Genomic DNA, 57671 nt, shown 5'->3' with positions numbered 1-57671 from the left:
CTGTGTCTAAACTATCTGGCGTGCAGCCCGCACTCTTTTTTAGAATTGTCTTCCCACCACCAACGGCCGGCGCGGAAGTCCTCGCCCTCGCGGATAGCGCGGGTACAAGGGGCACAGCCAATGCTGACAAAGCCTTTGTCGTGTAGCGGGTTGTATGGGATGTGAAGGGCCTTCACCGTTTGGCTTACCTCCTCCAGAGACCAGTGCAGCAGCGGGTTGTACTTGATCAGCTGGCGCTCCGCGTCCCACTCCAGCAGCTGCAGGTTCTGGCGGGCACCCGACTGATCGGCGCGGATACCGGTAATCCAAAGCTGCACGCCTTCCAGCGCGCGGTTTAAAGGCTCTACCTTCCGGATGTAGCAGCACTGCTTGCGGTCGTCGATGGAGTTATAAAAACTCATCGTCCCTTTTTCGTTCACCATCTGCTCCACGGCTTCGTGCTTCGGGAAGAATACCTCGATCTTCTTGCCGTAGTGGTTGTTGGTCTTATGCAGGAGGGTGTAGGTCTCGTTAAACAGGCGCCCGGTATCCAGCGAAAAAACACGGACTGGCAGGTTGTTCTCAAAAATATAGTGTGTAATGAGCTGGTCCTCGATGCCGAGGCTGGAGGAGAAAGCGATGCTTCCCTCAAATTGCTCTGTCAGCAGGCGCAGCCCTTCTTCTATGCTTTTCCCCTCTAACAGGGCAAGCAGCGCCGGCACTTTTGTTTCTAAAGCTGATGGCTGACTCATGTGTGGTATGTTAATGCGAATGAAAATATAATTTTTAGTTGGCCTTCTGTTTCTGCTGCTTCTGCTACCGGTGGCATTTTACTTTGCCCAGACCTGTACGGGTAAGGGGATAGGGTAACATGCGGGAAGCACGGATAGCCGAAGGAGTTTAAGAAAGGCAGAAGGTGTCGCCAGGTTCGGCAGAATGGGTGCAGGCTCTAAAGCTAAAGAGGCAGCGATTAGAGAGCTAGCAACAGCAACAACAAGACATGCTGTAGGCCAGAGAAGTAACATAAGCGTTGCGTGAGGAAGCAGGTGTGCTTCCCATTACTAAAGGCGATATGTGAGTTGTTGTCTGCATTGCATTAGAAATTTATATGTTCCCGCTTTGCCGGGATAGGATTTGGCACCTTCCTTTATAAGTGGTTGCCAGAGGGTCACGGAGCCTATTCTCTCGCCTCTTCTTTATAAATTCTCGTTAGACCTTTGAAGGTCTGATACTTTTATAGGTTGTAAAGTTACACTTTTTTCTGATTACATGTATCAACCTCATTTAAAAATATCTTAATTAACTATACCAGATGGCAGCAAAAAGGTTAAAGAAAGATGGCCTTCGCCTCCAAATTCGGAGGCTAGGAAGCCAATCGGGTAACATATTTCACAAGTGAGCGCTTGGCGATGGGCAGGAGTGCGTGTTCCAGTGGGACGGGTACGCGGGAGACGACCGCAAAGGTCGCCGGATTGGGGAGTTCCTGCCTTTCCCGCAATAATCTTACTTTCAGGCTCTCATGCGTCTGGGCCAGGCCTCGCCGTATGGTCTGGAGGTGTCTGGTGTTGATGCCTTTATACTTCTCGTAAGTGTTCTCAAATACCGTGATGTGGTACAGGTACACCTGTGTTTCCTTTCCCGGGTAAGCCTCTAAAAAGATATAACCCTCGTTGTGGTAGATAGGGGTGATGCCGACAGGGTTGATCTCCAGGTGGCGCTCTACGAAGTCATAAAGCTCTTTCCCCTCCTTAAGGGCGTGGTTGAAGAGGGGAGAGGCAAACTGTATGATTTCCTCTATCTGCTGCATCGTCTCATCATCCTCCACGATTTTCTCATACACCAACTCCAGTTTCTCAAAATCCGACCGGCTGATGCGCTCAGGAAATTGCTCGTACACCAGCTGCTTGTGTTCTTTTACCTGTTGCAGGTTGCGGTAATGCATGATGAGGTCTGAGAAGACAGGGTACAGACGTTGTTCCCCGAACTCAGCTTTTACTGCCTTCAGGTAAGCCAGCAGCAAATACTTCTTGTACTCAAAGTCGATGAGTCCCTCAGTTAGCCAATTGACAGGTAGGGTGTTCATATGCCTTCAGCTTGAATGGTGAAAATAAAACGTTATCTGTCTTTCGAAGATGTACTTACAGTACAGGTGCACTTGGCGTTTTACGAGAAATGCACTGGTTTTGTAGGGTAAACGAGGAAATAACAAAAGGTGTATAAGGAGTAGACAGACTTTTTATGGGCCCTTTGGCGTTTATTTGTTGGGGCAGTTCGGGGAGTGTATGGTGTATAACGGTTAGAAATCTTTCCGTATATACCTTTACAGGCCTTGCTGTTCCTTTGCCTGAACGCTGAGATAGGTGTTGTGATTACTTACATAATAGCTTATATTCGGGCACGAAAAATTGTACAAGTCTGCCCTGTTGCTTTTTTCTTCTGGCATCAGCAAACAGGAAAGGCACAACCTACATCAATAGTATAACAGCCCTTATCCGATGACGACAAAACATCGCTTTTTTAATGTTTTTTACTTTCTCCTGCTTGCCGTGTTCATGTTGCCCTCCTGTGGGGAGCGGTCAGGAAACCCAAGAGTTTTAGTGTATAGCAGTGATGCCGGTGATGCATCCGTGGCAGAAAGTATGGCCGCTCTGGCCAAGCTGGGGGGAGAGCAAGACTTCGAGGTGGACACTACGACGAACGAGCGCATGTTCACCGAAAGCAACCTGGCACCCTATGCCGCGGTGATTTTCCTGAACACGACTGGCGAGGAGCTAAGCTACGGCCAGAAAGTAAACTTTGAGCGTTACATGCAGGCAGGGGGAGGCTTTGTGGGGATCCATGAGGCGGCGGACACAGCGTACAGCTGGGACTGGTACGGCAGACTGGTGGGAGGCCGCTATGAGGGCTATCCACAAACCAAAGAGGCGGTTGTTCGCGTGGCCGAAGCAGGACACCCCGCCACCAATGGCTTACCGGAACAGTGGACAAGACAGGATGCCTGGCTGGAGTTTAACCAGTTAGTGGAGGACGTAAAGGTACTGCTGACCATGCAGGAAGGCGCCGGGGACGTTAACCCTGTGTCCTGGTACCACGATTTTGAGGGAGGCCGCTCTTTCTATACCGCTTTAGAACCATCGGTTGGCACAGAGGACGAGCTGTTTCGCCAGCACCTCATAGGCGGGATTAAATACGCGATCGGTGAAAACAACAGCCTCGACTATGCTAGGGCAACTTCGCTGAAGGTGCCGGAAGAGGAAAGGTTTATCAAAACCCAACTAACGGAAGGCACCCTGTTTGAGCCAACGGAGATGACGATCCTGCCGAACAAGGATGTGCTGATTGCACAGCGCCGTGGCGAGATCATGCTGTATGACGAGAGTGCCGGCAGCATTAAGCAGGTAGGCGCGCTAAACGTGTACCACAGTAGTGGTGTGGAAGGCGTAAATGCCGAGGAAGGGGTACTGGGCATAGCCGCAGACCCTAATTTTGCCAAGAACAACTACGTATACATCTTCTACAGTCCGGCCGATACATCTGTAAACCGGCTGTCGCGCTTCGTATACCGCAATAACAAACTGCAGCAGGACACCGAGAAAGTTATCCTGCAGTTCTATTCCCAGCGCCAAATCTGCTGCCACACGGGCGGCTCTATTGCCTTTGGCCCGGATAATTTATTGTATGTATCTACCGGTGATAACTCCACGCCTTTCGATGAGCCGGACCAGGCTTATGTAAACAACGGATTTGCACCGTTGGATGACCGTCCGGGGCACGAGCAGTACGATGCCCGTCGCTCTGCCGGCAATACAAACGACCTGCGCGGAAAGATCCTGCGCATCCGCTTAAAGGAGGACGGCAGCTATGAGATACCGGAAGGCAACCTGTTCCCGAAAAACCAGGCCAAGACCCGCCCGGAAATCTATGTGATGGGGGACCGTAACCCTTACCGCATTTCGGTAGACCAGAAAACAGGGTTCCTGTACTGGGGAGAGATCGGCCCTGACTCTGGCGTGGACAGCCTCGGTACGAGGGGACCACGAGGCTACGATGAGGTAAACCAGGCCCGTGAAGCCGGCTTTTTTGGCTGGCCGCTCTTTATAGGAAACAACTACCCTTACCGGCACTATGATTACGATGCCGGAAGGTCAGGCCCTGTCTTTAACCCGAAGAACCCAATTAACAACTCCCGCAACAACACCGGCTTGCAGGAGTTACCGCCGGCAAAACCAGCCTTTATCTGGTACCCTTACGCCGAGTCGAAAGAGTTTCCGCAGGTAGGGGCCGGAGGCCGCTCCGCGATGGCTGGCCCTGTGTACTACAATGACCTGTATGAAAACGGGGGGGCTTATCCGGCCTACTATAATGGCAAGCTCTTTATCTATGACTGGATTAGAAACTGGATAAAGGCCGTGAGCATGGAGCCGAACGGGGATTACCGTAGCATGGAACCGTTTATGGAAGGTGCTGAATTCAACGCACCAGTAGACATGGAGGTAGGACCGGACGGCAAGCTGTACGTGCTGGAGTACGGCTCTGGCTGGTTCTCTAAAAATGCCGATGCCGGCCTGGCCCGCTTAGACTATGTGTCAGGCAACCTGCCTCCTAAGATTAACAGGCTGTACGTAGACAAGACAAGCGGTGCCCTGCCATTAACGGTGAAAGCAAGGGTAGATGCTACTGATCCGGAAGGTGACCGGCTGCGGTATGTATGGAAAGTGGGGGATTATTACCAGGAGACAAAGGTGCCTTACATCGAGCATACGATCAAAGGGGTGGGCGACCACAACGTAAGCGTGGAGGTAATAGATACTAAACAGGCGTCCTCTAAAAGCAGCGACGTGCTCGTATATGCCGGCAACGAGCAGCCGGAAGTAGACATAGCCATCAAAGGTAACCGTACCTTCTACTTCCCGGGAGAGCCCGTGCAGTATCAGGTGAAAGTGACAGACAAGGACGGTGCGTATAGCGCCAATAACCTGCATGTTTCTTCTGATTACGTGCAGGGCACAGACCTTGCCGGTGCCTCTATGGGGCACCAGGTTTTATCAGAAGCCATGATCGGCAAGAACCTGATGGAGGCCTCTGACTGTAAGTCCTGCCATCAGGTGAGCGAAAAATCTATTGGACCATCCTTTACGCAGGTAGCCCTTCGGTATCAGAAAGACCCGGAAGCCCCTGCCTTTCTGACGCAGAAAATCATCAAAGGCGGTAGCGGTGTTTGGGGGGAAGCGGCCATGCCTGCCCACCCGACCATGGAACCAGGTGAGGCCCGTCGTATTGTACAGTGGGTACTTTCCTTGGCGGACACGGAAAGCATGTTCGAGTCTTTGCCAGCCAGTGGCACCATTGCCCCAGCCCCTACTACTGCCCAAAATACAGTGCTGAAGCTGATGGCAACATACACTGACCAGGGAAGTGCGCGCGTTAGGCCCTTGGCTGGAGCCGAGGCGGTGTACCTGCGCAGCAATCAAATGGATGCCGCTGACTTTAAGGAAACCCGTTGGTTTGCCGCCAGAGAAATTGACGGCAGTAAGTTCCTCGTGTTACCAGGCGGTGACGGCTGGCTGAAGGCCGATCAGGTAGACCTCACAGGCGTACGTGCCATTGAGCTAACGGGCTTAGGCAGTGGGCAAGCTGGCCGCTATGCGGTAGAAGTGCGGGTAGGAAACCCTAACGGTAAAAAGATAGGGGAGGGACAACTCAACTTCGGTGCCGATAAAGGAAAAGCGTCCGGCACTATTCCACTGCAGCAGACCAGTACAAACGAGCTGCAGGATGTTTACCTTGTCTTCCGCCCGCTGACAGAAGTTGGCAAACAAAAGCCCATGCTCAAGACGGTTACGTTCTTGCCAGGGACCAGGGCTTAAGGCAGCACGCTTGCTTCTGAAGTCTTAGCGGCGCATAAGCAGAAAAACGAGAAAGCCTCTCTAGGTATACTAGAGAGGCTTCCTCGTTTCTTGTTAAACAGGATTGTTTTGACGGCAGACCTTTCCTGGTACTGCGCGGAGGTGTGGTCTGGGTTAGTAATCCAGCTTATAAGCCACTACTCTGTTCTTCAGGAAAGTAGGAACGAGTACCAGCTTCTCGTCTTCTATGTAGTCAATATCAGCCGTGTTCGACTCCTGCTCTTTCGTATCCAGCAATAACTCCTCTTTCCCGTTGCGGATCAGGTAAATCTCTCCCTGCCAGCGGCTGGCAATGTAAGTGCTGTCGTCAATAATCACCAGGCCATCGCCTCCGGTTACTGTCTCGTTCACGAACCGGGAGCTTTGATCCTGTAGGCCGTATTGCCGCAAGCCCTTTCCGTCCAGGATAAACAGTTCACCTTCCTCGTTAAAGGCGATTCCGTTGATGCCTTCCATGCCTTCCGCAACAGTGTTTACCTGCCCGTTTTCCAGCACGTGCACTTTACCTGTTCCGGAGTCTGAAAAATAAACCTTCTCCCCATCTGTGGCAGCATCATTTAAAAAAGTAGCGCCTTGCACAGGATATCTGTTGGCGATGGTGCTGTCTGCGATGTTGATCTCCACCAGTTCATCAATGTCCGTTACGTAGAGTTTGTCCCCCATTTTGGCTAAGCCTTTTGGGGCATTCAGTCCTGTAACCCAGGTTAAGTTACGAACCGACCCGTCGGGACTCATGGTGGCGATGAACCCTTTTCCGTCTTTCGTGGAATGGTCCCCTTGTATGTTGCTGACATAAATAATGTTGGCTTCTTTATCGTACAAGGTCGATTCGGCTGTGGTCATGACGGTATCTGTTTCCCAGGCCTTGGTAAGGGTGGGTGTTACGACTACGGCCGTTGCGTCGGTTTCTGCGGTATCCTGTACCTCCTGCTCACTGGAACAGGAAAGCAGCGTAGCCGCAAGGAATAAGAGGGGAAAAGAACGCTTCATTGTCAGATGGTTTTATAGTGAGACAAAGGTTTTAATATTCAAATTAGTAAATATTGAGGGTAATACGAAAAGTTGGTGATTTGGGATAAAACCGTTTCGCTTTGTAGTGCAGAAATTGCCGTTTCCGGAGCCGTTCTTCTACATTTATCCCTTCTTGCGTATAGATTACTTACTTTTGATACTTGCTACACTGTTGGCTGATCACATGAACTACTTTTCCCATACCCCCCTGTACCGATTCTCGGAACTTCGCGCCGACGAGGAGCACATAGACAAGCTTTGGAGATCAGAACAGGTGCGGGTGGTCGTGGTAAGCGATACCTTAAGTCTTCTACTAGAGCAGGAGGATAGGGTAGAGGCTGCTTTCCTTACAAAGGAACAAGCGGCGGCACTGGAGGCACTGGCGCAGGTACGGGTATACCTTGGGTCGGAGGGCGACATACCCTACTTTGCCTTAGGTTTTGAAGGGAAGCAGGAAGAACTGTTGGGGCAACTGGGAGGGGAGTTTAGCCTGCAAGACCTGCGGACGGTCGCGCTGGAGTTACCCAAAGAGCAGGCGGCCCTGCTGAGCTACGCCCGCGCCATCGTGCACTGGAACCTGCGTCATCAGTACTGCCCCGATTGCGGTAGTGTAATGCACAGCGCGGAAGCCGGCCATGTGCGGAAATGTAGCGGTGCGGACTGCAACCGGCAGCACTATCCCCGCACTGATACGGCCGTTATTGTACTCATTTCGGAGGGGGACGCTTGTTTGCTGGGGCGGCAGGCGACCTGGCCGCAGGGGCAGTACGCCACCATTGCAGGTTTCCTAGAACCAGGGGAGACCCTGGAGCAGGCTGTGGCCCGGGAAGCAAAAGAGGAGACAGGCGTGGAACTGGAAAGCATTGCCTACCATTCCTCACAGCCCTGGCCTTTCCCAAGCTCCATCATGGTAGGGTTCAGTGCCGTAGCCAGCTCTCGTCAACTCAAAGTAAATCATGACGAAATGGACGATGCCCGCTGGTTTACGCGGAATGAGATCGCCGCAGGCCTGAAGGCGGGCGATTTCCGCCTTCCGCCGCCTGTATCCATCGCCTACCGTTTAATCAGAGACTGGTTTAATTCAGAAGGGGAGTACGGGCTCGAGGACCTGCTGCCGTCAGCCAGGTAACAAGGCAACAGCTAACCCCTTAATGTGCGGGGCAGCTCTCTAACAATTCTTCTACCTCCGTCATCGTGTAACGTTGGTTGTCGTTCCCGAAGTTTGTCTGGATGTAGTTCAGCAGGTTGGTCACATCGTCTAGCTGCAGCCTTTCCAGGCCTGGCATCTCCTTGTTGTATTCCTGCCCGTTTACCACAATCTCGCCGCTTATCCCATGCCTGATCAGGCAGGGAAGCTCCTCCCGGTGCAGTTGCAGGTAGTCGGCCTTCGCCAATGGGGGAATCAGGCCGCGCAAGCCGCTACCGTCCTCCATATGGCAGCTTTGGCAGTTGGCCACGTAAAGCTTCTCGCCCTCGTTTTTGCGATTGGTAAAGCATTGGGTAAGGGTAGTGAGGGCAACAAGGCCCGCCACCACAGAGATTGATCTATTTCTGGTCATTTTGCTCTTTTAGCAATACGGGGATGTCATTGATCAGCCGGTCTACTTCCTCTGGCTTGGTGCCGTCGTACACGCCCCGCACATGGCGGTTCTCATCCACCAGCACAAAGGCTCCGCTGTGCACAAAGCCGCCGGCTTCCTGCTCATCTTCCATGGCTGTTACCATGTACTTAGTGGCAATGTCGTAAATGCTGTCTTTCTCACCAGTCACGAAGTGCCACTTATCGGACGTTACGTTCAGGCGGGCGGCATAGTCTTTCAGTACGGCCACTGTATCATGCGTAGGGTCGATAGAATGAGACAGGAGTAGGACGTTCGGGTTGTCTTTGTACTGCTCGTACACCCGCAGCATCTGGCTTTTCATTTTAGGGCAGATGGTAGGGCAGGTCGTAAAAAAGAAGTCTGTTACGTACAGCTTGCCTGCAAAAGTCTCCTGGGTTACCTGCTGGCTGTCCTGGTTTACGAACGCAAAGTCAGGTATCTGGTGGTAAAGGGTATCCACCACCGTCTGCCCTTCCACCACGCGCTCCACGGGCTCACGGTTGCCCAGTATCGGTAGCTTAGCTTCTTCTGCCGCCGACTCGCTACAACTGTAAAACATGCCGGCTGTAAGGGTAAGAGAGGCAGCGAATAAAAGCCGCCTTAAACTGAGTTTATTTCTGTTGATCATATTGCGTAAGGGTTGTACGGGCAGCTTGTATGGTGCTGTCCATCACGGTTTGTACACGTTCTATTTTTTGTAATTCCGCTTGCAGGTAAGCCATGGCTTCCTGGTGCTGCAGACTGTCCGGCGCCTGGTACTGGCGCATCCAGGACATCATCACTTCGTCTGCCTCGTTCAAGCCGCTGATATCGCGCTGCAGGACAAGGAGTGTGGTGCTGTCGGCCTGTTGCGCCTCCAGCGTATCACGGAGAGCCCGCAGACTGCGGCGGAGTTTAAAGATATCTTCCATTTTGGCCATGGCTGCATCGTGGATAGCCATCACATTGCCTTGCAGTTCTGCCTGCTGTGTCTCCTCCGTAGGGCCGCTGTGACAGCTTAAGAGCAGTGCCAGGGGAAAAGCAAGGTACATCACCCGGTTCTTCATGGTGCTTTATATAAACAGGAGAGAAGGCATCAAAAGTGCTCTCTGCTTTCTCTTCCTTAGAATGATTTTAACAGTGAAAAAGTTTATCGTTCGGTACCGCGTTTCGTTGCTCATGCACTTTGTGGCGGCTACGCGAACAGCTGCGGCGGGTGGAAGAGCGTTGGCAGTGCGACGTTTAGCAAGTTAAAGGTGTGGACGGTACCTGGCGAAGCCTTTGCCGGGGCGGGAGGACCGGGAACAAGGCCGGAAAGTGCCGGGACATCTTCTGTAGGATGGTAAGAACCAAGTACATGCTGCATCGCCTCTTTACCTCTGTTATGAGCAGGTTGCAGGGCCTCCAGGTTTTTTTGGAGATGGCATTGCCCATAGCACTGCAGTTGTGGCCTCTCCCGGTTCACGCACAGTACCCTTGAGATGTAGGCATAATTCAGGCTGTAATGCACAACAGGTGCCAGAAAACGCAAAGTCGTCATCAGGTAGATGATCAGCATCCCAAGGCCGAAAAAGTAGCTGCGCCGCATGCTGCAAAGGTATGCCCGCACGATTGCAAGTGCAAGTGTTGTTTGTCTTTGGGAAAGAGGGGCAGCGGCCAGACAGAAACAGGTTTAAAACAAAAAAGGCCCGGACAGTGCCAGGCCTTTTTACTGATTCTTTGTTTGTTTTCCTTAAGCTGGTACGGTAATCTCCGAATGGATTGCTTCCGTGATCTGGTTATACTGTCCTTCTGAAATATGGTCGCGCAGGAAGCTCATCACATCCTGAAAAGCGTAGAAGGCATGGTCCAGGGTAGGGAAGTCAGCGTCTTCCGCAAAGGCATCCTTCGAGCGGATAAACTCCAGCCACTCGTCTTCATGGCGGATGCGCACTGGCTCGTGCAGCGTAAAGCCGTCGAAATAGATACCTTTCCAGATAATGGGCAGCTGTGCGCCAAAGTGGATCGCCTCGCCTGCAGGGATCCTGTCCCGGATGGCGTGCAATACGGCTCTGAATATCCTGCCAGCTTTTTGCTCATCGTCTATGCCTAAGTAGTCGCATAGTTCATGTAGCCAGGTTTTGGAATCTTTTAAATAATTTTCAAAGTTCATTGACATAGTTTTACCTCCTTTTTTATGGATTAAACATCTCTATTTTATAACGAGACAGGGAGGACAGGGTTTATACCTTTCGGTGTGCTGTTTTGCCTGAGCGGGTGTCCTTCACTTTAGAAAGCCAGGTTAGTTCCTGTACCACTTCCTGAAAGTAGTGCAGGCAGTGGCTAAAGCAAACAGAAAGGAGATCCGCCAGTTTATCAGGATCACTTACAGAGCGTAACCTTGGAAAGCGAAGAAGCCATGCAAAGGACACGAAGAGGCTGGAGACAAGCAGTAGGAGAACGAACTTTCCTGCACTAATTACTCAGGCTGCCATGCTGTTAAATTTTATGCCCTGCCCCTGCACTGGCTGCAGAAAACTTATAGGTTAAACGTAATATCTGGCACGATTCTCGTTACCTGATAACTATATATAAAAGCTCTATCTATACCTATGAAAAAAGTGTTTGTAAGTTCCCTGGCACTGGTTTTTGCCATGGGCGCTCTGGCAGGATGCGGGATGCGCCCGGAAGAGGAGGAATACCTGCAGGTAATCGGCGAGTATGAGCAGCCAATGCCCGATGCTGGTTTCCGGCTGAACCTGTCGTATAACGGGCCGTTGGAGATGCGGAAAAAGTTTATGGTCTGGGCCGACTCCTTGCAAAAACAGGTGCCAGGCATGATGCTGACGAACGAAAGTATTTTCGTGAACTACATGCCCGAGCAAATGGGCCAGGAGAAGATAAGGCCTGAGATGTTTCAGACCAGTGTCACATATAACATAAATGTACCAGACAGCGCTACCTATTCCCGCATCATGCAGGATGCGCTGGCCCATCATTTCCCCTTTAGTGTGAACGTCTCAGGTACTTTTGTGGATCCGTCCCGGCGGGCGGACGTGCAACAGGAACTGCTGGAACAGGCCGTGGAAAATGCCCGGGCAAAGCTGCGTTTCCTGAACGGGGGGGAAGAGGGGTATGAGATCGTGAGCGTAGAAGAGTTGGATAATGTACAGCCCTATGGGCCCGATTACTATGATTTTAACCGCCGGATGGTGTCGCGCGTGAAGGTAAAAGCCCGGCTAAACGATTAGTACTTCCTGTTTTCTTTTTTAAGACTGCCCCCCTCTGGAGGGCAGCCTTTTGTTTTGTCAGGCCCTGAAGGCGGGGGATTCATATACCTATCACAAGAGCCAGCCTATAGCCAGTTCTTCCGCTTGAAATACCATAGAAATCCCAGGGACGATATGACCATCAACAACAGGGCAAAAGGGTATCCCATTTTCCATTCCAGTTCCGGCATAAAATTAAAGTTCATACCGTAAATGCTGGCAATGAGGGTGGGAGGCATAAACACCACCGTTACTACCGTAAAGATTTTGATTACCTGGTTCTGCTCGATGTTCACCAGGCCCAGAAAAGTGTTCTGGAGGTACTCCAGCCTTTCGAAGCTGAACTGTGCATGCTGAAGCAGGGAGTTGATGTCCTTGAGGATAATCCGCAGGCGCTCCTTCTCGGGTTCGTCCACCAAAAAGCTCTTAAGCAGAGACGAGACCAGGCGCTGTTTGTCTACCACGCTACCCCTAATCAGGATGGTGTTCTCCTGCAGTTCTGTGATATGGATTAGAACCTCTTCTTCAATAGACCGCTCTTTTACCAGTTTGCGGCTGACTTTATTCGTTGAGCGGGTAAGGAACTCGATAAAGTCAGCATCCAGATCCGTCTGCGTTTCCAGTAACAGCAGCCATATTTGCAGGGCCTTGCTGTTGGTTGCGGTAAAGGTCTTGAGCTTTCTCACGGTCTCGGCAAAAGACTTCAGGTCGCTGTGCCGCAGCGTAAAGAGAATGTTGTTCTTCAGGATAAAGGATACTTGCCGCGTGGTGTAGGAAGTACCTTCTTTCACCACAAAAGCGCTGTTTGCCTCAAACCCGTTGACCTCCTCGAAGAACCTTGAGCTACTCTCAATCTCTGCTGCCTCCTGTGGGGTGAAAAACTCGATGCCAAAGTACTCTTCCACCCACTTCTGTTCATCCGGGGTCGGCTCCTGTAAATCTATCCAAATCGTCTTACCCTGGCTCTCATTGTTAAAATCACTTGGGTCCTTTTCCCAGCACAATTCATTCCCCTGTATATAGAAGCTCCTAATCATTAATTTCCCAAAGATTATGTCGGCAATAGGTGCAAAGGTAGCTCCATGAGCCTGTATATACAATCCCGGTTACTGCAAGCATTACAAGCAGGAACAGACTTATTTCTGTGCATTTAGAATGACGACAACCGAGGCTTGTACCGGGGAAGGAGTATGATTGGTTCAACGGTCGCCAGTACCACTTTTGAACTGTACCTGTGGAAGCGACTGCATGGTACTTTTATAAAGCTGGGAAAATGGACTAAACTGTTAGGGAAGAGTACAGCTGTCAGCAGACGTAGCAACCAGTACCCTACTCAGAAGCAAAACTTGATGCAATTATTTAAGCATTTGTACGGCTGCGTAAAGCCAAAAGCGCTAAAGGCTTCATGCCTCGGACGTCTGCCTTGGGGGCAGGCCCGGCGAGACGATGAACGCTTCCTTGGGTGTACAAAAAGGGAGTGGCCTGGTGCAAAGCTCATAAAGCGGGAAGGCCATGGAACTTGCTTTACCTGTGGGAGATAAGTTGTAAAAAAAACATTTTGAATGACCTATTAGGCCGCTTTTTTTGTTATTTTAACATGAGCGGGTTACGGAAATTTATAGTACCTTGCATATATAAGCAAAAGTAAATTAGTTGTATCAGTTGGTGGGGCATTTGAACCCAATTCTGAAAGAAAAATCTGATAATCCTGTTCTAAGTACTTTTAAAAGTTTGTAGCAGCCAATGCTTTGTGCATTGGTGTACTTATAAACGAAATAAAAGTGGTAATTTTACCTATTAAATCTACCTTTTAACACACATGAGTGAAGTAGAAGATATAGCAAAAGCTAATAATTATTCCGCCAATAGCATCCAAGTACTGGAAGGGCTCGAAGCAGTGCGTAAACGCCCGGCCATGTACATTGGTGACATTGGCATCAAAGGCCTGCACCACCTGGTGTGGGAGGTGGTGGATAACTCGATCGACGAAGCCCTGGCTGGCCACTGCGACGAGATTTCGGTAACCATCAACGAAGACAATTCTATCACGGTGTCGGATAATGGCCGTGGTATTCCAACAGACTTCCATACGAAAGAAGGCCGTTCTGCCCTGGAGGTAGTCATGACGGTACTGCACGCTGGGGGTAAGTTTGATAAAGACACCTATAAAGTATCGGGTGGTCTGCACGGCGTGGGGGTGTCCTGCGTGAACGCGCTTTCCACCGACCTGCACGTAACGGTACACCGTGGCGGTAAAATCTATGAGCAGCACTATAACATTGGGGTGCCGGCTTACCCGGTACGTGAGATTGGCGAAACGGATAGAACAGGAACTACGGTTCATTTTCAGCCAGATGCTTCCATTTTCACAACCACCGAGTACAAGTATGATACGGTAGCCAGCCGCCTGCGCGAGTTGGCCTTCCTGAACAAGGGAATCCGTATTAACCTGCAGGACCTGCGCGAGCGCAACGAGCAGGGCGAGCCGCTAAGCAACTCTTTCTTTTCGGAGGGCGGCTTGAAGGAGTTCGTGGCGTACCTTGACGAGACCCGCGAAACCTTGATCCCGGAGCCTATCCACGTAGAAAGCGAGAAGAACGGCGTGCCCGTGGAAATCGCCCTGCAATACAACACGTCTTACGCCGAGAACATCTTCTCTTATGTGAATAACATCAACACCATTGAGGGTGGTACGCACGTAGCCGGTTTCCGCCGTGCCCTTACCCGTACCCTGAAGGCCTATGCCGACAAGTCCGGTATGCTGGATAAGGTGAAGATAGACATTGCCGGTGATGACTTCCGCGAAGGCTTAACGGCGGTTATCTCTGTGAAGGTAGCGGAGCCACAGTTTGAGGGGCAGACCAAGACCAAGCTGGGTAACTCGGAGGTGTCTGGAGCAGTAGACGTGGCCGTAGGCGAGATGCTGACGCAGTACCTGGAGGAGAACCCGAAAGAGGCCCGTACCATCGTACAGAAAGTGATTCTGGCAGCGCAGGCGCGCCATGCGGCCCGTAAGGCCCGTGAGATGGTGCAGCGCAAGAATGTGCTCTCCAGCACCAGCTTGCCTGGTAAGCTGGCCGACTGCTCGGATAATAACCCGGAGAACTGCGAGATCTACCTGGTGGAGGGTGACTCTGCGGGTGGTTCTGCCAAGCAGGGCCGCGACCGTAAGTTCCAGGCGATCCTGCCGCTGCGCGGTAAGATCCTCAACGTGGAGAAAGCGCAGGAGCACCGTATCTACGAGAACGAGGAGATCAAGAACATGATCACCGCCCTGGGTATTAGCTTCGGCACACCGGAGGACGACAAGGCGCTGAACATGGAGAAACTGCGTTACCACAAGATCATCATCATGACCGACGCCGACGTGGACGGATCGCACATCCGCACACTGATCCTGACCTTCTTCTTCCGTTACATGAAAGACCTGGTGGAGAAAGGCTACGTGTATATTGCGCTGCCGCCGCTCTACCTTGTGAAGAAAGGCAAAGAAGAGCGTTATTGCTGGAGCGAGCAGGACCGCCTCGCTGCGATTCAGGAGCTAGGCAAAGGCAAGGAAGAGAGCGTGAACGTGCAGCGTTACAAAGGTCTGGGAGAGATGAACCCGGAGCAGCTGTGGAACACAACCATGGACCCAGGTACCCGAAGCCTGAAGCAGGTGACCATCGAGTCTGCAGCCGAAGCAGATCACCTGTTCTCTATGCTGATGGGTGATGAAGTAGGACCTCGTCGTGACTTCATTGAGCGTAACGCCAAATATGCCCGTGTAGACGTTTAATACAAAAGGCATCCAGATAGAAGGCGGCTGTACCATGAAGGTGCAGCCGCCTTTGTTTTTTACTGTTGTTGTCCCGGCTATCGTCAGGCCCGCTCTCATGTGGAGGCCGTTTATGATTTTTCCGATATGACTCTTTCTGGTGTGTAAGCTAATGTTGAGGCGCGCCTTCCCATAGTTTTTCATGTCTCCTGCTGGTGTATCAGTCTGTATACATAAGAAGCAGTAGGTAAGAAGATTATAAGGTCGACTGAGCAGCTTGTGTGGGGATGTGAAGAGCTGTCTGACCCACTACCTGCTTTTATGGCCGGGATATTTTTTGTACTTTTGCTTTCGAGTAAATGACTTTTACGTGGGAACACCTCTACCAGAGAGAGACAAGAGCCCATTTATACCATCAAACAGCATAAGAAACAGAACATGGCATTGCAACAGGTTTTTGAAAGTGTTAAACAGGCAAGCAGGAAGTTAAACCTACTTTCGGAGGAAAAAGTAGTCAAGGTATTAGAAGACTTAGCTACCAGAGCGGTAGAGGCTACCGATACGATCCTTGCCGAGAACCAGAAAGACCTGAACCGCATGGACGCCAATGACCCGAAGTACGATAGGCTGAAGCTCACAAAGGAACGCATCGAAGCCATTGCCGCTGACATCCGGAATGTCGCTAGCCTTCCTTCACCCCTTGGGAGGGTGCTGGCCGAGCAGAAGCTGGATAATGGGCTTCAGCTGAAAAAAGTGTCTGTGCCACTTGGCGTGATCGGTATCATTTATGAAGCCCGCCCAAACGTTACCTTCGACGTGTTCAGCCTATGCCTGCGCTCCGGTAACGCCCTCCTGCTGAAGGGGGGGAGCGATGCAAGGGATTCTAATGCAGCCATCGTTAAAATCATACACGAGGTGCTGGAAAGTAACGACGTAGATAAAAATATTGTACAGTTGCTTCCGCCAGACCGTGAGGCGACACACGAAATGCTGCACGCAGTTGATTATGTGGACATCATCATTCCGCGCGGTAGCCAGGGCCTCATCAACTATGTGCGTGAAAACTCGAAGGTGCCGGTAATTGAAACAGGGGCAGGCATTGTACACACTTACTACGACGCGGATGCGGACCTGGAAAGCGGCAAGGACATCATCGTGAATGCCAAGACCAGAAGGGTTAGCGTGTGTAATGCCTTGGATTGCCTTGTTATTAACAGAAAGCGCCTGCAGGATCTGCCAGCCATTGGCAAAGGCCTGGCTGAAAAAGAGGTGGACCTGTATGCCGATGCACCGGCCTATGAGGCACTGAAAGGGAGCTATCCGGAGGAGAAACTGCACCAGGCCACAGAAGAGCATTTTGGAACAGAGTTCCTGTCCCTGAAAATGGCTGTAAAAACCGTAGACGACCTGGAAGAGGCGATTGAGTACATCAACCAGCATACCTCGCAGCATAGTGAGGCAATTATCTCAAACAACGAAGCGCACGTAGACCACTTTCTGAAAGCGGTGGATGCGGCTGCCGTTTACGCGAATGCCTCTACCGCCTTTACAGACGGCGCCCAGTTCGGTTTGGGAGCTGAGATCGGTATCAGTACCCAAAAGCTGCATGCACGCGGACCAATGGCCTTAAACGAACTCACTAGCTATAAGTGGATCGTGAAAGGCAGTGGCCAGGTAAGGGCCTAAGGAGGCAACACATTTTCATAGAGCCGGCCGTTGCCCCTAGCGCAACAGCCGGCTTTTTTATGGCAGCGGTTTGTGTGTGCCCGTAAGCTATAGCGCTGACAGAAGAAAGAGGTGGACAGTGCTGGAGGCAGTAGCGGCCTAAAGAGTTGGTTTTTATAAAGTATTAGGGCTAAGTACGTTAAACAAAGCGTGAAAAATTATCTTCCCGGATTGTATAATTCAGCATCGATTTATAGTTATATTTTATGGTGACACAGGCAGGGGCTGCCAGAAGTCCTTTCCGTATGCTAGTAAACACAGGAGAACATGCTTATCAATAAGGTTTCTGACCAAATAAAGAGAAGTAAATACATTAGCCGCGATCTCAGTTGGCTGCGGTTCAATTACCGGGTACTGGACCAGGCGCGCGATACGAACAAGAGCCTGTTCGACAGGCTGAAGTTTATGGCCATTACCTCCTCAAACCTGGATGAGTTTTTCATGATCCGGGTGGGAAGCTTGTACAACTACCTGGACTATGGCAAGGAGCGGACCGACTATTCTGGGCTTCGGGAGTTGCCTTTCCGCAAAAAGCTGCTGGACTATGCTCACCGTTTTGTCAACGACCAGTACCTGACCTTTAACAACGAACTGAAACCGCTTTTTGCCAAAAGTGGTTTCGACATCCTGAAAGTAAGCGAGCTGACGGAGATAGAGCAGAAGAAGGTGGACTCTTTCTTTAAGAATACCATCTTCCCGCTGTTAACCCCCATGGTGTTCGACAACTACCATGGCTTTCCGCTGCTCATGAACCAGCTGCTGACTTTTGGCGTGGTAACCCGCACCTCCGATGAGGGGAAACCGCAGGATCGGGTAACCTTCGTGCAGATACCACAGAACCTGGGCCGCTTTTACGAGATCAACCGGAAGGACAAAATTATCTTTGTTCCGATCGAGGAGATTATCCGCCTGAAGATCAAGAAGCTGTTCCGTAACGTGGAGATCGTGTCTGTGAACCTGTTCCGTATTACCCGTAACGGGGACTTTACCCTGGAGGAGTCGGACGACCTGGAGGCAGATTTTGTGCAGGAGATTAAGTCCAAGCTGAAGACCCGTAAAAAAGGACGGGTGGTAAGGCTGGAAGTAGAGCGGAACCCTTCGCAGTACATGATGCGCTTGCTCAAAGAACGCTGGACCATCGACAATGCCAACGTCTTTACGATCAACAGCCTGATCGACCTGAAGGGCCTGTGGCAGATCGTGAACCACCGCCACTTCCGGGACAAGGGCTTTAAGCAACCGTCTTCGGTGATGCCGCACAGCCTGCCGAGCGATGGGGTAGACATGTTTGAGTACCTGAAGGACCACGACGTGCTGTTGCACCACCCATATAACAGCATGGAGCCTGTGGTGAGCTTGCTGGAACGGGCTGCCGAAGACCCGCTCGTACTGGGTATCAAGCAAACGATTTACCGCCTGGCAGACCAGTCGCGGGTGACGGCGGCGCTGCTGAAGGCGGCGGAGAATGGCAAGCACGTATCCGTGCTGTTCGAGGTGAAAGCCCGCTTTGATGAAGAGCGTAACCTGAGAGAAGGAGAGCGCCTGGAGAAAGCCGGCTGCTTTGTGATATACGGCATCAGCAAGTACAAAACGCACACGAAGATGATGATGATCATCCGGAAAGAAGGAGAGAAGGTGACCCGCTATGTACACATCGGCAGCGGCAACTACAACGAGCAAACTGCCCGCCTCTACACGGATGTAAGCCTCCTGACCACCAATGAAGTCTATGCCCACGACGTGTCAGAGTTCTTCAACGTGATCACCGGCCACTCCAGGCCTAATGAGTACAAGTACCTGATGACCTCCCCGAAGAACATGCGGCATCAGTTGATTGAGTTGATCCGGAACGAGGCCCGTAATGCCAAGAAAGGCCTGAAGAGCGGCATCGTGATCAAGATAAACTCATTGGAGGATAAGGAGGTGATCGACGAGTTCTATAAAGCCTCTAAAGCCGGCGTGCCCGTTAAACTGATCGTCAGGGGGATTTGCTGCCTGCGCCCGGGCCGGGAGGAACTGAGTGAGAACATCTCGGTGAAATCCATTGTGGGAGAGTACCTGGAGCATGCGCGCCTGTATTACTTCCATAACAACGGGGAGCCGAAAGTATATGGGGGCAGTGCGGACGTGATGGTGCGCAGCTTTGATCGCCGTATCGAGGCCCTGTTCCTGATCACGAACGAGGAGCTGCGGATGGAAGCCATCAATATCCTTTACTATAACCTCCTGGACAACCAGAACTCTTACATCATGCGGGAGGATGGTACCTACATAAAGAAACGCGCCGGTGCCAATGAGGAGGTAGTGGACGTGCACAAGATATTTTACAACAAAGCCTGTAGCGAGCCACAGCTGGTAGAGCTGGTCTAGTTGCAGATTAAAACCGTCCATAAACCAAGAGCGGCTGTAGCCTCTTCCTTTGAAGACTTGCTACAGCCGCTCTTGGTTATAAAAAGAATATCCTGCCAGTTGTTAAACGAACACTTAGCTTATTTTGCTTATCTCAAACCGCTCAGGGTGGTACTGCTCATAAAGCGCGTAGAGCATGCCGTCTTTTAAGCCTACTGTTGGCACGATCATGCTTTCCAGCTTGGCCCACTTCATGGCCGAGAGGTAAATCTCGGAGGCCGGCACGATCACATCGGCACGGTCAGGGTTCAGGAGCAATTCCGTTACGCGTTCCTCCATGGTCATGGCGGCTAGTTTTTGGGCTACCTCCTCGATCTGTTTTCTGAAGATGGGCTTACCAGTCGTTTTGCCGGCTATCTCGTAGATCTTGTTTATGTTACCGCCTGTACCAATGGCACGCGATAAGTGGTACTTCCGGGCATTCTTCTCAATCCACTGGCGCATGCTGTTCCACAGCTCCTCCGAGTCGCGCCCGTGCTTATGGCGGATGGAGCCCTGCTCAAACGACTGGGAGTCCATTTTCTGCCGGTTCACGTAGATGTTAAACTCTGTGCTGCCGCCGCCCACGTCGATGTGCAGGTAGTTGCGATTATCCAAGTAGTTGAAGATAACCTTGTTGATGAGGTCCGCTTCCAGTACGCCGTCAATCACCTGAATTTCCATGCCCAACTCGTCCTTCACGCGCTTTATGATTTCAGGGGCGTTGAGGGAAGAGCGCATAGCCGAGGTGGCGCAGATCATGTAGTGCTCTACATCGTGCACGTCCAGCAGGAGTTGGAAAGCTTTCAGTAGCTTGAGGAATTTATCTACCTTCACCTCGCTGATGTAGCCGGTGTTGAAAACGTCTTCGCCGAAGCGGATGGCGTAGCGGACATACTCTACTTTCTTGAAAAGGACTTTGTCGTGGTGGTTCAGCACGCTGGAGATCTGGCACCTGACAGCATTCGAACCGATATCTATCGCTGCTAACTTCAAATTTCGTTCAGAGTTGTTGTGATAACTGTAAATATAAGCAGAAAATACCATTCAGCTAAGCCCGGTTTTCCGTTTTAGGGGAAAGAAAAAAGGGAGTGTAGCCATACAGCTAACTCCCTTCCTTAAGTGCTATTTGCAACGCGCTACCTACCCGCTTCAGAACCGTTGTCTTTGATCCAGCCTGTTTCGCCAGACTCGCTTTGCACGAGGTCAAAGTCCTGGTAGCGCCCCAGTACAGCGATGCTGCTACCTGCTGTTAAGCTCATTTTGGCAGCTGCCAAAGGGTGTGCCTCATCCAGCAGTTCCGTTGCCACGGGTAGCTTTTCGTAGGTTACAGGTTTCGTTGCGGGCTCTACTACGCTGCTGGCAATGTACGCTTCCATGCCATCAGGCAGGGCTACACGGTACCAGTCAGCGGTGCCGCCTACTACCAGCAAAGGCGTGTGCTGTGGCAAAGTCTGGTACACGTTTGATTTTGTGGAGGGTTGGAAGCGCACGTTCCCTGCTTTAGAAGCAACGCGTATCCAGTTGCCTGCCAGGGAGGTATCTATTTTTACTCCTGGCACAGGCTTGTCTGTAAGATGTACGTAAGGGTAGGGGTTCGTCGCCCCAAGCCCGAAGCGGTAAACGCCGAAGTGCAGGTGAGGCGCAGTGGTAATGGCATTCCCCGTGTTGCCCACCAGGCCAAGCGTATCGCCAACCTGTACGCGCTGGCCCGGAGCGACCAGTTGGCTGTCGAGGTGGGCGTAATACAGGCTTTGCCGGTGTTTTACGTCCGCTAGCCAGACCACTTTCCCGCCACGGGGCGTTTCACTTACGCGGGACACGACCCCTGCAGCAGAAGCAACAACAGGGGTGCCGCGTTTGGCAAACACATCAATGCCCTCGTGGCGGCGCGCCCCGCCGTCCCGTTCGTCGCCCCATACGCTGGCAATGTTACGGCTTGTCTTTCCCTGTACCGGGAAAGCGAGGGTCGGTTCTGCCTGTATCGTGACGGTATACTGCCCGCCTCGCAATAGTTCTGGCTGCACCCGCACCAGGTGCTGTTGGTCCTCTTCTACTTCGTAACTAAGCGAAGTGGCAGTGGTATCGGCAGAGGCAACATGCTTCGGCGGATCGGTGGGTGATGCCGATGCCTCGAATATATCCAGGAAGACCTGCGCCTGCTCGCGCGTTTTCATATCCAGGTTAACCGTGATGCGTTCGCCCCGCTTGGCGTTTACCCGATAGCCCAAGGCCTTGGGTTCATCAGCCGCAAAGTAACCTGTTTCCTTAAAGGGAAGCGCCACTGTAATCGAGTCCTGCAGGGCTTGCTGGCCTGCCTGGATCCAGTCCTGTCCCAGGGCTGTTTCCGTCAGTTTGGCGTCCTTTAGCCGGGACACGTAGCGTTCATAAGGCGTCTGGTTCTTGGTAAACACACCCCGCAAGGTTTGCTTGCCACCACAGTTGGCAAGCAGTAGCACCAGTCCAAACCATAGCCAGGCAAAGTTGCTGTTGTTTCTCTTGTTCATGTAACTCATTCAGGTGTTTCTCCTTGTGTTACAGCCTTTAAGGCAAAAATGATGCCTTTGCCCGAAGAATTTGGCCTTAACCTGCCATAAAACCCCAACATAGGTGCAGGAATTAACTGTCATCCCGGTAATACGTAAAATATAGCGGGTTAATACATGCGAAGAGATGGGAAAACAGAGATGGAAACGAACAAAACAAAAGCTGGCGAAAAGGCTCCTGCCGCTTTTTGCCCCCCTGGTGCTGACCCCCATGGCCAGCCCGGTGCGCACAGGCATGGCCTTGCCGGATGCCGACGTGAAGAAGACCAAAGGCCGCATCGCCCATTATAAAGTAATGAAGTTTAACCAGCTCTCCTACAACCTGTACAGTTACATGCAGCTGCAGGATACGGGCTTAAACTTCGAGGTGTTTGACAAGGCCCTGGCAGGTTACTATAACATGAGGAGAAAAGGCGAGGTCTCCGATAAGCCTGTCATCACCATTGTGGACTTCGCGAAGGCCTCTACCCAGAAAAGGCTGTGGGTCATAGACGTGGAGAAGAAGGAGCTGCTGTATAACACGTATGTTGCCCACGGACGGAATTCCGGGGAGAACTTTGCAGAACAGTTTTCCAACAAGCGCGACTCTTACATGAGTAGTATCGGGTTTTATGTAACAGAAGACACCTATTACGGAAAGCACGGCCTCTCGCTGAAACTGAACGGGCTGGACGAAGGCTTTAACACCAACGCGATGGACAGGTGTATTGTCATGCATGGGGCTGAATACGCGACAGAGGACTTCATTGAGAAGACAGGGCGATTGGGCCGCAGCCTGGGCTGCCCGGCTGTCCCCACAGAAGAGCATGAAGACATCATCAGGACGGTGATGGGCGGTACAGCCTTGTATGCCCATGCCCCAGCCGAAAACTATACCTCCCAGTACCTGGACTATACAACCGCAATGGCGGAGCTGGTGAAAGAATCCAGAAAGGAATTAAGCCCTGGGGCCAGCTAACTTTCCCGCCACTTGATGCTGCAGCCAACGCTGGGCTTCTGCTCCTGGGGTACGGCCTGCCCGGTGAGGAGCGCGTCCAGTGCCTGACGGAGGTCCTGCCCCGTAACAGGCTCGTTGTTATTCGGGCGGGAGCTATCAAACTGCCCGTGGTAAGCCAGCTTTAAGCCGCTGTCATACACAAAAAACTCTGGCGTACACTCTGCCTCGTAACTGCGCGCGATTTGCTGCGTCTGGTCGTAGAGGTACGGAAAGGGAAAGTCGTGCTCCAGTGCCAGCGCTTTCATTTGCCGGGGCCCGTCCTCCGGGTACAGGTTCGCATCATTGGCGTTTATCGCCACAAAGCTCACTCCCTTGGCCGTATAGCTTGTTGCCACCTCTACCAGTTCCTCCAGTATGTGCTGCACATAAGGGCAGTGGTTACAGATAAACATGATAACAGTGGCTTTAGTGGAGGCTATATCCTGCAACGCTACCAGGTTGTCGCTAACTGTATCAAAAAGGGCAAAGTTCTGCGCTTTTGTTCCCAGTTCAACCGATGAAGTGGAGTAGGCCATGGTGGTTCTGTTTTAGAGGTGGAACATCGGATCAGCAAGCAACTGCTTTACTTCCTACAGTATCTAAAATAAGACTTTTATAGCAGATAACAAATTACCCGTTAAAGCTTTACGAAGCTCGTAGCCTTCTATAGCCTTCGCCTAGCGACCATAAATTCTGGTCAGGTCCCGTAGCTCCTTCATGTACTTGTCGCTGAACTGGCCTTTTTTCAGGCGCCACTCCCAGTTGCCGTTGGCAGTGGAGGGCTTGTTCATGATAGCCTCTTTCCCCAGCCCAAGCACGTCCTGCACCGGCAGTACCGCCAGCTGGGCCACAGAGCCTAAGGCAAGCCTGTTCATGACCTCATGCACGTTCTCTTTCGTGAGTTTGTGAAAGGTATACTCGCTGAGCCTGTTCTTGTCATCCTTTTTGGCTTCCTCAAACCAGGCGCGCACAGTGCTGTTATCGTGCGTGCCCGTATACACCACGCTGTTCTGCACGTGGTTATGCGGAATAAAGGAACTCTCAAAGGCCTTGTCATCGCCAAAGGCAAAGACCAAAACCAACATACCCGGCAAGTCGAACTGCTTGATCAGGTCGCGTACGGGCTGGTCTATCTCTCCCAGGTCCTCGGCAATGATCGGCATCTCGGGGTGCTTTTGCTGTACCCGCTGCAGGATATCGCTGCCAGGGGACTTGGCCCATTTGCCATTGATGGCGGTCTCCTCGCTGGCCGGTACTTCCCAGTAAGCCGAGAAGGCGCGAAAATGATCCAGGCGCAGCAGCCCAAATAGGCGCAGGTTATGGTCGAGGCGGAGCAGCCACCACTTGTAGCCGTCCTTTGCCAGTTCCTCCCAGTTAAACACGGGAGTTCCCCACAGTTGCCCCGTTTCGCTGAAAAAGTCTGGCGGCACACCCGATACGGCCGTTGCCCTGCCTTCCTCATCCAATTTAAAGAAGCGCGGGTTGGCCCAAACATCCGCGCTGTCATGGCTTACATAAAAGGGCATATCGCCGAAGAAGCAGATCTCCTTTTTGTGGCAATGTTGCTTTAAGTGCTCCCACTGGCGGTAAAACAGAAACTGCAGGAACTCCTCAAAGGCTATTTCTTCAGACAGCTCCTGGGCCAGTTCCTTCAGGCTTTGCGGGTCCCGCTGTTTTATCTCGTCCGGCCACTCTACCCAGCTACGGTCCTCAAAGCGCTTTTTAAAAGCGGCAAAGTAAGTAAAGTCCAGTAGCCAGGCCCTGTGCTCTTTCTGAAAGGCTTCGTTCTCCTCTTGCAGAGACTTGTCGGATCCTTTCTTAAAGTTCTCGAAAGCTTTGCGCCAGAGCCCCAGTTTAAAGCGGGTGACTTTGTCGTAATCCACCCGTTGTTCCTCGAAGGCCTCTGTCGTTTCCAGGTCCTCTTCCTGCAGCAGCCCGTCTTGTACGAGCAGTTCCGGGCTGATAAGCAGGGGATTGCCGGCAAAGGCCGAGTGACTGCTGTAGGGTGAGTTGCCGTAGCCTCCCTCCGTGGGGTTCAGGGGAAGTATTTGCCAGTACCGCTGGCCTGCCTCTTTTAGCTGATCGGCAAAATGGTAAGCCTCCGGCCCCAGGTCTCCTATTCCGAAACGGGAGGGGAGGGAGGTAATGTGAAGTAAAAGTCCTGCGCTGCGCTGCGGTATAATCATGTTATTTAGTTGCTGTTAAAAATGCTACTGGAAAAGACTTGAAAATGTTGGCAAGCGGCAAGGAACCCTGTGCGTTAAGCTGCTCCTGGCCGAATACCTGCTGCCACTGGGCAGGTGCTTCTGCTGGGAGCACAAGCGCCGTGTCTGCCCATACCTGGTCCCCGAGCGGGAGCACTTGCTCTTTGATCAGGCTCACCAGCAGGAGAGGTGTCACCACTATACTCCACTGCCCCTGGTAACGACGGGCAAAAGCCAGGGCATGGTCTTTATGCTTGCCCTGCAGTTGCAGTGGGATATAATCGCCCTGGTTAAACAGAGCCTGTAGCTCCCGGCGCCTGTTGAGGGCTTTGTACAGCAGGTATAGCTTTACCTTGCCATTCTCCGGGCTTTGCAACAACTGCTTGTGTAGCCTGGCCACGCCTTGCTCCTCTTGTTTCTTTATTTCCTGCAGGTAAGCCTGTCGCTGTCCGTAGTCCACAGGGCGGCGGTTGTCGGGGTCAACCAGGCTCAGGTCCCACAGCTCTGTGCCCTGGTACACGTCCGGCACGCCCGGGCAGGTTACTTTCAGGAGTGTTTGCGAAAGAGAGTACAGCCAGCCATAATGCGCTATTTTCTGGTGGAAAGGCTGAAAGGACTTCTTAAAGTCCCCGTCCTGCTGCAAAAGCTGTTGCACCAAGTCCTGCATGGCCTGCTCATAGGGCTCGTTGGGCTCAGACCAGTCCGATTTTACCTTGGCTTCGCGCAGGGCCTTTTGCAGGTACTCCTGCACGCGTTGGATCAGGGTGTCGTCTACCTCACCGTCCAAAGGCAGCACGCCCAGCAGGGTCTGGAAAAGGAAGTACAGGTCGTTGTTAGAGGGCCGGGTGGTGTACTTTTTGCTCGTCTCAATCCACTTTTGTACCTGCGCTTCCCACTCCTCCGGTAGCTCGCTTAACACGTTCAGCCGTATCCGGGCTCCCTCGCCGCGTTTTGTGTCGTGGGTGGCGGTGGCGTTAATGGAGTGTGGATACACCCGTTGCCGGTACTGCATGCGCTCATGAAACTCAGCTTCTTCCAAGTGGAAGATGTCGGGGCTGTTTCCTACCTCGTTCAAGGAGATCAGCCGGTTATAGTTGTAAAAAGTAGTGTCTTCCACGCCTTTGGCTGCCAACGGACCTGTGAACTGCTGGCTACGCATCACAAAATACAGCTTGTCGTGCTTTTGCCTCTCGGTGTCATCCGGCTGCAAAGTGAAGAGGGTATGCAGGTGATCTAACTGTTCCTGCAGGTCAGGGGCCTGTTTCCGTGCCTCGGAAAAGGCATTGTCCACTACCTGCATCTCGTCTTTTGACAAGGGCAGGCGGTTGCCGTAGATACAGTACACGGGCCAGGCACACAACAGTATCGCCAGTGCTTTGCGCCAGGAGTCCTCCTGTTCCAACGGGATCAGGTGTCGTTCCTGTAAAAGGCGCAGCAGGTTCTCCAGTTCGCCCTGCATCTGGGTTTTCAGGATGTACATCTTCTTGTCGAACACCAGTTGCTCGTAATTGGTGGGGGCCTTGGGTACCAGGCGGCGGTACACCTCGGTTAGCTTACGGCGGCCTGAGGCAGAGGTGTAAAGGTTACTTACCCATGCCAGAAAATCATAGCCGCTGTTGCCCTGTATAGGCCAGCGCTCCGGTAGCTGCTCTTCGCCCTCCAATATCTTCTCCACCACCAAGTACTTCTCGGGGCCGGCCAGCTGGCGCAGTCGCTTCAGATAAGTAGTAGGGTCGAAAAGGCCGTCCACGTGGTCAACGCGCAGGCCCTGCACCAGGTCCTGGTCGCACAGTTGCCTAATGAAATGGTGGTACTGCTCAAACACCTCGGGGCGTTCCATGCTTAGGCAAATCAGGTCGTTCACCGTGAAGAAACGACGGTAGTTGATGTGTTTTTCCGTTTCCTGCCAGAAACACAGTACATAATGCTGCTGCCCCAGGAGCCTGCGCAGGTCGGCTTCGTTGTCATTGATGTGCTGTACCAGTTGGCTTAGCGCCTTTTGCCATTTTGGTTGTGCTTGTCCGGCGCTGTAGAGCTTCTTTTTATAGTTGCTCCAGGCCGCTGGTGTGATGCTTTCTTCCGCGAACAACTGCAGCTCCTTCTCAAACTTCTGCACTAAATCGCTTACCTCCGGGTCGCCGGACAGTTGTAAGACTTCCTGCAGTAGCTCCTTGTAGCTGGCTACACTAAGGGGGTAGCTGTTCTCATAGTAGTTAAGGGTAAAGCCCTTTTCCCCGAAGGCGAGTTGTAGCTGTTCTTGTTTGATCACCTCGTCCAGGGGAGCGCCAAGGAAAGGCACCATGACCTGCCCGGCAAAGTCCGGGTGGTGAAAGTCGATGTCGAAGAAAGTGTAAAAATAGGACTGCGGTCCTTTTTCCAGCACGTCCATCAGCCAAACATTGTCCGGGTGGTAGGCCATGTGGTTCGGCACAATATCCTGCAACCAGCCCATGCCTTTGTCCTTCAGCTCCTGCGCTATGCCTTTCAGTTCCTGTAGTGTTCCCACTTCGGGGTTAATGTCATAAGGGGCGGTTACATCATAGCCATGCTCGCTTCCCGGCTTGGAACAGAAAAAGGGTGCAGAGTAGATGGTGCTGATGCCCAGCGCGTGCAGGTAAGGGAGTTGCTCCCGCAGCTGCTTTAGCGTAAAGCTGGGCGATACCTGCATTCTATAGGTGGCGGATGGAATATATACCATGGTTCTTTATGCTTTCAGGTTCAGGGTATTGTAGAGCGCGTCAAACTGATGGCACCAGGCCCTTGCCTCCTGGTTACCCTCCGTGCTACGTTTTTTATAGTCATTGTACAAACTTTGTTGCATCCGGAAGGCGATATTCTGTGCCTGCCAGTAGTCCGTCTCCAGCTTGGAGCCCTCCAGCACGTGCACCAGGTCAATGATCAGTTGCATCTTATCCAGCCTTTCCGGCTGCGCCTGCACTTGTTCCATCAGGTGGTCTATCCGTTGTGATACGGCAAACTCCTGCGGCTCATAGTTGAGGCGTACTTTCATGCGGCGGGCTTCGCGCAGCAGGCGGCGTATTTCGTTGATATCGGGCCCTTCGGACTCAAACTCCCGTAACAGCCGGGTGTTGATGATGTACTCTACGGTGGTATGCAGGGGGCGGGGCAGTTTCATGCCCAGCGTTTTGATGGCGGCCATCAGCGGGTAGTTGTTGTCGTAGATCTGCTGGAACTCGTTTTCCACTCTTCCCATTGTCTGGTCGAGCACCTGGTCCAGTATTTTCTTCTGGTCGTCTTTGAACAAGTGCCAGAAAGAGTAGTTGTGGGACTGGAAATGCTTGTCCAGCAGCATGATCACCTCGCTTACGTTGCCTCTTTCAAAAGCCGAGCGTAACTCGTAGCGGAGTCTTTTATAGTCCTCTGGGCTCATGAACTCGCGCACGCCGCCGAACAGTTGATGGTCGCCCAGGTGTAGCACAGCAAAGGAGATGGTGTCCTCTTCCCAGGTTATCTGCGACTTGATGCGTGCGCGTCCCACAGCCAGCTTCTGGCGCCCTGCCTCTTGCAGGTCATAGGCCTCCGAAGTAGCCTGGTAACAGTACAGGTTCAGCTGCTCTGCGTGGTCAGCAAACAGGGAGGACACGGCATAGTGCGCCCCTACCCGCAGTAAGTCGATGACGGTAGGTTTTACAAGGGAAATAAAGGCTTTGGCTGCCGTCCCCTGGTCTTTCAGGTTGCTTTCGGCGAGCTCCAACTGCTGCAAAAAAACAGACTCATAGTCTTCTTGGCCCAGGTCCTGGGCTAACTGTATGGCGCGGGCCGCATAGTAAATGTCCTGCATGGTCTCAATGCCCGTCACCTCGTCAAAGAACCAGCCACAGCTCGTGTAGATCAGCAGCGTGTGGTACTGCATTTCCAGCAGCTTCAGAAAGCGGACGCTTTCCTCCCGGTTCAATTGCCTGCCGGTGTGCTTTTGGATGAAAGCCATCACGTTGGCTTCGGACCTGTCCATGATCACCTGGATGTAATCGTTCCGGGTGAGCCACGGGGCTGCGCCCAGCTTCTTCATCTCCTGCTCATAGAGCGGGGTCAGTTGGTCGCGCAGGAGGTTGAAGGCCTTCCGCAGGGGGCCGCGCCATTCCTGGTTCCAGTCAGGGTTGCCCCCGGTATTGCAGCCGCAGTTGCTCTGCCAGCGTTCTACCCCGTGGGCACAACTCCATGCACTGTTTTCAATGATCTCCGCTTCATGCGTTGGCGGGAATTTCTCCAGGTACTCCCCGTAGACGGTGATCTGCGCAAGGCCTTCCTCCTCAATGTGATGAATGGCGTAGGAGAGGGCCATTTCGCCAAAACGGTGGTGATGCCCGTAGGTCTCCCCGTCCGTGGCAATGTGCATCAGCTGTGGCTCCTTGCTTTTCTCGTCAAAGGTGCTCGTGAGGCGGTTGGCAAAGTCCTCACCACGCTCCAGCAGCTTTTCGAAGGCGATCCCCTGCGATACGGGCGCATCGTAAAAGAACAGCACGATGCTTCTGCCTGATGGAAGCTTGCACAGGTAAGGCCTTCGGGGATCGATCTTGGCACCTTCCGTGTTATGCCACTCCTTTGCCCCGATCTGCCGGTAGCGCTTTGCCTGGTACGGAGACAGGATAGTGAATTTAATACCGTGCTCGGCCAGTACTTCCAGGCTGGGCGTATCTGCCGCTGTTTCAGCGAGCCACATGCCCTCAGGGTCGCGTCCAAAGCGCTTTTTAAAGTCATAGATACCCCAGACCACCTGCGTGCGCTTGTCGCGCTCGTTGGCCAGTGGCATAATCACGTGGTTGTAAACCTGCGCGATGGCGGAGCCATGCCCCGAAAAGCGTTTCTGACTCTCCTTATCAGCCTCCAGAATTGCCGCGTAGGTCTCCGGCTCTTTCTTTTCCATCCACTCTAAGAGGGTAGGGCCGAAGTTAAAGCTGATGTGGGCGTAGTTGTTCATGATATCCACGATGTTGCCCTGCCCGTTCAGGATACGGGAGGCGGAGTTACGGGCATAGCACTCATCGGTGATGCGTTCGTTCCAATCATGGTAAGGGGAAGCGGACTCCTGTATTTCTACCTCATTTAGCCAGGGGTTTTCGCGTGGCGGTTGGTAAAAGTGTCCGTGGATGCAAATGTAGCGGTTCATATTATTGCTGGTGTTGTAGCACAAGAACAGAGGCTGCCGGAAGGTTTATTTCGGCTTGTCCTTGCAGGGCTTCTTGCTGTTCTATACCGGGGCCGCCCCATGCTCTGTCGGCAGAGTGCAGTATTGGCTGCCAATTAGCGTCCTTTTCTGTGGTCAAGAGCTGTACGCGCTGGGGCTGCTTGCTCAGGTTGAACAGGCAATAAAGGTAAGGTTCTTTTGATTTATGAATAAGGTGCAGCACAAGGCTTTCGTCTTCCATGTGTACCTGCATCTGCTGTTTGCTCGGCTTGGCCAGGGCAGGGGCTGTTTTACGCAGCTGAATCAATTCTTTGTAAAACTCCCGCAGCTTGTTCTGTTGTTCATTAGAGTGGTAGCTCCACTGCAGTTTAGATTGCTGGAAAGTCTCTTCGCTCTGAGGGTCCGGTGCCTCTCCCTTCCAGGCAAAGGCCGAGAATTCCTCCCGTCTTCCTTTCCGGACAGCCTCTACCAGGTCCGGGTCTGTATGGCTGACAAAGTACAGGAAGGGGTGCTCCTCGGCGTATTCCTCTCCCATAAACAGCATAGGCACATAGGGCGACAGGAGCACGAGACCTGCCACGGCCTTCAGCATCTCGAAAGACACGAGTTGGGGCAGACGCTCGCCCAGCATGCGGTTCCCTACCTGGTCGTGGTTCTGCGAGCCCACCACGAACTGCTGTGGCGGGTTAGCCGAGGCATCGGTCCCCAGGGTCTTTTTCCGGTGCTCCGAATAGAGCCCGTCGTACACAAAGGTCTTCTCCAGTGCTTTCTGTAATTGCTCAGGTTTGCCGTAATCCTCATAATAGCCTTCCACTTCACCTGTTACTAAGGTATGGATGGTGTGGTGATAATCGTCGAACCACTGGGCGTCCAGGCCATAGCCTCCCTGTTCAATGGGGTTGATGAGGCGCACATCGCTCAGGTCGCTTTCGGCAATGAGCAGGTAAGGGCGTCCTTGCTGGTCTGCCAGTTGGGTTACGTGCTCCCGCAGTTCCTGCAGAAAGTGCCGGGCCCCGGTGTCGTAAATGGCATGCACGGCATCCAGGCGCAGCGCGTCTAGGTGGTAGTCGCGTAGCCACATCAGGGCGTTCTGGAAAAAGTAGTTGCGGACGTGGTCTGAGTGGGCGTCGTCGAAATTAAGGGCATTTCCCCAGGGGGTATGGTACTTGTCGGTGAAGTAGGGGCCAAAGTCGTTGAGGTAATTCCCTTCGGGTCCCATGTGGTTGTACACGACGTCCAGCACCACCGAGATGCCCTGCTCATGGCAGGCGTTCACCAGCTTTTTCAGTCCCTCGGGCCCGCCATAGGAGTTTTGGGTGGCAAATGGGTAAACCCCGTCATAGCCCCAGTTGCGGTTGCCGGGGAACTGGGCCACGGGCATGAGCTCAATCGCCGTGATGCCCAAGTCTTTTAGCTCTGGTAGCTTGTGGATGATACCCTCGAAAGTGCCCTCCTCGGTAAAGGTGCCGACGTGCAGCTCATAAATAAGGAGTTGCTCCAGGGGCAGGCCTTTCCACTGCTGGTCCGTCCACTCAAACCCGCTGTGGTCTACTACGGCCGAAGCCTGGTGTACTCCCTCTGGTTGAAAATGCGAGGCAGGGTCAGGTCTTTCAATTTCTTTGTTTATCTTAAAGGTGTAAAGCGAGCCGGGGCCAGCATCTTCGGCCAAACCAGTCCAATACCCAAAGGCTTCGCGTTGCAGAGGTAACGTTTTCTTTTCGGGTTGATGTAGTACGACCTCTACCAGCTCCGCTTCTGGAGCCCAAACGGTAAAGGTGGTACCCTTGTCGGGGTGATAAATGCCTCCAATTTCTCTTAGTATTGACATAAGGTCTTTCTTTTTCCTTAGCACGTATTAACTGGCTAAATGGGCAATTGGTTGTTCCTTTTTAGTGAACACGGTTAGCAGCTGAGGGTAAAGTTTTTAGTGCATTGGCTGTTGCTACCGGCCCCCTGACGTATGTTCTTGTCTATTTTAAAATATATGGCGTAACCTATTTATCTAAGTATAGTACTACAGTAGTCAAAGCAGAAACATATACATGGAACAGCTCGAAGGAACAAAACGCGTTGTTATAGAGAATGTAAAACCAGAGATTAATTGTGGGCGATACCCTGCCAAGCGCGTGGTGGGAGAGGAGATGGTGGTGACGGCCGATGTCTTCGGCGACGGTCACGATGAGGTAAAGGCAGAACTGCTCTACCGCCACCAACGGAAGAAAAAGTGGGAGCGGGTGCCGATGCGGTTCTTAGGAAACGACCGCTGGGAGGCAACCTTTGCGCCCGACGGCATGGGGACCTACGAGTACACCGTGGAAGGTTGGGTGGACCACTTTTTTACCTGGCAGAAAGGCCTTAAAAAGAAGTTTGAGGCAAATCAGGACATCACCGTGGAGCTCCAGATTGGGGCACAGCACCTGGAGGAGGCCGCGGAAACAGCCAAGCCAGGCCAGCAGAAGCGCCTGTACAAGTGGGCGGAGCAACTCCGGGAAAGTAACTCGCACGCCGAAGCCGTAGCCCTGGCTACCGGTCACGACGTGAGCGACCTGATGAATGCCTGCTGTGAGCGCAAGAACGTGACCACCTACGATAAGATCTTGCAGCTGAACGTAGAGCGTCAGAAAGCGCTTTTCAGTGCCTGGTATGAGTTTTTCCCGCGGTCTACAGCCCAGGAAGCCGGACGCCACGGCACCTTTAAGGACTGTGAGCGCCTGCTGCCCCGCATTGCGGAGATGGGCTTCGATACGATTTACCTGCCACCGATCCACCCGATCGGCCATGCCTTCCGCAAGGGCAAGAACAACTCGGTTACCTCTGAGCCCGGAGAACCTGGCTCTCCCTGGGCCATCGGCTCAGAGCAGGGCGGTCATGACGCCATCCTGCCAGAGTTGGGCACCTTGGAGGAATTCCGTGGGTTTGTGCACCAGGCGCGGGAGCATGGCATAGAGGTGGCCCTGGACTTTGCCATTCAGTGCTCACCGGACCACCCGTATGTAAAGGAGCACCCGCAGTGGTTTAAGTGGCGCCCGGACGGCACCGTGCAGTATGCAGAGAACCCTCCTAAAAAGTACCAGGACGTACTGCCGGTGAACTTTGAAACAGAGGATTGGCCGAACCTGTGGCGCGAGCTGAGAAGGATATTGTTTCATTGGATAGACCAGGGCGTTTTTGTGTTCCGGGTGGATAACCCCCATACCAAGGCCTTTGCTTTCTGGGAATGGGTGATTGCCGAGGTACACCGCGAGTACCCGCAGGTGATCTTCCTGTCCGAAGCCTTTACCCGCCCCCGTGTGATGGAGCGTTTGGCTAAGATCGGCTTCACGCAGACCTATACCTATTACACCTGGCGCAACAGCGCGCAGGAACTACGGGAGTACATGCAGGAGCTCACGCAAACGGAGCTGCGGGAGTATTACCGCCCTAACTTCTGGCCTAACACGCCGGACATTAACCCGGTGGCCCTGCAGGAGGGGGGAGAGCCGGCGCACATTACCCGCGTGGTGATGGCGGCCACCTTGTCCTCTAACTATGGTATTTATGGCCCTGTCTACGAGTTCGGCATTGCCACGCCGGTACCCGGCAAAGAAGAGTACCTCGACTCGGAGAAGTATGAGATCAAGCACTGGGACTGGGGCAAGCTGACCAAGATCCGGGAAGTGATCACGCTCATCAACAAAATCCGGAAGGTAAACCCTGCCCTGCAGACCACCTGGAACATTGCATTTGGCGATACGGATAACCCGGCCTTCCTGTGCTACGCCAAGTGGAGCAGCGACTACAAGAACAAAATGCTGATGATCATCAACCTGGACCCCTACCACACGCAAGCCGGCTGGGTAAAAGTACCGCTGTGGAAACTGAAGATGCAGGATGGGCAACAGTACCTGGTGCATGACCTGCTTACGGAGCGCAAGTACACCTGGACATCGGAGTGGAACTACGTAGAGCTTCGTCCGCACGAGATGCCGGTACACGTGTTCCGGATTGAGGAAGCTACCCCGGGCATGGGACACGCAGACTTAGATGACAACTGGCTGCCAAACGAGCACCACAGCAACGAATAAGAAAACCCTTATGATCACCACACATAACTATGGCAGATAACAAAGACCTGTTAGACGACAACACTTTCTGGTACAAGGACGCGATCATCTACGAGCTGCACATTAAGGCTTTTAAGGATGGGAATGGCGACGGCATTGGCGACTTTAAAGGGCTGATGCAGAAGCTTGACTATCTGGAGGACCTAGGTGTGACGGCGATCTGGCTGCTCCCATTCTACCCATCGCCTCTTCGGGACGACGGCTACGATATTGCCGACTACTTCAGCATCAACCCGTCTTACGGCAACATGCAGGACTTCAAGGTCTTTGTGCGGGAGGCGCACAAGCGCGGGCTGAAGGTAATTACAGAGCTTGTTATTAATCACACGTCTGACCAGCACCCTTGGTTCCAGCGGGCCCGCAAGGCGAAGCGGGATTCGAAGTACAGGGACTATTATGTGTGGACAGACGACCCGACCAAGTACAAAGATGTGCGCATCATCTTTACAGACACGGAGCAAAGCAACTGGACCTGGGACCCTGTGGCACAGCAGTACTACTGGCACCGTTTCTTCTCGCACCAGCCGGACCTGAACTATGATAACCTGGAGGTGCAGAAAGAGGTGTTTAAGGTGCTGGACTACTGGCTGGACCTGGGAGTGGACGGCTTCCGCCTGGATGCGGTGCCTTACCTGTTCGAGCGGGAAGGCACAAACGGCGAGAACCTGCCCGAGACCCACGACTTCCTGAAGAAGCTGCGTGCGCACGTGGATGAGAAGTACACAGGGAAGCTGCTGCTGGCAGAGGCCAACATGTGGCCGGAAGACTCTGCTTCTTACTTCGGAAACGGGGATGAGTGCCACATGAACTATCACTTCCCGATCATGCCGCGCCTGTTCATGTCTGTGAAGATGGAAGACCGCTATCCGATCATCGACATCTTTAACCAGACGCCGGAGATTCCGGAGAGCTGCCAGTGGGCCATGTTCCTGCGCAACCACGACGAGCTGACGCTGGAGATGGTGACGGACGAGGAGCGGGATTACATGTACAAGGTATACACTAAAGACCCGCAGGCCCGCATTAACCTGGGTATACGGCACCGCCTGGCCCCGCTGCTGGGCAACGACCGCAGCAAAATCGAACTGATGAACGTGCTGCTCTTCTCGATGCGTGGCACACCCGTGGTGTACTACGGCGATGAAATCGGAATGGGCGATAACTACTACCTCGGTGACCGGGATGGGGTCCGCACTCCCATGCAGTGGAACGAGGACCGCAACGCCGGTTTCTCTTCCGCAAACCCGCAGCGCCTGTACCTCCCTGTGATCATTGACCCAGAGTATAAGTACGAGTCGGTGAACGTGGAAACGCAAAACCATAACGCCAACTCACTGCTCTGGTGGATGCGCCGCATCATTAACATGCGCAAGCGCTACAAAGCCTTTGGCCGCGGCACGATCAAGTTCCTATCGCCAAGCAATGCCAAAGTACTGGCTTTTGTGCGGGAGTATGAGAACGAGACCATCCTGGTGATCGCCAACCTATCACGCTTCCCGGAGGCCGTGGAGCTGGACCTGCACGAGTACCGGGGCCGTACGCCAGTGGAGGTGTTTAGCAAGAACAAGTTCCCGAACATCAAAGACGACGATTACCTGTTTACCCTGAGCGGCCACGGTTATTACTGGATGGAGCTACAGGCACAGGAAGTTGGACAGGGAACCGGTGAGCAGCAGCGGGTGGTGCAGCTAGGGTCTTTGAAGGAAGCCTTGGACGGCAAGACCCTGAAAGCACTGGAAGGGCAGGTGCTGCCAAGTTATGTGTACCAGCGGCGTTGGTTCGGCGGTAAGGCGAGAACAGTGCAGCGCATGCAGGTTGTAAACAACATGCCGCTGCCTTTGGGCAAGACAGGTGCCTCACTCCTGTTTATAGAGGTAAGCTATAACGAAGGCTTACCGGAGATGTACCAGCTGCCTGTTGGCTTTGCCACCGGCGAAGAAGAGCAGGAACTGCGGGACGCATCCCCGAACAGCGTGATTGCCCGCGTGGCAGTAGATGGCAAGGACGGTATCCTGTACGATGCGCTCTACAGCGAGGAGTTCCGGCAAATGCTGTTGCAGATGATGGTCAAGCGCAAAAGGGTAAGCCAGAACGGTGCCGAGCTGATAGGGCAGAGCAGCCGCAATGTGACCGACATCATCCGGGAGGTAGAAGGACCACTCACTTCCAAGATTCTGGCTGCGGAACAGAGCAATACCTCCGTTGTTTACGACAATGCCCTGTTCCTGAAGGTATACCGGAAACTGGACAGGACCATGAACCCGGACGTGGAGATTGTGCAGATGCTGACCGAGAAAGTCGGCTTCGAGAATGTACCCCGCTACCTAGGCTCCTTGGAACAGCACGAAGAGAATAAGCAGCCGATGGTGCTGGTGATGCTGCAGGAGCTGGTGCCAAACCAGGGAGACGCCTGGAGTTATATTGGCGACTCGCTGAAACGCCTGTATGAGCGGCTCCTGACACAGACCGACCGCATGAAGGTGAAGCAGGCGGGAGGCTCGCTGGCCCGGCCCCTGCCTTTCTCCGCTATCCCGGAAGAGGTACAGCTTCAGCTGGGCGGAGCGCATGTGGAGCGGGTAGAGCTTTTAGGCCTGCGCACGGCAGAGATGCACCTGGCGCTTGGCAGCATAACCGATGACAAAGACTTTAACCCGGAAGAGTTCTCGCTGCACTACCAGCGCTCCCTGTACTCTTCCTTAACCTCCCTGGTGCGCAGCAACTTTGACAGTTTGCAGAAGCACCTGCCGAACCTGCCAGACAGTGTCAGGGGGGAGGCCGAGGAAGTGCTCCACATTCGCGAGGAAGTACTCGAGCGCCTGAAGATGATCTTCTCCCGTAAAATAGATACGCTGAAGATCAGAACGCACGGGGACTATCACCTCGGGCAGGTGCTGTTTACGGGCAAGGACTTTTACATCATCGACTTTGAGGGTGAACCGGCCCGCTCGTTCAGCGAGCGCCGCTTAAAGCGGTCGGCCCTGCGCGATGTGGCCGGAATGATTCGCTCGTTCCACTACGCCGCCTACAGTGCCCTGTTCCAACAGGAAGGGCTACGCCGCGAGGACGTAGACTACCTGGAGGCGTGGGCCGAGCAGTGGTACCAGTACGCCAGCGGGTTCTTTATGCACAATTACCTGGGTAAGACGCAGGGTACGGGTATCGTGCCGGCGCAGGAAGAAGACTTCGAGATACTGATCCACACCTTCCTGTTAGAGAAGGCGATCTATGAACTCGGATACGAATTAAACAACCGTCCGGATTGGGTGCTTATCCCGATCAGAGGCATTAAATACATCATGAGGAAGTATAAGAATGGCTAAGAAAAAAGAAAGCACAACCACCGACGAGGCAACAGGCAAAAAAGCAGCAAAAAAGGCAGCCCCCGCAAAAAAAAGCACGAAAGGGGATGAGCCGATGGCAGCGAAGGATGCCAAAGCCGAGGCAGCTGCCGGCGACAAGCCTACTGCCAGACGAGGCCGCTCGAAAGCCACGGACACGACTCCGGCGGCTGAAATGGGCTCGCCTGTAACGGAAGCAGGCGCTGGGGAGGATAAGCCTAAAAAGCGCGGCAGGCCAAAGAAATCGGAGGCAGAGACCCCGGACCAGCCTAAACGCGGCAGACCTAAGAAGGGGGATGTCCATGCAGAAGAGACAGAGGTGGTAGCTCCTATTGCCTCTTCAGACAACGTGCAGGAGTATATCAAAGTAAATGCGAGAGGCCAGGGAAACGTGGCGCAGCCGTCTGGCGAGCCTGCCGAACTGGATAACAATGGCGTGTACAAAGCCAGCCTGCTGACAGACTTTGATATCTACCTCTTTAAAGAAGGCCGGCACTATTCCCTATACGAGAAATTGGGGGCGCATAAGATGGAGTACGCGGGCAAGGAGGGCATTTGCTTTGCCGTGTGGGCGCCTAATGCCGAATCCGTTTCCCTGATCGGTGATTTTAACGGGTGGAACCGCGAGAGCCACCAGCTGCTGCAGCGGGATGACGGTTCTGGTATCTGGGAAGGTTTTATTCCTGACGTACCGGAAGGCATGTTGTACAAGTACCATATCAAATCGCGCTACCACCTGTACCATGTGGAGAAGAGTGACCCCTTTGCCTTTAGCCGGGAAGCACCGCCACAGACCGCCTCTGTGGTGGCCGAGTTGAACTACGAGTGGCAGGACCAGGAGTGGCTGCAGCAGCGCAAAAGCCTGGCTAGCCAGCCCCAGCCGTACAGCGTATACGAGTTGCACCTGGGTTCCTGGCGACGCAAGATTGAAGACAATAACCGCCCGCTTACCTACCGGGAGTTGGCAGAGGAGTTGCCAGCCTATGTGAGGGACATGGGCTTTACGCACGTGGAACTGATGCCGATTATGTTCCATCCCTTCGCCGGGTCGTGGGGCTATCAGGTAACGGGCTACTTTGCCCCGGCCAGCACCTTCGGCTCACCGCAGGACCTGATGCACCTGATCGATGTACTGCATCAGCACGGCATTGGCGTGATCCTGGACTGGGTGCCCTCGCACTTCCCGTCAGATGAGCACGGCCTGGCCTACTTCGACGGCACGCACCTGTTCGAGCACGCAGATCCCCGCAAGGGGTTCCACCCGGACTGGAACAGCTATATCTTTAACTACGGCCGCAACGAGGTGCGCTCTTTCCTGATCAGCAATGCGCTCTTCTGGCTGGACAAGTACCATGCTGACGGCCTGCGGGTGGACGCCGTGGCTTCCATGCTTTACCTGGATTACAGCCGTAAGGAAGGGGAGTGGATCCCGAATGAGTATGGCGGACGGGAGAACCTGGAGGCTATTTCGTTCCTGAAGGACTTCAACAAGGCGGTGCACGACAAATTCCCGGATGTAAGAACGGTGGCAGAGGAGTCTACGGCCTGGCCTGGTGTTACCAACTCAATCGAGAACGGCGGACTAGGCTTCAACATGAAGTGGATGATGGGCTGGATGCACGATACCCTGGATTACTTCTCCAAGGACCCCGTATATCGTCGGTACCACCAGGGCGAGATCACCTTTAGCATGATGTACGCCTTCTCTGAGAAGTTCATGCTGCCGCTTTCTCACGACGAGGTGGTGCATGGCAAAGGATCGCTGCTCCAGAAGATGCCCGGAGACGATTGGCAGCGTTTTGCAAACCTGCGTACCCTGTATGCTTATATGTACGCGCACCCAGGCGGTAAATTGCTGTTTATGGGGGCAGAGCTAGCACAGGGCGGTGAGTGGAACCATGATAGCAGCCTGGACTGGCACCTGTTACAGTACGGTTTCCACCAGGGCGTACAGGACGAGCTACGGGAGCTGAACGCTATTTACAAAAACGAGCCAGCCCTGTATGAGCACAGCTTTGATCCGCAAGGCTTTGAGTGGGTCGACTACAACGATGCGCATAACAGCGTGATCAGTTTCCTGCGGAAGGGCAACAGGCCGGAAGAGCAGATACTGGTGGTGTGTAACTTTACGCCTGTGGTACACGAGCACTACCGTTTGGGCGTGCCGCATGACGGCGAATGGATACAAATCTTCAACTCGGATGACGGGCGCTACGGAGGCAGCAACGTGCATAACACGGAGCCTTTGTTTGCAGTGCCAGAGCCATTCCATGGTAGAAGCAATTCCCTTATCCTCAAAGTTCCGCCTTTAGCTGTGGTATACTTTAAGTACAGACCCGGCATGCGGCAATAGCTTAACGCAATGAGCTCATGTGAAAGCCAGAAGAGGCAGGAAAGCTTTCCCTGCCTCTTCTGGCTTTTATGCCTTGTTAAAGAAGGGCTAGCCTATTTCCCCTTCCGGAGCGGGAAGAGCTTTCGGAAGCCTGCTTTGCGCTGGGACTCCTCCTGCGGAACATCGAAGGCGGAAACAGAACGCACATCCTCCACTGTATAGAAGGCCTGAGGGTTGTAGTCTCTGATGATACCGAGTACCTCGTCCAGCTTTTTACGCTTCACGATCATGAACAACAGGTTGACCTTGCCTCTTGTCCCGCGGGCGTCCACGCAGGTTAGGCGATAGCCACGGCCCTTGAGCCGTTCGATCAGTTTATCGGCAGGCTCCACCGTGATCACGCGGACGACCATCTGCCCCAGTGCCAGCTTTTGCTCTACCCGTAGCCCCAGAAAGTTGCCTGTTGCAAACCCTCCGGCCCAGGCCAGGTAGGAGGCTACGTTACTGAGGTTTTCCATGACCTGGGTAATGGCGATGAGCCAGATCAAAACCTCCAGGAAGCCCAGGATAGGGGCAATTGCCTTGTCGCCTTTGGAGATAAAGACGATACGCAGTGTACCTAGCGTGACATCGCAAATACGGGCCAGAAAGATAAGAGCAGGTATGATCACCCACTCCACGATTCCAGGGGCTATGCCTTCAAAATAATTCATAAGGACTGTTAAGCATAAATGAGCGCGGTAGAATAATAGGCCTAACTTACGAAAGTTCGGCTATGGCTGGTAGTTTATTGCCCACAAACTCAGACCGGGTCTTCGGCAAGCTTTCAGGGTAATTCTGCTGGATAAAATGAATTAGCTTTTCACGAACCAGGCAGCGCAGATCCCAGGCAACGGCCGAGCTGTTAGCACTCATCAGGGCCCGTAGCTCCAGGGTTTTTTCTTTCGAGTCGGTTACCTGCAGTACTTTTACATTCTTGTCCCACAGTGGGGTATTGGCCAGTATGCGGTCAAACTCCTGCCGTACGGCATCTATGGGCAATGAATAGTCGGTGTACAGGTATACGGTTGCCAGGATATCGGAGCTTGTGCGGGTCCAGTTCTGAAAGGGCTTGTCGATAAAATAATTAAGCGGCAGGATCAGACGCCGGTTGTCCCATATTCGCAAGACCACGTAGGTCATGGTAATCTCCTCCACGCGCCCAAACTCGCCCTCTACCACCAACACATCGTCGAGCCGGATGGGCTGGGTAAATGCCAGCTGCAGGCCTGCCAGCAGGTTAGCGATGGACCGTTGCGCGGCAAAGCCGATCACAATGCCGGCCACGCCGGCAGAGGTTAACAGACCGGTCCCCAGCTTCCGCACGGGCTCGAAGCTTAAGAGCACCAACGAGACCGCCACAAAAACAATGAGTATTATCGTGAGCTTCCGGAGGAACTGCAGTTGGGTGAAGAGCTTCCGTTCCCGGTAATTATCGGGTTTGTCGATGGCGTATTTGTGCCGGACCATGTCGCGCGCCACGTTGGTGAGCTCTATAAGTATCCAGGCGAAGGTCAGGATGTTCATGATTTCAATCAGCCGGCGCAGGGGCCGCAGCACCTCTTCTTCGTTTTCCGCAGTTGCTAGGGTGATGGACACGAACAGCAAGGGAAGAAACAGTGCAATTGGCTTGCTCAGGTGCGCCGTAAGCGATTTAACCAGTACGGGATTATCGTGCCTGTTGTAAAGGCGCAAGAGCTTAAACAAGATGAGCTTTACAACAAGCCCCAATATAACTGCGACAACAAATGTGGCGACACCAATAAAAAAATCATGGTAACGACTAAATAGTTGTTCCAGGTACTCCATAAAGTGCAAATTGTTTTCTATCTTAAGGGTGAATGCAATTCAGTGCTTACTTCGCTTTGCCTCCTTGGGTTGTATCTGATAGCTCCAAATCCATAAAGTGTTTATATATATGGCTTTATAGATATTATGCTATACACTAGAACACAATCGCTTTTTTTACGTAAGATTTAGAGGTAAAATATAGATAAATCAGAATAGAGGATAAAAGTCACACTAACATCAGTGCAAGAACAGAAACAGGTTCAACACCCTACCTGGCTGTTTTTAGAAAACTGAATGAAAACTACCATAACACATGGCAAAACTGATCATTGTATCGAACAGGCTTCCTGTAAAACTGCAAGAAAAGGAGGGGGAACTCAGCTACAAGACGAGTGAAGGCGGGTTGGCAACCGGCTTGGGTTCCATTTACAAACAGAAGGACAACCTCTGGATAGGTTGGCCTGGTATGGTAGTGAATGAACCGGAAAAGCAGGACAAGATCACCGAGGACCTGCGTCCTGAAAACATGCACCCTGTCTTCCTCACCGAAACGGAGATAAAGGAGTTCTACGAGGGCTTTAGCAATGAAACCTTATGGCCTACCTTCCACTACTTTAGCCAGTATGCCATTTATGAGCAGCAACTGTGGGAAACCTATGTGAAGGTGAACGAGAAGTATTGTGAGGAGGTGGTAAAGCAGGCCGGGCCGGAAGATACCATTTGGGTGCACGATTATCAGTTGCTGTTGCTGCCTTCTATGCTTCGGGAAAGATTGCCGGACAGTACCATCGGTTTCTTTCAGCATATTCCTTTCCCGTCTTACGAGGTCTTCCGCCTGTTGCCCTGGCGCAAGTCACTGCTGGAGGGCATGCTGGGGGCTGACCTGGTGGGTTTCCATACCTACGACGACATGCGCCACTTCCTGAGTTCTGTGAACCGTATTGTTGGCTATGGCAGCATGCATGGCTGGATTAACACGCCAAGCCGTTCGCTGCTGGTAGACTCCTTCCCGATGGGGATTGACTACGAGAAGTACGCCGGCACAGCCGCCTCGGAAGAAGTAAAGAAGCGGGAACGTATTTACCGCAGCAACCTGAACGCACAGAAGATCATCCTCTCCATCGACCGCCTGGACTACTCCAAAGGTATTGCCCAACGCCTGAAAGCGTTTGAGCTGTTCCTGGAGAAGTACCCCGAATTCCATGAGCAGGTAACCCTGCTGATGCTGGTGGTGCCAAGCCGTGATGCGGTGGAGAAATACAAGGAGCTGAAAGAGGAGGTAGATGAGCTGGTGGGCCGCATTAACGGTAAGTACAGCCACATCAACTGGAACCCGATCCAGTATTTCTACCGCTCTTATCCGCTGGAGACCCTGTCTGCTTTCTACCGCATGGCCGACGTGGCGCTGGTAACCCCTATGCGTGACGGCATGAACCTGGTGTGCAAGGAATATGTGGCCAGCAAGCTGGACCAGAAAGGTGTTCTGATCCTGAGCGAGATGGCAGGAGCTTCTAAAGAACTTTCTGATGCCCTGCTGATCAACCCGAACGACATCAACCAGATCGTCGAGTCCCTCTATACGGCCCTTACGATGCCGGAAGAGATGCAGCAGGCCCAAATGCAGAACATGCAGGAGTCCCTGCAGCGCTATAACATTCACCACTGGGTGAGCATGTTCATGGACCGGCTGTCTTATGTGAAGATCAAGCAGATGTCGCTGGCTACCTCTTACCTGGATGAGGCTACCTTCCTGGAGATGAGCGATGCCTATGATTCGGCCAGCTCCCGCTTATTCTTCCTCGAATATGACGGCGCGCTGGTAGACTACCGTAACCGTCCGTTGATGGCCCGGCCGGATGATGAGCTAATGGACCTGCTGGAACTTATCAGCAGTAACCCGAAGAACAGGGTGGTAGTGGTTAGCAGTCGTGAGAAAGCCACCATGCAGGATTGGCTGGGCCACCTGAACATCGATATCATTGCAGAACACGGGGTGTGGATCAAGCAGCGCGGAACCGGCTGGCAAACCATGCTAAGCCTGATGGATGATTGGAAAAAGGACATTCGCCTGATTCTGGACCTCTACGTGGACCGTACCCCAGGCTCGTTTATCGAAGAGAAAGAGTACTCGCTGGTATGGCACTACCGTCGGGTAGAAACAGGCTTGGGTGACCTGCGGGCACGCGAGCTGGTGAGCCACCTGAATTTCCTGGCCTCTAACAGTAACCTACAGGTACTGGACGGCCAGATGGCAGTGGAGGTGAAGGCGCAGGAGATAAACAAAGGAAAAGCATCCAGTTACTGGCTAAGCAAGTTCCCGCACAAATTTGTAGTGGCAGTGGGCGATGACTGGGGCGATGAAGACATCTTTAAGGCCATGCCGCGGGAAGCTTACACCATTAAAGTAGGCAATGCTTATTCTGTTGCCAAGTACCACGTAGACACCTGCGAGGAAGCCCGTAAGACGCTCCTCCGTCTCGTACAGTCAAGCAGCAAGCAAGAGCAGACATCAGGCGGTGCCTTGATGACCGGTTGAAACAGTCCTAAACCTACATGACAAAAAGAGCCTCCTACAGTAAGATAGGAGGCTCTTTTTGTTTGAAACAAGGGTTATTTTATGCTTTCCTAACAGGCTGTTTAAGAAGGAAAGCTTTAAGGTTGATTCCTTTACCCCAAACAACAGTGGTAAAAGATGATAGGTAGTTAAAAGCAAAGAGCTGCTCTTGTGAAGGAGCAGCTCTTTGCTTTTAGCGAGGAGCTCAAAACAGGCTTCCGCTCGCGGGCTTGCTTTCTTTTTGTTTGGGTTTTGGGGGCTCCGGGGCCTCACAGTTCTCCTCGTTAAAGACTTGGTCAATGGCCTTTTCGGCTTTGCGTAGCTTTTCCTTGCATAGCTTAATGAGCTGCGAAGAGCGTTGTACTTTTTGTGTCAGTTCATCCACATCCACGGCGTCGTTTTCTATTGCCCGCAGAATCTCCTCCAACTCCTGTGTCGCCTCCCTGTACGACATCTCATTTAAGTTCTTATTTGTCATGGTGGTTAATAGTTACAACTTTACTGTGGAGCGTACCGTCCTGCATCTTTGTCACGATCACGTCTCCGTCTTTGATACCCTTTGTGCTCTTGATGATCTTGCCGTTAACCAAGGTGAGGGTATAACCCCGTAAAAGTAATTTTTCCGGGTTGTTTGCCTCAATGCTCATCTCCAGTAATCTCAGGCGGTGTTTCTCATTTTGCACTTTTTGTTGCACACAATAGCCTACTTTGTCACTGTACTTGGTAAAGGACAGCTGCTCCTGTTTTAGTTTGCCATTTGCTTCTGTCTCCAGGCAATGTACCAGGTGGTTAAGCTCGTGCTCTTTCATGTGCAGGTAGCGCTGGCTTTTTCCTTCTACACAAACAGACAGTTCTTGCAGGTGACTCTTACGCGTGTGCAGCAGGTCTTTCGTGTTGGCGCTGATGTCTTTCTCCAGGTCACTTACCTGGTGCTTCTGGGCCTCCAGGTAGGACCTAGGCTTTAGCAACAGGCCACGGGATAACTGCTCCAGCTTGTCTTTGTTTGTTTGAAGTAACTCTTTCGTCTGGTTCGTAAAGCGCAGGCTCAGCCGTTCCAGTTTGTCCCCGGTCAGCTTCATTTGCTGGGCAGCAAACATGCGGATGCTGTCCAGCAAGCCCTCGGTGTGCTCCTCCGTCTCGCGGAACCGGTCTATTAAAAAGTTGGCTACGGCAGTCGGCGTTTTTAAGCGGGTATGCGCCACAATATCGGCGATGCTTTCATCCCGCTCATGCCCGATACCGGTCAGCACCGGCAGGGGAGAGTGCCCGATAGCCGCGGCTACTGTATAGTCATCAAAGCAGCTCAGGTCTGTCTGCGATCCTCCTCCACGTATCAGGACAATGGCATCAAACCGCTCCTGGTATTTTGCCACCAAGGCCATGGCACGTTTGATGGAGGCAGGCGCTTCGTTTCCCTGCACGGTGGCGGGGAAAAGGGTGGTAGAGAACGTATAGCCGAAGCTGTTGCCTTTCAGTTGGTGCACAAAGTCCTGGTAACCGGCGGCGGTAGCAGAGGAAACAATGGCCAGGCGTTGTGGTACCAGGGCAAGGTCCAGGGCCTTGTTGGCTTCGAGCAGGCCTTCCCCTTCCAGGCGTTTTAGGGTTTCCTGTCGTTGCCGGGCCAGGTCGCCAATGGTATAGTTCGGGTCTATGTTAACGATGTCGAGGCTCAGGCCATACAACTCATGGAAGCGGACCTGTGCCTGAAACAGGATCTTTAGCCCTGCTTTCAAAGGCTGCCCTGTTCGCTCCTCAAAGTGGCGCCCCAGCGTCTGGAAACGGGCGCTCCAGATCGTGGCCCGTGCCTGCGCCAGCATTTGGCGGGCATCCTCGCCTTTGTCGACCAGGGTCAGGTAGCAGTGGCCCTTGCGGCGGTCAGGCGAAATCTGTGCAACTTCTGCCACGACCCAGTAATTCTCCGGAAAAGCCACCTCCAGCTCGTCTCGTATCTGCTGGTGCAGCTCGTATAGCGAGAGAGGTGTCTGGAACTCCTCGTATGTTACCGTTTGGCGAAAGAAAATCTGGGACATGACTTCTACAACTAACTTCTTCTCCTGCAATACCGGCGGTGCGCCGGTTCCTCTGCCCCGAAGATAGGACTTTTTTGCATGACAAGGGGCAGGGCCAGAGGTGATAAATTAGCGTGAAGTCCTCGTTTATGCCCTGGCTTATCGTCTAAAGCTCCTTTACGGCCGTAGAGACCGCTCTCCGTGTCTTGCCTCAGCTAATTTAGGCCTTGCGTGAAAGGACAAGAAGAATGACCGTTGCGTTGTTGCCCTACTGTTGGCAGGTAAGCTTGCCAAAAGCAACAGTAGCTTAGAGAAGTGCAACCGCAACATCACTAGGAGGATTAGGAAAGTAATAGGACGATGGAATGTAAAGGTTAGTGTCTATAAGTACGTTGGTTAAACTTTACAGGTGCTTTCAGTTGTAAAGCTGCCTTGCTGGCAGCTTTGTTAGTGGAACACGTGCAGGACAGGTTCTGTTAGGGGTTGGTGTGTTTCCTGGTCTATTGTAAAGTAGCCTACCCGGCTAGGGCCATATCCTATATTTATCTCATAGAACGTGTTCTGTGCTGGCAGCATAGCAATAACCTCCTCACGTAACTGCCTGTACTGCTGCATCAGCTCGGCGAGGCGCCGTTCTTTATCGTTTAGCTTATCCTCAATTTTTCCTGAGTGGATTAACTTCTCCATGTCATTGCTGTCAGGCACAAAGTCCGGCTTGATGCTCTGCAGCGAAAGAAGCTCTACTTCCAGCAGGCGGATGTCCCGCTCCGTATCCAGGTAGGCCTGTATCTTATCCTCCAGCGGCGCAAGCGGTTCACTTAAAAACTCTGTCTGATTTTCCATACTTTGTAACTTGTTCATAAAGGGCGAATGTTAAGTCTTTTATACGTAAAAAGAATGGTTTATTTACACGCTGTAGTCCGTAAAACGGTGGTCACAACTGTCAGGTTTGGGACTCTTTGAGCGTAATAAACTGCTTTGGCCGCAAGCATTTCAGAGCCAGTTAAATAACTTTCGCAGGAGAGGCAAGCGATCTTTATAAGGGGGGTAACGCAAGGGCAGGTCCACCCAGGTGCCGCGGTGCACAACACCTTTCTGGTGTGAAAAGAGGTTAAAACTGCTCTTGCCATGGTAGCTGCCGATGCCACTCTGCCCCACCCCGCCAAAAGGCAGGTTAGGGTTGATCAGGTGCGAGATACTGTCGTTGATACAGCCACCCCCAAAGCTAACGTTTTTCAGGACCCGTTCTTTGCGTTGCTCGCTGGAGGAGAAGAGGTACAAGGCCAAGGGCTTTTCCTGCTGGTTCACGATTTTAATCGCTTCATCCAGGCTGTTATAGGAAAGTACGGGCAGGATGGGCCCGAAGATCTCTTCCTGCATCACCGGGTGCTCCCAGCTTACCTGGTCCAGCACGGTGGGGGCAATGTAGCGCGTCGCAACCTCAGTTTTTCCGCCGGTGCGCACGTTCCCGTTCCGGAGGTAACTTTGCAGGCGGTTGAAATGGCTGTCGTTTACAATGCGCGCATAGTCAGGGCTCTCAGCCGGGTCTGGTCCATAAAACTCCTGGATGCACTGCTCTACGAGTTGTATAAACTCCTCTTTTACCTGTTCCCGCACCAGCACGTAGTCAGGCGCCACGCAGGTCTGCCCGGCGTTCAGAAACTTCCCCCACGTAATGCGCCTTGCTGCCAGCTCCAGGTCCGCGTCCACCGCAATAATGGCAGGGCTCTTACCGCCTAATTCCAGCGTAACAGGTGTCAGGTGCTCTGCGGCGGCTTTCATCACGATCTGCCCTACTTTTGTGCTGCCGGTAAAGAAGATATAGTCAAAGCGCTGTGCCAGCAGGTATTGGCTCGTGCTGACGCCCCCCTCTACCGAGGCGATATACGCCTCATCAAAATTTTCCCTGATGATCTTGGAAATTACGGCTGATGTGTTTGCTGTGATCTCTGAGGGTTTGACGACGGCACAGTTGCCCGCCGCCATGGCTCCAATCAGCGGGTTGATCAACAGCTGGAAGGGATAGTTCCAGGGAGCGATAACCAGGGCCACGCCATAGGGCTCCGGGTAAATATAGCTGCGGGCTGGAAAGTTGATGAGCGTTTCCTTAACCTTTCGGGGCTTTGCCCACTTATGCAGGTTGTCTAGGATAAGCTTTAGCTCCAGCTCTACGAAACCTACCTCTGTGGCAAAAGACTCAAACGCCGGTTTTTTAAAGTCGGCGTACATAGCATCGAAGATGACTTGCTCGTGCTGGCGTATTGCCTGCTGCAGCCGCTTCAGGCTCTCTTTCCTGAACGCTAGGTCTAAGGTCTGCCCACTGGCAAAGAAGTGCCGCTGCTGTTGCACAATTTGCTCGACGCGCTGTTGCTCTGTTGATAGTGATGCCTGGATAGGCTGCATAGGACAGGTGGGTTAGAAGCGTTGATGTTATTTAGTTTCCGGAACAGCTGCAGGCAAGGGGCGCCCTGTAAACTGGTCCATAGAGGTATATACGTTAAATCCGCGCCCCACGACCCGGTCGAAGAGCCGTGCGGGCAGGATGCCCCGAAGCAAGGGCAGTAGGTGCACAATGGCTGGCTTGCGCAGGATGACCTTGTTCTCCTCCACAGCCTTCAGGATGTCCTCAGTTATATCCGCTGGTTTTAGAATAGGGGTGAGGAGCGGTGCTTTTACCCCGGCAAACATGCCCGTATCAATATAGCTGGGGGTTACCGTCGTCACATGTAGTTGCTTGCCTAAGGCTTCCAACTCCAGCCGCAGGCTCTCCGACCAACCCAGTAAGGCCCACTTGCTGGCAGCATACACGCTCATACGCGGGTTTGGCAGTAAGCCCGCTGCAGAGGCGATGTTGACGATATGACCGGAGCCGCGCGCGACAATTGCAGGTAAGAAGGCACGGCATACCAACATGGGTCCCATCGTGTTGATGCCCAGGGTTTGTTGTATGTCTGTGTCACTGTGCTCCAGGAAAGTCTTTCCGGCCACGATACCGGCATTGTTGATGAGGATGTCTGGCACTCCAACTTCCGCTATTACTCGGTTCGCAGTAGCCTGTACGGCCGTTGGGTCGGCAACATCTACCTGGTAGGGATAAATGGCGAATCCCAGTGCCCGGGCTTCTGCTGCAACCTCATCCAGGCTCTGCGGGTTTATATCCCAGACAACAAGGCGCTTGGCCTGCTTTTGCAGGCTCCTGAGGCCCATTAGCCGGCCGATGCCAGAGCCGCCACCCGTCACAAGTACTGTACTTCCCAGAATTTGCGTCATAGTTCAAAACGGTGTTAAAACAGGGAGTATAATCTGATTAAGATACTTATACTGTAGCACATTTGGAAGCGCCTCGTCCCTTTTTTAGTGAACAGGTAGGTTTATATTTGTATCTTTGGGTGAAGGCCTCCCGAACGGATTAGAGAAAAAAGCAAGACTATGAAAATCATTGAATGTCCGCGTGATGCCATGCAAGGCATGAAAGAATTTATACCTACCGAGCAAAAGGTAAAATACATCAACCAGCTGTTGCAGGTAGGCTTCGATACCATCGACTTCGGCAGTTTTGTCTCACCCAAGGCTATCCCGCAGATGAGCGACACAGCAGAGGTGCTGGCCAATCTGGAACTGGAAAGTACTTCTTCTAAACTGCTGGCCATAGTGGCAAATGTAAGGGGAGCAGAAGAGGCGGCACAGCATAAAGAGATAGCTTACCTGGGCTTCCCGCTCTCTGTGTCCGAGACCTTCCAGCAGCGCAATACCAATAAAAGCATCACAGAGGCCATGCAGCAACTGGCCCAGATACAGGATATTTGCCAGAAGCACGGGAAAGTGCTGGTTACCTACATTTCGATGGGTTTCGGGAATCCCTACGGAGACCCTTGGGATGCCGATACAGTGATCCGTTTTGTAGAGCAACTGCACAAGCTACAGGTACAAATCATCTCCTTGTCGGATACCATCGGAGTGTCTGATCCGGACAAGATCAGCAACCTGTTCAAGCATTTGATCCCTGCTTTTGAGGGGATTGAGTTCGGGGCACACCTGCACACCACGCCCACCACCTGGCAGGAGAAGGTCGAAGCCGCCTACCAGGCGGGGTGCCGCCGGTTCGACGGGGCACTGCGCGGCTACGGGGGCTGCCCCATGGCCAAGGACGAGTTGGTGGGCAATATGCCAACCGAAAGTTTGGTAGGCTACTTCGAAAATATTGGCTTAAATTTGAGCTTGAACAAGGCAGCATTTGCCGGGGCAATGAGGCTCTCGGAGGCTGTATTCTCCTGATATGGCAAGAAGAACAATCGTAGATATATTTATTCCCTGTTTCGTGGATCAATTGTTTCCGGAAACAGGCATGAACATGGTGAAAGTACTAGAGAAGGTGGGCTGCGAGGTAAACTACAACCCGAACCAGACCTGCTGCGGACAGCCTGCTTTTAATGCCGGATTTTTTGATGAGGCCCGTGAAGTAGCCAACAAGTTTCTGGATGATTTCACCAATGAGACATCCCATTACATTGTGGCGCCTTCTGCGTCCTGTGTGGGGATGGTGCGCAATGCCTATCAGGATATCTTCGTGAAGTCATCGAAGTTGGTAAAGTACCGGGCTATGCAGAAAAAGGTGTATGAGCTGACGGAGTTCCTGACCGACGTGATGGGCATTACCCGTATTCCTGATGCCACTCTTAGAGGGCGTTATACCTACCACGACTCCTGCAGTGCCTTAAGGGAATGCGGCATTAAGGCGGGCCCACGGGAGTTGCTAAACAACGTGCGGGGGCTAGAGCTGGTAGAAATGGAAGACAGTGAAACCTGCTGTGGCTTCGGAGGGACTTTTGCCGTTAAGTTCGAGGCTATTTCCACTGCTATGGCCGAACAAAAAGTAGACAATGCCATTGCCACGGGGGCAGACTACATTGTATCGACAGACAGTAGTTGCCTCATGCACCTGGAGGCCTATATTCAAAAGCAGAAAAAGCCGATCAGAACCATGCACATTGCCGACGTGCTGGCAAGCGGCTGGTAAAAGCAAAAGGCCCGAACAAGTTCACTTGTTCGGGCCTTTTGCTTTATGTTCGGGTTAATGAAAGTAGTAGCTGAGCCCAAGGAAGAAACTGGAGGAGGTAAGATTTAAGGTGAATGCTTTTGTCCTATCCTCGTACTCGTTCAATAAGTCCTGCTGCCAGGTTTCTTGCTCAATGGCAAGTACCGTATAGCTTAAGGTCCCGTACGTAGTGTTTAGGCTGATCTTGTTAGAGAGGAAGAAGGAAAGCCCTGGCCGGACAGCGACTATGAACAGTTCCCTTTCGTAAGTCGAGTTGTACAAAGTGTGGCGAGATCCGTCCTGTTCTCTGTCTTGAACAGTTGTTTCAGTAAAGTGTTGGTAGGTTATGTCGCCTGTCCCTGAAAAGGCTAAGTTTTCTGTCAGGAAGATGTACTTCTTCAGGTAAGCGCCTGTCGCTTTCTCTGTTGCTTTTCGCTTAAAATGCTCCTTTTCTTGAGAATCTATGCTGTTTTCAAACCTATAGTGGTATTTATCAAAGGTCCCGGTAAGCCCTGCTTCAAGGTTATCTGTAACAAGATAGCCCAACTGCGGGGAGAGGTTATAACGGAAAGTTCTTTCTGTCGAGTTAGGGTCCTTATCTTTTGAAGTCGTGTAGCCTAGTGCACCTGTGGCGACAATAGTACCTTGGGTGGTCTGTGCCTGTGTTCCCGTTACGATAGCAACAAGACAGAGGAGGATCAGTAACTTTTTCATCGGCAAAGCTCCTCTAGCGGTTGATAAGGTAACGCAGGCCAATAGAGCTGCTGGAAGGGGAGACATCGGCATTAAAATAGGTCTCTGTGGATTTTGTGTCGGTTGGCTCGAGCCTAGTAGTGCTTCTGCTAAAGTAAACCTGGCCAATGCTTACAAAGAGCCCAAGCTTCTCTGTCGCAAAGTAAGTGAGGCCTGGTGCGGCACTGATGCCATAGGTAAAGCTCCTGGAAGGTTCCCCGAACGACTCATTCTGGAAAGCTTTGGTCTTAGCGCTGCCGATGCCAGCGCTAAGACCTGCACTAGCAGTAAAAAACAGTTTTTCTGTAATAGGCAGGTACTTTCTTATATAAGGCCCGGCACTGATGTTATAGCTTTTGCTGATGTATTCCCCGTCCTCACTTTTACTCGTGTTTCTCCCAAAGCTAAATCCGGTGCTAATGCCTACCTCTAGCCTATCTTTATAAAAATAGCCAATGCTGGGAAAGACCTGTATGTTCGTGCTGTTGCCATCAAAGTTTGTCCTTTCATAGGCCTGCTGTGCGAAGCCAACGGAACCGGATACAACGACAGTGCCAGACGAGGTTTGTGCAAAGGCACTGGCACTGGACAGTACAAAAAGAGTAGCGGCAAATAGTGTTTTCATGTTTGTTTCTGGTTAACGGTACTAAATATAGAAATATTTAGGAGTAATAGCATTTAGTGAGGCACACATTTCAGACTCTTTCAGAGGATGGATTGAGGGTGAGAGGGGATCCTATAAACAAAAACGAGGCACTGTCAGGGTGCCTCGTTTTTTATAAAATAGTAGCTTTTATTGCTCTTAGTGCGCCTCTGGCATGATGCGAACCACAAGGCCTTCGAGCGCTGGTGTTACCCGCAACTGGCAGGACAAGCGGCTGTTAGCAGTGGCGTGTGGCAAGGTCTCCAGCATGTAGGCCTCGTCGTCACTCATTTCTGGCAGTTCTTCTTCGTTCTGAAGCACCTCCACATGGCAGGTGGCGCAGATAGCCATGCCGCCGCAAAGGGCCTGCACATCAAACTCATTTGCCTTGAGCACTTCCATGACCGAAAGGCCCATGTCGGTAGGAGCCTCCAGGGTAATGCGCTCCCCGTCTTCCTGCTCTACGTAAATGTTAATTAAGTCCTTCATTACTGTAATTCCTGAATACCGTTAACGGTGGTATATTTTAGCACGAACTTCTTGTCCGGATAAATGATGTTGTAGGCGCTCTGTGCCATCAGGGCTGCTTCGTGGAAGCCACACAGGATCAGCTTTAGCTTGCCCGGGTAGGTGTTGATGTCTCCAATGGCAAATATACCGGGTATGTTCGTGGAGTAATCGAAGGTATTGACAACGATGGCGTTCTTTTCCAGTTCCAGCCCCCAGTTCTCCAGGGGACCGAGCTTAGGCACCAGGCCGAAAAGTGGGATAAAATAGTCAGCCTCCACCTGGTTTGCTTCGTTGTTAGCCTCTATGGTTACCCCCTCTAGTTGCTCTTCGCCGTGTACTTCCGTTACGTTAGACTTTAGTACCAGATTGATGCGGCCTTCCTCGGCCAGGTGCAGCACTTTCTCGGCAGATTCTGGCGCTCCCCGAAAGGTAGTACCACGGTGTACCAAGGTTAGCTCTTTGCACAGGTCAGCCAGGTAAATGGTCCAGTCCAAGGCAGAGTCCCCGCCGCCCGCTAGCACCACGCGCTTGTCGCGGAACTCCTCTGGGTCGCGCACCATGTACGTAACGCCTTTGCCTTCATACCCCTCCAGGTTCTCGATCGCTGGCTTACGGGGTTCAAAAGAGCCTAGGCCACCGGCAATGACTACTACTTTACAGGCAATCTCGGTGCCAGCAACTGTTTTCACAATAAAAGAGCCGTCTTCCTGCTTGTCCAGGTGCTCTACGCGCTCGCCCAAGGTAAAGGTAGGGTGAAAAGGTGCAATTTGTTGCTGCAGGTTCTTTACTAGGTCGCCTGCCAGTACTTCGGGAAACCCGGGAATGTCGTATATCGGTTTTTTAGGGTATATCTCTGTTAGTTGTCCGCCTACGGCCGCCAACGCGTCCACCACGTGGCAACGCATTTTTAAAAGCCCTGCCTCAAATACAGCAAAAAGGCCCACTGGGCCGGCTCCAACTATACATATATCTGTGGTTACTTTTTCCATACAATCATGTTGGTGTTGAATGATTTGTTGTTGCTACAAATATACGCCTCATTTATAGCATATCTAAACCTTTCCGTCTATAATTAGTCCTTCGGAAGAGGGTAAGGATCAATGTATAACTGCTAAAGTGCCTGCATTTGTTCCAGGACCAGCTGTTGCAGTCGTTGCGCATTAAAGGCAGCGTAGCCCAACTGGTCGTTGTCGAAATACACGTATACGTCCAGCCCTTGTGCCTGCCAGTCCAGGCACTGCTTTGCCCACCACTGCATAGCGCTTTCGCTGTAGCTGCCTGCGTACTTTCCGTCAGGGCCGTGCAGGCGCACGTATGCAAAGTCTGCTGTTATCTCCAGCGGCGACATGTGCCCCTCCAGTTCATAAATACAGAACGCAATGTTTCGCTCCCGCAGGAGGTCCAGTACCTCCGGGGCATACCAACTAGGGTGCCGGAACTCAAAGGTGTACCGGTAATACGGGGGGAGCAATCTAAGAAAGTCCTGCAGTCGCTCTTTGTTCACGTGCCACATCGGAGGCAGCTGAAACAGGATAGGGCCCAGCTTCTCTTCCAGGCTGTTCACACTGTTAAATAACCGGCTAAGTCCTTCCTGGGGTTCTTTGAGCTTTTTCATGTGCGTGATAAATCGGCTGGCTTTTACGGCAAACACAAAGTTCTCGGGAGTAGCCGAACGCCAGTTGGCGAAGGTCTCGGGGGTAGGAAGCCTGTAGAAGGAGTTGTTTACTTCCACTGTGCTGAAAAAGCGCAGGTAGTAGTCGGTAAAGCCTTTTTGCTTTACCTCAGGTGGGTAAAAAGTGCCCATCCAGTGCTTGTAATGCCAGCCGGATGTACCGATGTGTATTTTCTGTTCCATGTTTCCTAAGTTCTTCTGTCTCTGCATATACTTTTATCTGTGGGTGCAAGTTCGGAGGGCGGTAAAAGGCACCACATGTGAAGCAGAGTTGGGCAGGAGTTGGAGTAGGGGAGATCTCCAGAATTCGCATTAGGAGGCTTGTGGCAAAACATGCGCCTTTGGTCTCCGTTATACCATTAGTATCTGTTCAATCAATAAACCAAAGCTATGGCAAGAAACTTAAACAATGACCGGCAGAACGATAGATCCAGGGATGATTACGGTAATCTGAATGACCGTAACCGGTATGGAAACGATCGTAGCAGAAACTTTCACCGCAATGACTTTGCGCGGTACGACGATAGGCGAAACGCATATGGCCCTGTTGAAGATAACGGTGGTGGCGCTTATAACAGGAGCAGAGGCGGTAGAAGCGCGAATAACTTTGCCGGCTATACGAACGACTACAACCGCGAAGAGCGAGGACGCCCTGACCGGTTCGGGGCAAGTGCTCGTGGCGATTATTCCAACGGCACACGCTATGGAGAGGGCGGCAGCACCTACGGAGGCGGCTCCAGTTACGGGCACTCCAGCTATGGTTCTTCGCGAGATTACAGCAGCGAACTCCCAGACAGAAACAGGGGCAGTAACCGCTCTGATAATGTCAGAAATGGCTATGATGATTACCTGGATTCCGGCAACAGAAGCTACGGCGGTTATGCCGGGGAGCGGGGTATAAACGACTACAGCGATTACATCCATCATAACTACGGCAATCCTGGTCGGGGCGATGAGTCCGACAGGGACTATGGGAACACGGGCCGCCGCAGCACGGGCTACGATAACAGCATGGGCGGCTACAGAAACACAGGCTACGGCTCTACGGGCTACAACAACCGTGACAGAGACCGTGAACGGAGCGCCTATGGCCGCAGCGAACAGCGCAACAGGGGCGACTACGGAAATGGCCAAAACAGTGACCGCGGCCGTAACAGAGACTACCTGGACCGCAATGACAACCCTAATTTAAACCGACCAGGGCGCGAGCATAACCGGTAAAGCGGGCTCTTGGTATGCGTAAACCTGTCAGAAGGGCTCTTGTTAACAGGAGCCCTTCTGATTTTACCAGCAGACTAACCTTAAACTGATGCTGCCTGGCTTCGTTTAAAATAAAAGATATACCATTAAAAAAGAACAAACTATGGATAGAGATTATAGAGACCGATATAACAGAAGCAGTTCCGACTATAACCGAGAGTTTGACCAAAAGCTGCATGGCGGCTATAACCGGGACCACGGGAGCGGGTTCCGGGGAGAGGATGAAGGCCCGTACAACCAAAACAAGGGACGAAGCCGCTCGCAAAGCTATCGCAGCCGTGACTATGACATGGAGCGGGATTATTACGAGAATACGCGGCGCGACAGGCACGAACTGGGAGATATCCGCCAAGCCCATGGCTACATGAGCTTTAGCGATAACAACCTCAGCAGCTCAGGCGGAAACGAGGATCTGGAGGACATGCAGCGGGAGCGCAGAGCCAGGTACGAGCAGGGCTATGGCTCCGGCAGGTTAGGGGGCTACAGCGGCTCTGCCTTTGGAGGGGCGAACTACAGTGCCCACGGTGACTTCGGAGGCTCGCCGGATTATGGCTCCATGAGCGGCAGCGGCGGTAATGCAGATGACTATGCTTCCCCCTCAAATTATAGCAGCGGGCATGGTAACACGTATTCGCATCCCGACAGAGGTGTGCCTAATTTTAGCAGCCGAAGCTGGGGTGATCAGTACGGAGATGGTGGCCTTGGTCAGGGCTCCCGCAGAGGCGATGCTTATGGCAATGGACGCTACGGGAGAGACAGAGACTACGAAAACAGTGGCAACAAGAATAGCTCCCGGGGGAACTACGGTAGCGCTTACTCCAGCGATCGTAGCTATGTAGGCGATAACAATCGGAACTCCAACTCGGGGTACTACAACAGAAACACGCGCTACTCCAGCAACTCCGACAGGGGCGGTTACATTAACCATGACATGAACAACAGTTAATGTTTTTAAGGTTAGACTGATAAAGATAACGGCCTGCCAACCTTGATAGGCCGTTATCTTTGTGGTACAACTAAGGCTTCTTGTACCAACCTTTGTTGCTTATTGCGCTGAAGTAAGTCTGTTTCCCCTCCCTGGGTCTCATCTTATAGGGAAAAATTAGAATGATTTTGAGGGGGCATTGTTTTGGAAGAAACAAGCGGGTTATGTGGGCATCATCAGAGTTTGGGGTAGCACTTAGTGA

The 57671-nt window shown here is 52.6% G+C and carries 43 protein-coding genes and 1 riboswitch; of the genes, 15 read left to right on the top strand and 28 right to left on the bottom strand.

Annotated elements, in window-relative coordinates; all coding sequences use genetic code 11:
* Nucleotides 1-11: 11 nt before the first annotated feature.
* Entirely contained in the window at nucleotides 12-731 is a 720-nt protein-coding gene (locus CHB92_RS17765; protein ID WP_089320581.1) for a phosphoadenylyl-sulfate reductase, read from the bottom strand.
* Nucleotides 732-1080: 349 nt separating this feature from the next.
* Nucleotides 1081-1184, bottom strand: a riboswitch (SAM riboswitch).
* 158 nt (nucleotides 1185-1342) lie between these two features.
* The gene (locus tag CHB92_RS17760) at nucleotides 1343-2062 is read right to left on the bottom strand and encodes a hypothetical protein (RefSeq protein ID WP_089320580.1); all 720 of its coding nucleotides are present in this window, start codon (nucleotides 2060-2062) and stop codon (nucleotides 1343-1345) included.
* 412 nt (nucleotides 2063-2474) lie between these two features.
* Here CHB92_RS17760 and CHB92_RS17755 point away from each other — a divergent pair, with 412 nt between their 5' ends.
* On the top strand, nucleotides 2475-5846 hold the full coding sequence (locus CHB92_RS17755; RefSeq protein ID WP_089320579.1) for a ThuA domain-containing protein: 3372 nt from the start codon (nucleotides 2475-2477) through the stop codon (nucleotides 5844-5846).
* Nucleotides 5847-5999: 153 nt separating this feature from the next.
* Here CHB92_RS17755 and CHB92_RS17750 read toward each other — a convergent pair whose 3' ends face one another.
* Entirely contained in the window at nucleotides 6000-6875 is an 876-nt protein-coding gene (locus CHB92_RS17750; protein WP_179223091.1) for an SMP-30/gluconolactonase/LRE family protein, read from the bottom strand.
* A gap of 205 nt (nucleotides 6876-7080) precedes the next feature.
* On the opposite strand from CHB92_RS17750, the gene nudC reads away from it, so the two are divergent.
* A complete protein-coding gene (gene nudC / locus CHB92_RS17745) occupies nucleotides 7081-8025 on the top strand; it encodes an NAD(+) diphosphatase (RefSeq protein WP_106219156.1) in 945 nt (314 codons plus the stop codon).
* 19 nt (nucleotides 8026-8044) lie between these two features.
* Here the strand turns inward: nudC and CHB92_RS17740 are convergent, their stop codons facing one another.
* The 5 genes from CHB92_RS17740 to CHB92_RS17720 all read right to left on the bottom strand — a co-directional run bounded on the left by CHB92_RS17740 (nucleotide 8045) and on the right by CHB92_RS17720 (nucleotide 10634).
* Nucleotides 8045-8455, bottom strand: a complete 411-nt coding sequence (locus CHB92_RS17740; protein ID WP_089320577.1) for a c-type cytochrome — start codon at nucleotides 8453-8455, stop codon at nucleotides 8045-8047.
* Nucleotides 8442-9125 (bottom strand): SCO family protein, encoded by a 684-nt coding sequence (locus CHB92_RS17735; protein ID WP_089320576.1) that lies wholly within the window; start codon nucleotides 9123-9125, stop codon nucleotides 8442-8444. Before CHB92_RS17735 ends, CHB92_RS17740 begins: the two co-directional genes overlap by 14 nt.
* Nucleotides 9109-9543, bottom strand: a complete 435-nt coding sequence (locus CHB92_RS17730) for a hypothetical protein (protein ID WP_089320575.1) — start codon at nucleotides 9541-9543, stop codon at nucleotides 9109-9111. Before CHB92_RS17730 ends, CHB92_RS17735 begins: the two co-directional genes overlap by 17 nt.
* Before the next feature lie 128 nt (nucleotides 9544-9671).
* Nucleotides 9672-10064 carry a hypothetical protein gene (locus CHB92_RS17725; RefSeq protein WP_106219157.1) on the bottom strand — a complete coding sequence of 131 codons (393 nt, stop codon included), beginning with the start codon at nucleotides 10062-10064 and terminating at the stop codon, nucleotides 9672-9674.
* A 144-nt stretch (nucleotides 10065-10208) separates the two neighbouring features.
* Nucleotides 10209-10634, bottom strand: coding sequence for a DUF2267 domain-containing protein (locus CHB92_RS17720; RefSeq protein ID WP_245842683.1), 426 nt, complete (start codon nucleotides 10632-10634; stop codon nucleotides 10209-10211).
* Between the two features lie 433 nt (nucleotides 10635-11067).
* Between CHB92_RS17720 and CHB92_RS17715 the strand changes: the two genes are divergently transcribed.
* Nucleotides 11068-11706, top strand: a complete 639-nt coding sequence (locus CHB92_RS17715; RefSeq protein ID WP_089320572.1) for an SIMPL domain-containing protein — start codon at nucleotides 11068-11070, stop codon at nucleotides 11704-11706.
* 104 nt (nucleotides 11707-11810) lie between these two features.
* On the opposite strand, the gene corA is transcribed toward CHB92_RS17715, so the two are convergent.
* On the bottom strand, nucleotides 11811-12761 hold the full coding sequence (gene corA, locus CHB92_RS17710) for a magnesium/cobalt transporter CorA (RefSeq protein ID WP_089320621.1): 951 nt from the start codon (nucleotides 12759-12761) through the stop codon (nucleotides 11811-11813).
* A gap of 782 nt (nucleotides 12762-13543) precedes the next feature.
* Between corA and gyrB the strand changes: the two genes are divergently transcribed.
* From gyrB to ppk1, 3 genes are all read left to right on the top strand, one after another.
* Entirely contained in the window at nucleotides 13544-15502 is a 1959-nt protein-coding gene (gyrB, locus tag CHB92_RS17700; protein ID WP_089320570.1) for a DNA topoisomerase (ATP-hydrolyzing) subunit B, read from the top strand.
* A gap of 417 nt (nucleotides 15503-15919) precedes the next feature.
* Nucleotides 15920-17167, top strand: coding sequence for a glutamate-5-semialdehyde dehydrogenase (locus tag CHB92_RS17695; RefSeq protein ID WP_089320569.1), 1248 nt, complete (start codon nucleotides 15920-15922; stop codon nucleotides 17165-17167).
* 306 nt (nucleotides 17168-17473) lie between these two features.
* Entirely contained in the window at nucleotides 17474-19576 is a 2103-nt protein-coding gene (ppk1, locus tag CHB92_RS17690) for a polyphosphate kinase 1 (protein WP_089320568.1), read from the top strand.
* Nucleotides 19577-19690: 114 nt separating this feature from the next.
* Here the strand turns inward: ppk1 and CHB92_RS17685 are convergent, their stop codons facing one another.
* Complete coding sequence (locus CHB92_RS17685; protein WP_089320620.1) at nucleotides 19691-20590, bottom strand: Ppx/GppA phosphatase family protein; 900 nt, start codon at nucleotides 20588-20590, stop codon at nucleotides 19691-19693.
* Between the two features lie 143 nt (nucleotides 20591-20733).
* A complete protein-coding gene (locus CHB92_RS17680) occupies nucleotides 20734-22101 on the bottom strand; it encodes a M23 family metallopeptidase (RefSeq protein WP_089320619.1) in 1368 nt (455 codons plus the stop codon).
* Nucleotides 22102-22267: 166 nt separating this feature from the next.
* Between CHB92_RS17680 and CHB92_RS17675 the strand changes: the two genes are divergently transcribed.
* On the top strand, nucleotides 22268-23098 hold the full coding sequence (locus CHB92_RS17675) for a murein L,D-transpeptidase catalytic domain family protein (RefSeq protein ID WP_089320567.1): 831 nt from the start codon (nucleotides 22268-22270) through the stop codon (nucleotides 23096-23098).
* On the opposite strand, the gene CHB92_RS17670 is transcribed toward CHB92_RS17675, so the two are convergent.
* From CHB92_RS17670 to treZ, 5 genes are all read right to left on the bottom strand, one after another.
* Complete coding sequence (locus CHB92_RS17670; RefSeq protein ID WP_089320566.1) at nucleotides 23095-23652, bottom strand: thioredoxin family protein; 558 nt, start codon at nucleotides 23650-23652, stop codon at nucleotides 23095-23097. The genes CHB92_RS17675 and CHB92_RS17670 overlap by 4 nt on opposite strands.
* Before the next feature lie 141 nt (nucleotides 23653-23793).
* The gene (malQ, locus tag CHB92_RS17665) at nucleotides 23794-25302 is read right to left on the bottom strand and encodes a 4-alpha-glucanotransferase (RefSeq protein ID WP_089320565.1); all 1509 of its coding nucleotides are present in this window, start codon (nucleotides 25300-25302) and stop codon (nucleotides 23794-23796) included.
* 1 nt (nucleotide 25303) lies between these two features.
* Nucleotides 25304-28018, bottom strand: coding sequence for a malto-oligosyltrehalose synthase (gene treY / locus CHB92_RS17660; protein ID WP_089320564.1), 2715 nt, complete (start codon nucleotides 28016-28018; stop codon nucleotides 25304-25306).
* Between the two features lie 6 nt (nucleotides 28019-28024).
* A complete protein-coding gene (locus CHB92_RS17655; protein WP_089320563.1) occupies nucleotides 28025-30448 on the bottom strand; it encodes a DUF3536 domain-containing protein in 2424 nt (807 codons plus the stop codon).
* 1 nt (nucleotide 30449) lies between these two features.
* Nucleotides 30450-32294: a malto-oligosyltrehalose trehalohydrolase gene (gene treZ, locus CHB92_RS17650; protein ID WP_089320562.1), complete on the bottom strand. Its 1845-nt coding sequence runs from the start codon at nucleotides 32292-32294 to the stop codon at nucleotides 30450-30452.
* Between the two features lie 214 nt (nucleotides 32295-32508).
* On the opposite strand from treZ, the gene CHB92_RS17645 reads away from it, so the two are divergent.
* From CHB92_RS17645 to glgB, 3 genes are read left to right on the top strand one after another with little or no spacing between them, the layout of a single operon-like run.
* Nucleotides 32509-34530, top strand: a complete 2022-nt coding sequence (locus CHB92_RS17645) for an alpha-1,4-glucan--maltose-1-phosphate maltosyltransferase (RefSeq protein ID WP_089320561.1) — start codon at nucleotides 32509-32511, stop codon at nucleotides 34528-34530.
* A gap of 29 nt (nucleotides 34531-34559) precedes the next feature.
* Nucleotides 34560-37889 carry a maltose alpha-D-glucosyltransferase gene (gene treS, locus CHB92_RS17640; protein ID WP_089320560.1) on the top strand — a complete coding sequence of 1110 codons (3330 nt, stop codon included), beginning with the start codon at nucleotides 34560-34562 and terminating at the stop codon, nucleotides 37887-37889.
* Nucleotides 37882-40260, top strand: coding sequence for a 1,4-alpha-glucan branching protein GlgB (gene glgB, locus CHB92_RS17635; protein ID WP_245842681.1), 2379 nt, complete (start codon nucleotides 37882-37884; stop codon nucleotides 40258-40260). The genes treS and glgB overlap by 8 nt, the downstream gene beginning before the upstream one ends.
* 92 nt (nucleotides 40261-40352) lie before the next feature.
* Here the strand turns inward: glgB and CHB92_RS17630 are convergent, their stop codons facing one another.
* Both CHB92_RS17630 and CHB92_RS17625 read right to left on the bottom strand, forming a co-directional pair.
* Nucleotides 40353-40952, bottom strand: a complete 600-nt coding sequence (locus tag CHB92_RS17630; protein WP_089320559.1) for a DUF2179 domain-containing protein — start codon at nucleotides 40950-40952, stop codon at nucleotides 40353-40355.
* 46 nt (nucleotides 40953-40998) lie between these two features.
* Nucleotides 40999-42087 (bottom strand): mechanosensitive ion channel family protein, encoded by a 1089-nt coding sequence (locus CHB92_RS17625; protein ID WP_089320558.1) that lies wholly within the window; start codon nucleotides 42085-42087, stop codon nucleotides 40999-41001.
* A 295-nt stretch (nucleotides 42088-42382) separates the two neighbouring features.
* On the opposite strand from CHB92_RS17625, the gene CHB92_RS17620 reads away from it, so the two are divergent.
* On the top strand, nucleotides 42383-44605 hold the full coding sequence (locus tag CHB92_RS17620) for a bifunctional alpha,alpha-trehalose-phosphate synthase (UDP-forming)/trehalose-phosphatase (protein WP_089320557.1): 2223 nt from the start codon (nucleotides 42383-42385) through the stop codon (nucleotides 44603-44605).
* A gap of 223 nt (nucleotides 44606-44828) precedes the next feature.
* Here the strand turns inward: CHB92_RS17620 and xseB are convergent, their stop codons facing one another.
* The 5 genes from xseB to CHB92_RS17595 all read right to left on the bottom strand — a co-directional run bounded on the left by xseB (nucleotide 44829) and on the right by CHB92_RS17595 (nucleotide 49902).
* Nucleotides 44829-45101, bottom strand: a complete 273-nt coding sequence (gene xseB / locus CHB92_RS17615) for an exodeoxyribonuclease VII small subunit (RefSeq protein WP_089320556.1) — start codon at nucleotides 45099-45101, stop codon at nucleotides 44829-44831.
* Nucleotides 45091-46653 carry an exodeoxyribonuclease VII large subunit gene (gene xseA / locus CHB92_RS17610; RefSeq protein ID WP_089320555.1) on the bottom strand — a complete coding sequence of 521 codons (1563 nt, stop codon included), beginning with the start codon at nucleotides 46651-46653 and terminating at the stop codon, nucleotides 45091-45093. The genes xseB and xseA overlap by 11 nt, the downstream gene beginning before the upstream one ends.
* Nucleotides 46654-47079: 426 nt before the next feature.
* Nucleotides 47080-47475: a hypothetical protein gene (locus CHB92_RS17605; RefSeq protein WP_089320617.1), complete on the bottom strand. Its 396-nt coding sequence runs from the start codon at nucleotides 47473-47475 to the stop codon at nucleotides 47080-47082.
* A gap of 150 nt (nucleotides 47476-47625) precedes the next feature.
* Complete coding sequence (locus tag CHB92_RS17600) at nucleotides 47626-49035, bottom strand: aldehyde dehydrogenase (protein WP_089320554.1); 1410 nt, start codon at nucleotides 49033-49035, stop codon at nucleotides 47626-47628.
* Nucleotides 49036-49062: 27 nt separating this feature from the next.
* Nucleotides 49063-49902 carry an SDR family oxidoreductase gene (locus tag CHB92_RS17595; RefSeq protein ID WP_089320553.1) on the bottom strand — a complete coding sequence of 280 codons (840 nt, stop codon included), beginning with the start codon at nucleotides 49900-49902 and terminating at the stop codon, nucleotides 49063-49065.
* 159 nt (nucleotides 49903-50061) lie between these two features.
* Here CHB92_RS17595 and CHB92_RS17590 point away from each other — a divergent pair, with 159 nt between their 5' ends.
* Nucleotides 50062-50907, top strand: coding sequence for a hydroxymethylglutaryl-CoA lyase (locus CHB92_RS17590; protein ID WP_089320552.1), 846 nt, complete (start codon nucleotides 50062-50064; stop codon nucleotides 50905-50907).
* Nucleotide 50908: 1 nt separating this feature from the next.
* Nucleotides 50909-51649 carry a (Fe-S)-binding protein gene (locus CHB92_RS17585; protein ID WP_089320551.1) on the top strand — a complete coding sequence of 247 codons (741 nt, stop codon included), beginning with the start codon at nucleotides 50909-50911 and terminating at the stop codon, nucleotides 51647-51649.
* 54 nt (nucleotides 51650-51703) lie between these two features.
* Here the strand turns inward: CHB92_RS17585 and CHB92_RS17580 are convergent, their stop codons facing one another.
* The 5 genes from CHB92_RS17580 to CHB92_RS17560 form a co-directional block, all read right to left on the bottom strand.
* The gene (locus CHB92_RS17580; protein ID WP_089320550.1) at nucleotides 51704-52381 is read right to left on the bottom strand and encodes an outer membrane beta-barrel protein; all 678 of its coding nucleotides are present in this window, start codon (nucleotides 52379-52381) and stop codon (nucleotides 51704-51706) included.
* A gap of 13 nt (nucleotides 52382-52394) precedes the next feature.
* A complete protein-coding gene (locus CHB92_RS17575; protein WP_089320549.1) occupies nucleotides 52395-53024 on the bottom strand; it encodes an outer membrane beta-barrel protein in 630 nt (209 codons plus the stop codon).
* A gap of 177 nt (nucleotides 53025-53201) precedes the next feature.
* Nucleotides 53202-53531 carry a 2Fe-2S iron-sulfur cluster-binding protein gene (locus tag CHB92_RS17570; RefSeq protein ID WP_089320548.1) on the bottom strand — a complete coding sequence of 110 codons (330 nt, stop codon included), beginning with the start codon at nucleotides 53529-53531 and terminating at the stop codon, nucleotides 53202-53204.
* Nucleotides 53531-54541 (bottom strand): NAD(P)/FAD-dependent oxidoreductase, encoded by a 1011-nt coding sequence (locus tag CHB92_RS17565; RefSeq protein ID WP_089320547.1) that lies wholly within the window; start codon nucleotides 54539-54541, stop codon nucleotides 53531-53533. The genes CHB92_RS17570 and CHB92_RS17565 overlap by 1 nt, the downstream gene beginning before the upstream one ends.
* 122 nt (nucleotides 54542-54663) lie before the next feature.
* Nucleotides 54664-55407: a DUF72 domain-containing protein gene (locus CHB92_RS17560; protein ID WP_089320616.1), complete on the bottom strand. Its 744-nt coding sequence runs from the start codon at nucleotides 55405-55407 to the stop codon at nucleotides 54664-54666.
* Between the two features lie 207 nt (nucleotides 55408-55614).
* Here CHB92_RS17560 and CHB92_RS17555 point away from each other — a divergent pair, with 207 nt between their 5' ends.
* Both CHB92_RS17555 and CHB92_RS17550 read left to right on the top strand, forming a co-directional pair.
* A complete protein-coding gene (locus CHB92_RS17555; RefSeq protein WP_089320546.1) occupies nucleotides 55615-56445 on the top strand; it encodes a hypothetical protein in 831 nt (276 codons plus the stop codon).
* A gap of 142 nt (nucleotides 56446-56587) precedes the next feature.
* Nucleotides 56588-57430, top strand: a complete 843-nt coding sequence (locus CHB92_RS17550) for a hypothetical protein (RefSeq protein ID WP_089320545.1) — start codon at nucleotides 56588-56590, stop codon at nucleotides 57428-57430.
* Nucleotides 57431-57671: the final 241 nt, after the last annotated feature.

The organism is Pontibacter ummariensis, from assembly GCF_900188175.1.
Lineage (GTDB): Bacteria > Bacteroidota > Bacteroidia > Cytophagales > Hymenobacteraceae > Pontibacter > Pontibacter ummariensis.
The sequence above is the reverse complement of the archived record's forward strand: the minus strand, read 5'-3'. Positions and strand labels throughout refer to the sequence as shown.

Excerpts from the sequence above, each read along its gene's own strand:
- CHB92_RS17620 (WP_089320557.1), top strand. The coding sequence starts at position 42,383 with ATGGCAAAACTGATCATTGTATCGAACAGGCTTCCTGTAAAACTGCAA.
- CHB92_RS17730 (WP_089320575.1), bottom strand. The coding sequence starts at position 9,543 with ATGAAGAACCGGGTGATGTACCTTGCTTTTCCCCTGGCACTGCTCTTA.
- CHB92_RS17630 (WP_089320559.1), bottom strand. The coding sequence starts at position 40,952 with ATGAATTATTTTGAAGGCATAGCCCCTGGAATCGTGGAGTGGGTGATC.
- treY (WP_089320564.1), bottom strand. The coding sequence starts at position 28,018 with ATGGTATATATTCCATCCGCCACCTATAGAATGCAGGTATCGCCCAGC.
- CHB92_RS17695 (WP_089320569.1), top strand. The coding sequence starts at position 15,920 with ATGGCATTGCAACAGGTTTTTGAAAGTGTTAAACAGGCAAGCAGGAAG.
- CHB92_RS17655 (WP_089320563.1), bottom strand. The coding sequence starts at position 30,448 with ATGAACCGCTACATTTGCATCCACGGACACTTTTACCAACCGCCACGC.
- CHB92_RS17625 (WP_089320558.1), bottom strand. The coding sequence starts at position 42,087 with ATGGAGTACCTGGAACAACTATTTAGTCGTTACCATGATTTTTTTATT.
- gyrB (WP_089320570.1), top strand. The coding sequence starts at position 13,544 with ATGAGTGAAGTAGAAGATATAGCAAAAGCTAATAATTATTCCGCCAAT.
- xseA (WP_089320555.1), bottom strand. The coding sequence starts at position 46,653 with ATGTCCCAGATTTTCTTTCGCCAAACGGTAACATACGAGGAGTTCCAG.
- CHB92_RS17555 (WP_089320546.1), top strand. The coding sequence starts at position 55,615 with ATGGCAAGAAACTTAAACAATGACCGGCAGAACGATAGATCCAGGGAT.
- CHB92_RS17550 (WP_089320545.1), top strand. The coding sequence starts at position 56,588 with ATGGATAGAGATTATAGAGACCGATATAACAGAAGCAGTTCCGACTAT.
- CHB92_RS17575 (WP_089320549.1), bottom strand. The coding sequence starts at position 53,024 with ATGAAAACACTATTTGCCGCTACTCTTTTTGTACTGTCCAGTGCCAGT.
- CHB92_RS17585 (WP_089320551.1), top strand. The coding sequence starts at position 50,909 with ATGGCAAGAAGAACAATCGTAGATATATTTATTCCCTGTTTCGTGGAT.
- CHB92_RS17735 (WP_089320576.1), bottom strand. The coding sequence starts at position 9,125 with ATGATCAACAGAAATAAACTCAGTTTAAGGCGGCTTTTATTCGCTGCC.
- CHB92_RS17670 (WP_089320566.1), bottom strand. The coding sequence starts at position 23,652 with ATGGCCTACTCCACTTCATCGGTTGAACTGGGAACAAAAGCGCAGAAC.
- CHB92_RS17645 (WP_089320561.1), top strand. The coding sequence starts at position 32,509 with ATGGAACAGCTCGAAGGAACAAAACGCGTTGTTATAGAGAATGTAAAA.
- nudC (WP_106219156.1), top strand. The coding sequence starts at position 7,081 with ATGAACTACTTTTCCCATACCCCCCTGTACCGATTCTCGGAACTTCGC.
- ppk1 (WP_089320568.1), top strand. The coding sequence starts at position 17,474 with ATGCTTATCAATAAGGTTTCTGACCAAATAAAGAGAAGTAAATACATT.
- CHB92_RS17720 (WP_245842683.1), bottom strand. The coding sequence starts at position 10,634 with ATGTCAATGAACTTTGAAAATTATTTAAAAGATTCCAAAACCTGGCTA.
- treS (WP_089320560.1), top strand. The coding sequence starts at position 34,560 with ATGGCAGATAACAAAGACCTGTTAGACGACAACACTTTCTGGTACAAG.
- malQ (WP_089320565.1), bottom strand. The coding sequence starts at position 25,302 with ATGATTATACCGCAGCGCAGCGCAGGACTTTTACTTCACATTACCTCC.
- CHB92_RS17590 (WP_089320552.1), top strand. The coding sequence starts at position 50,062 with ATGAAAATCATTGAATGTCCGCGTGATGCCATGCAAGGCATGAAAGAA.
- CHB92_RS17580 (WP_089320550.1), bottom strand. The coding sequence starts at position 52,381 with ATGAAAAAGTTACTGATCCTCCTCTGTCTTGTTGCTATCGTAACGGGA.
- CHB92_RS17605 (WP_089320617.1), bottom strand. The coding sequence starts at position 47,475 with ATGGAAAATCAGACAGAGTTTTTAAGTGAACCGCTTGCGCCGCTGGAG.
- CHB92_RS17600 (WP_089320554.1), bottom strand. The coding sequence starts at position 49,035 with ATGCAGCCTATCCAGGCATCACTATCAACAGAGCAACAGCGCGTCGAG.
- xseB (WP_089320556.1), bottom strand. The coding sequence starts at position 45,101 with ATGACAAATAAGAACTTAAATGAGATGTCGTACAGGGAGGCGACACAG.
- CHB92_RS17565 (WP_089320547.1), bottom strand. The coding sequence starts at position 54,541 with ATGGAAAAAGTAACCACAGATATATGTATAGTTGGAGCCGGCCCAGTG.
- CHB92_RS17570 (WP_089320548.1), bottom strand. The coding sequence starts at position 53,531 with ATGAAGGACTTAATTAACATTTACGTAGAGCAGGAAGACGGGGAGCGC.
- treZ (WP_089320562.1), bottom strand. The coding sequence starts at position 32,294 with ATGTCAATACTAAGAGAAATTGGAGGCATTTATCACCCCGACAAGGGT.
- CHB92_RS17760 (WP_089320580.1), bottom strand. The coding sequence starts at position 2,062 with ATGAACACCCTACCTGTCAATTGGCTAACTGAGGGACTCATCGACTTT.
- glgB (WP_245842681.1), top strand. The coding sequence starts at position 37,882 with ATGGCTAAGAAAAAAGAAAGCACAACCACCGACGAGGCAACAGGCAAA.
- CHB92_RS17560 (WP_089320616.1), bottom strand. The coding sequence starts at position 55,407 with ATGGAACAGAAAATACACATCGGTACATCCGGCTGGCATTACAAGCAC.
- CHB92_RS17715 (WP_089320572.1), top strand. The coding sequence starts at position 11,068 with ATGAAAAAAGTGTTTGTAAGTTCCCTGGCACTGGTTTTTGCCATGGGC.
- CHB92_RS17750 (WP_179223091.1), bottom strand. The coding sequence starts at position 6,875 with ATGAAGCGTTCTTTTCCCCTCTTATTCCTTGCGGCTACGCTGCTTTCC.
- CHB92_RS17765 (WP_089320581.1), bottom strand. The coding sequence starts at position 731 with ATGAGTCAGCCATCAGCTTTAGAAACAAAAGTGCCGGCGCTGCTTGCC.
- CHB92_RS17680 (WP_089320619.1), bottom strand. The coding sequence starts at position 22,101 with ATGAACAAGAGAAACAACAGCAACTTTGCCTGGCTATGGTTTGGACTG.
- CHB92_RS17755 (WP_089320579.1), top strand. The coding sequence starts at position 2,475 with ATGACGACAAAACATCGCTTTTTTAATGTTTTTTACTTTCTCCTGCTT.
- CHB92_RS17675 (WP_089320567.1), top strand. The coding sequence starts at position 22,268 with ATGGGAAAACAGAGATGGAAACGAACAAAACAAAAGCTGGCGAAAAGG.
- CHB92_RS17740 (WP_089320577.1), bottom strand. The coding sequence starts at position 8,455 with ATGACCAGAAATAGATCAATCTCTGTGGTGGCGGGCCTTGTTGCCCTC.
- CHB92_RS17595 (WP_089320553.1), bottom strand. The coding sequence starts at position 49,902 with ATGACGCAAATTCTGGGAAGTACAGTACTTGTGACGGGTGGCGGCTCT.
- corA (WP_089320621.1), bottom strand. The coding sequence starts at position 12,761 with ATGATTAGGAGCTTCTATATACAGGGGAATGAATTGTGCTGGGAAAAG.
- CHB92_RS17725 (WP_106219157.1), bottom strand. The coding sequence starts at position 10,064 with ATGCGGCGCAGCTACTTTTTCGGCCTTGGGATGCTGATCATCTACCTG.